The 57,493-nt window shown below is 66.0% G+C and carries 49 protein-coding genes and 1 pseudogene; 37 read left to right on the forward strand and 13 right to left on the reverse strand.

What is annotated here, in order from left to right; all coding sequences use genetic code 11:
- Positions 1–214: 214 nt before the first annotated feature.
- Positions 215–604 carry a DUF2784 domain-containing protein gene (locus AC1DIX_RS20200; RefSeq protein ID WP_477326853.1) on the forward strand — a complete coding sequence of 130 codons (390 nt, stop codon included), beginning with the start codon at positions 215–217 and terminating at the stop codon, positions 602–604.
- Here the strand turns inward: AC1DIX_RS20200 and AC1DIX_RS20205 are convergent.
- A complete protein-coding gene (locus AC1DIX_RS20205; protein WP_442123283.1) occupies positions 574–858 on the reverse strand; it encodes a hypothetical protein in 285 nt (94 codons plus the stop codon). The two genes, AC1DIX_RS20200 and AC1DIX_RS20205, sit on opposite strands and share 31 nt — an antisense overlap.
- 184 nt (positions 859–1,042) lie before the next feature.
- On the opposite strand from AC1DIX_RS20205, the gene AC1DIX_RS20210 reads away from it, so the two are divergent.
- From AC1DIX_RS20210 to AC1DIX_RS20220, 3 genes are all read left to right on the forward strand, one after another.
- Positions 1,043–1,558 carry a hypothetical protein gene (locus tag AC1DIX_RS20210; protein WP_477326855.1) on the forward strand — a complete coding sequence of 172 codons (516 nt, stop codon included), beginning with the start codon at positions 1,043–1,045 and terminating at the stop codon, positions 1,556–1,558.
- 317 nt (positions 1,559–1,875) lie between these two features.
- Positions 1,876–3,618: a hypothetical protein gene (locus AC1DIX_RS20215; protein ID WP_477326857.1), complete on the forward strand. Its 1,743-nt coding sequence runs from the start codon at positions 1,876–1,878 to the stop codon at positions 3,616–3,618.
- 159 nt (positions 3,619–3,777) lie between these two features.
- Positions 3,778–4,320: a hypothetical protein gene (locus AC1DIX_RS20220; protein ID WP_477326859.1), complete on the forward strand. Its 543-nt coding sequence runs from the start codon at positions 3,778–3,780 to the stop codon at positions 4,318–4,320.
- Positions 4,321–4,403: 83 nt separating this feature from the next.
- Here the strand turns inward: AC1DIX_RS20220 and AC1DIX_RS20225 are convergent, their stop codons facing one another.
- The 3 genes from AC1DIX_RS20225 to AC1DIX_RS20235 form a co-directional block, all read right to left on the reverse strand.
- The gene (locus AC1DIX_RS20225) at positions 4,404–5,810 is read right to left on the reverse strand and encodes a universal stress protein (RefSeq protein ID WP_477326861.1); all 1,407 of its coding nucleotides are present in this window, start codon (positions 5,808–5,810) and stop codon (positions 4,404–4,406) included.
- 3 nt (positions 5,811–5,813) lie between these two features.
- Entirely contained in the window at positions 5,814–6,653 is an 840-nt protein-coding gene (locus tag AC1DIX_RS20230) for a universal stress protein (RefSeq protein WP_477326863.1), read from the reverse strand.
- Between the two features lie 69 nt (positions 6,654–6,722).
- Positions 6,723–7,343, reverse strand: a complete 621-nt coding sequence (locus AC1DIX_RS20235; protein WP_477326865.1) for a flavin reductase family protein — start codon at positions 7,341–7,343, stop codon at positions 6,723–6,725.
- A gap of 110 nt (positions 7,344–7,453) precedes the next feature.
- On the opposite strand from AC1DIX_RS20235, the gene AC1DIX_RS20240 reads away from it, so the two are divergent.
- The 3 genes from AC1DIX_RS20240 (at position 7,454) to AC1DIX_RS20250 (ending at position 10,630) form a co-directional block, all read left to right on the forward strand.
- On the forward strand, positions 7,454–7,753 hold the full coding sequence (locus AC1DIX_RS20240) for an antibiotic biosynthesis monooxygenase family protein (RefSeq protein ID WP_477326867.1): 300 nt from the start codon (positions 7,454–7,456) through the stop codon (positions 7,751–7,753).
- Between the two features lie 76 nt (positions 7,754–7,829).
- On the forward strand, positions 7,830–10,064 hold the full coding sequence (locus AC1DIX_RS20245) for an NADP-dependent malic enzyme (RefSeq protein ID WP_477253324.1): 2,235 nt from the start codon (positions 7,830–7,832) through the stop codon (positions 10,062–10,064).
- Positions 10,065–10,174: 110 nt separating this feature from the next.
- Positions 10,175–10,630: a hypothetical protein gene (locus AC1DIX_RS20250; protein ID WP_477326869.1), complete on the forward strand. Its 456-nt coding sequence runs from the start codon at positions 10,175–10,177 to the stop codon at positions 10,628–10,630.
- A 6-nt stretch (positions 10,631–10,636) separates the two neighbouring features.
- Here the strand turns inward: AC1DIX_RS20250 and AC1DIX_RS20255 are convergent, their stop codons facing one another.
- Positions 10,637–10,762 (reverse strand): hypothetical protein, encoded by a 126-nt coding sequence (locus tag AC1DIX_RS20255; RefSeq protein ID WP_477326871.1) that lies wholly within the window; start codon positions 10,760–10,762, stop codon positions 10,637–10,639.
- A gap of 476 nt (positions 10,763–11,238) precedes the next feature.
- Between AC1DIX_RS20255 and AC1DIX_RS20260 the strand changes: the two genes are divergently transcribed.
- Positions 11,239–11,490: a hypothetical protein gene (locus tag AC1DIX_RS20260; protein ID WP_442123272.1), complete on the forward strand. Its 252-nt coding sequence runs from the start codon at positions 11,239–11,241 to the stop codon at positions 11,488–11,490.
- Positions 11,491–11,964: 474 nt separating this feature from the next.
- Here the strand turns inward: AC1DIX_RS20260 and AC1DIX_RS20265 are convergent, their stop codons facing one another.
- The 4 genes from AC1DIX_RS20265 to zwf form a co-directional block, all read right to left on the reverse strand.
- Entirely contained in the window at positions 11,965–12,279 is a 315-nt protein-coding gene (locus AC1DIX_RS20265; RefSeq protein ID WP_442123271.1) for a hypothetical protein, read from the reverse strand.
- Positions 12,280–12,323: 44 nt separating this feature from the next.
- Positions 12,324–12,659 carry a hypothetical protein gene (locus AC1DIX_RS20270; RefSeq protein WP_477326873.1) on the reverse strand — a complete coding sequence of 112 codons (336 nt, stop codon included), beginning with the start codon at positions 12,657–12,659 and terminating at the stop codon, positions 12,324–12,326.
- A 403-nt stretch (positions 12,660–13,062) separates the two neighbouring features.
- A complete protein-coding gene (locus AC1DIX_RS20275) occupies positions 13,063–13,245 on the reverse strand; it encodes a hypothetical protein (protein WP_442123269.1) in 183 nt (60 codons plus the stop codon).
- 930 nt (positions 13,246–14,175) lie between these two features.
- Positions 14,176–15,642, reverse strand: coding sequence for a glucose-6-phosphate dehydrogenase (gene zwf / locus AC1DIX_RS20280; RefSeq protein WP_477326875.1), 1,467 nt, complete (start codon positions 15,640–15,642; stop codon positions 14,176–14,178).
- A gap of 247 nt (positions 15,643–15,889) precedes the next feature.
- Between zwf and AC1DIX_RS20285 the strand changes: the two genes are divergently transcribed.
- Positions 15,890–16,768: a DMT family transporter gene (locus AC1DIX_RS20285; protein WP_477326877.1), complete on the forward strand. Its 879-nt coding sequence runs from the start codon at positions 15,890–15,892 to the stop codon at positions 16,766–16,768.
- 134 nt (positions 16,769–16,902) lie between these two features.
- Here the strand turns inward: AC1DIX_RS20285 and AC1DIX_RS20290 are convergent, their stop codons facing one another.
- Genes AC1DIX_RS20290 through AC1DIX_RS20305 form a run of 4 tightly spaced genes read right to left on the reverse strand, consistent with a single transcriptional unit; the run spans position 16,903 to position 21,066 of the window.
- Positions 16,903–17,775: a DUF4232 domain-containing protein gene (locus AC1DIX_RS20290; RefSeq protein ID WP_477326879.1), complete on the reverse strand. Its 873-nt coding sequence runs from the start codon at positions 17,773–17,775 to the stop codon at positions 16,903–16,905.
- Positions 17,776–17,810: 35 nt separating this feature from the next.
- A complete protein-coding gene (locus tag AC1DIX_RS20295) occupies positions 17,811–18,647 on the reverse strand; it encodes a DUF1906 domain-containing protein (RefSeq protein ID WP_477253336.1) in 837 nt (278 codons plus the stop codon).
- A gap of 45 nt (positions 18,648–18,692) precedes the next feature.
- Complete coding sequence (locus AC1DIX_RS20300) at positions 18,693–19,694, reverse strand: response regulator (protein ID WP_477326881.1); 1,002 nt, start codon at positions 19,692–19,694, stop codon at positions 18,693–18,695.
- Position 19,695: 1 nt separating this feature from the next.
- Positions 19,696–21,066: a sensor histidine kinase gene (locus AC1DIX_RS20305; RefSeq protein ID WP_477326883.1), complete on the reverse strand. Its 1,371-nt coding sequence runs from the start codon at positions 21,064–21,066 to the stop codon at positions 19,696–19,698.
- 186 nt (positions 21,067–21,252) lie between these two features.
- Here AC1DIX_RS20305 and cqsA point away from each other — a divergent pair, with 186 nt between their 5' ends.
- From cqsA to AC1DIX_RS20445, 28 genes and pseudogenes are all read left to right on the forward strand, one after another.
- The gene (gene cqsA, locus AC1DIX_RS20310; RefSeq protein ID WP_477326885.1) at positions 21,253–22,491 is read left to right on the forward strand and encodes an alpha-hydroxyketone-type quorum-sensing autoinducer synthase; all 1,239 of its coding nucleotides are present in this window, start codon (positions 21,253–21,255) and stop codon (positions 22,489–22,491) included.
- Between the two features lie 96 nt (positions 22,492–22,587).
- Positions 22,588–23,244: pseudogene (locus tag AC1DIX_RS20315) on the forward strand (class I SAM-dependent methyltransferase); the annotation flags it as partial.
- Positions 23,241–24,257, forward strand: coding sequence for a DUF2156 domain-containing protein (locus tag AC1DIX_RS20320; protein ID WP_477253342.1), 1,017 nt, complete (start codon positions 23,241–23,243; stop codon positions 24,255–24,257). The pseudogene AC1DIX_RS20315 and the gene AC1DIX_RS20320, both read left to right, overlap by 4 nt.
- A 3-nt stretch (positions 24,258–24,260) precedes the next feature.
- A complete protein-coding gene (locus tag AC1DIX_RS20325; RefSeq protein WP_477326887.1) occupies positions 24,261–25,817 on the forward strand; it encodes a fatty acyl-CoA reductase in 1,557 nt (518 codons plus the stop codon).
- A gap of 257 nt (positions 25,818–26,074) precedes the next feature.
- Positions 26,075–26,881 (forward strand): sensor histidine kinase, encoded by an 807-nt coding sequence (locus AC1DIX_RS20330; RefSeq protein WP_477326889.1) that lies wholly within the window; start codon positions 26,075–26,077, stop codon positions 26,879–26,881.
- Between the two features lie 365 nt (positions 26,882–27,246).
- Positions 27,247–33,303 carry a choice-of-anchor Q domain-containing protein gene (locus tag AC1DIX_RS20335; protein WP_477326891.1) on the forward strand — a complete coding sequence of 2,019 codons (6,057 nt, stop codon included), beginning with the start codon at positions 27,247–27,249 and terminating at the stop codon, positions 33,301–33,303.
- Between the two features lie 31 nt (positions 33,304–33,334).
- Positions 33,335–34,564, forward strand: coding sequence for a multicopper oxidase domain-containing protein (locus AC1DIX_RS20340; protein WP_442123257.1), 1,230 nt, complete (start codon positions 33,335–33,337; stop codon positions 34,562–34,564).
- A complete protein-coding gene (locus AC1DIX_RS20345; RefSeq protein WP_477326893.1) occupies positions 34,561–35,925 on the forward strand; it encodes a multicopper oxidase domain-containing protein in 1,365 nt (454 codons plus the stop codon). Before AC1DIX_RS20340 ends, AC1DIX_RS20345 begins: the two co-directional genes overlap by 4 nt.
- Positions 35,926–35,935: 10 nt before the next feature.
- Complete coding sequence (locus AC1DIX_RS20350; RefSeq protein WP_477326895.1) at positions 35,936–38,065, forward strand: Ig-like domain-containing protein; 2,130 nt, start codon at positions 35,936–35,938, stop codon at positions 38,063–38,065.
- A 9-nt stretch (positions 38,066–38,074) separates the two neighbouring features.
- Positions 38,075–38,530 (forward strand): hypothetical protein, encoded by a 456-nt coding sequence (locus AC1DIX_RS20355; RefSeq protein WP_477326897.1) that lies wholly within the window; start codon positions 38,075–38,077, stop codon positions 38,528–38,530.
- 9 nt (positions 38,531–38,539) lie between these two features.
- The gene (locus AC1DIX_RS20360) at positions 38,540–40,771 is read left to right on the forward strand and encodes a S8 family serine peptidase (protein ID WP_477326899.1); all 2,232 of its coding nucleotides are present in this window, start codon (positions 38,540–38,542) and stop codon (positions 40,769–40,771) included.
- Positions 40,772–40,778: 7 nt separating this feature from the next.
- Positions 40,779–42,386: a c-type cytochrome gene (locus AC1DIX_RS20365; RefSeq protein ID WP_477326901.1), complete on the forward strand. Its 1,608-nt coding sequence runs from the start codon at positions 40,779–40,781 to the stop codon at positions 42,384–42,386.
- Positions 42,387–42,418: 32 nt separating this feature from the next.
- The gene (locus AC1DIX_RS20370; protein ID WP_477326903.1) at positions 42,419–43,033 is read left to right on the forward strand and encodes an SCO family protein; all 615 of its coding nucleotides are present in this window, start codon (positions 42,419–42,421) and stop codon (positions 43,031–43,033) included.
- 173 nt (positions 43,034–43,206) lie between these two features.
- Complete coding sequence (locus tag AC1DIX_RS20375; protein ID WP_477326905.1) at positions 43,207–44,397, forward strand: type II secretion system F family protein; 1,191 nt, start codon at positions 43,207–43,209, stop codon at positions 44,395–44,397.
- Positions 44,394–46,094 (forward strand): GspE/PulE family protein, encoded by a 1,701-nt coding sequence (locus AC1DIX_RS20380; RefSeq protein ID WP_477326907.1) that lies wholly within the window; start codon positions 44,394–44,396, stop codon positions 46,092–46,094. Before AC1DIX_RS20375 ends, AC1DIX_RS20380 begins: the two co-directional genes overlap by 4 nt.
- A complete protein-coding gene (locus AC1DIX_RS20385) occupies positions 46,072–46,881 on the forward strand; it encodes a hypothetical protein (RefSeq protein WP_477326909.1) in 810 nt (269 codons plus the stop codon). Before AC1DIX_RS20380 ends, AC1DIX_RS20385 begins: the two co-directional genes overlap by 23 nt.
- Positions 46,878–47,423 carry a PilN domain-containing protein gene (locus tag AC1DIX_RS20390; protein WP_477326911.1) on the forward strand — a complete coding sequence of 182 codons (546 nt, stop codon included), beginning with the start codon at positions 46,878–46,880 and terminating at the stop codon, positions 47,421–47,423. Before AC1DIX_RS20385 ends, AC1DIX_RS20390 begins: the two co-directional genes overlap by 4 nt.
- On the forward strand, positions 47,420–48,034 hold the full coding sequence (locus AC1DIX_RS20395) for a hypothetical protein (protein ID WP_477326913.1): 615 nt from the start codon (positions 47,420–47,422) through the stop codon (positions 48,032–48,034). Before AC1DIX_RS20390 ends, AC1DIX_RS20395 begins: the two co-directional genes overlap by 4 nt.
- 134 nt (positions 48,035–48,168) lie before the next feature.
- Positions 48,169–48,585, forward strand: coding sequence for a hypothetical protein (locus AC1DIX_RS20400; RefSeq protein WP_477326915.1), 417 nt, complete (start codon positions 48,169–48,171; stop codon positions 48,583–48,585).
- A gap of 9 nt (positions 48,586–48,594) precedes the next feature.
- Positions 48,595–50,904: a cohesin domain-containing protein gene (locus AC1DIX_RS20405; protein ID WP_477326917.1), complete on the forward strand. Its 2,310-nt coding sequence runs from the start codon at positions 48,595–48,597 to the stop codon at positions 50,902–50,904.
- On the forward strand, positions 50,901–51,371 hold the full coding sequence (locus AC1DIX_RS20410) for a type II secretion system protein (RefSeq protein WP_477326919.1): 471 nt from the start codon (positions 50,901–50,903) through the stop codon (positions 51,369–51,371). The genes AC1DIX_RS20405 and AC1DIX_RS20410 overlap by 4 nt, the downstream gene beginning before the upstream one ends.
- Positions 51,372–51,400: 29 nt before the next feature.
- Complete coding sequence (locus AC1DIX_RS20415; RefSeq protein WP_477326931.1) at positions 51,401–51,763, forward strand: type II secretion system protein; 363 nt, start codon at positions 51,401–51,403, stop codon at positions 51,761–51,763.
- Positions 51,763–52,284, forward strand: a complete 522-nt coding sequence (locus AC1DIX_RS20420) for a type II secretion system protein (protein ID WP_477326921.1) — start codon at positions 51,763–51,765, stop codon at positions 52,282–52,284. Before AC1DIX_RS20415 ends, AC1DIX_RS20420 begins: the two co-directional genes overlap by 1 nt.
- A 16-nt stretch (positions 52,285–52,300) precedes the next feature.
- A complete protein-coding gene (locus AC1DIX_RS20425) occupies positions 52,301–52,969 on the forward strand; it encodes a response regulator (protein WP_442123240.1) in 669 nt (222 codons plus the stop codon).
- A 4-nt stretch (positions 52,970–52,973) separates the two neighbouring features.
- Positions 52,974–53,612 (forward strand): lytic transglycosylase domain-containing protein, encoded by a 639-nt coding sequence (locus tag AC1DIX_RS20430; RefSeq protein ID WP_477326923.1) that lies wholly within the window; start codon positions 52,974–52,976, stop codon positions 53,610–53,612.
- A gap of 97 nt (positions 53,613–53,709) precedes the next feature.
- Positions 53,710–54,534: a ferritin-like domain-containing protein gene (locus tag AC1DIX_RS20435; protein ID WP_477326925.1), complete on the forward strand. Its 825-nt coding sequence runs from the start codon at positions 53,710–53,712 to the stop codon at positions 54,532–54,534.
- Positions 54,535–54,544: 10 nt separating this feature from the next.
- Complete coding sequence (locus AC1DIX_RS20440; protein WP_477326927.1) at positions 54,545–56,941, forward strand: DNA polymerase II; 2,397 nt, start codon at positions 54,545–54,547, stop codon at positions 56,939–56,941.
- Between the two features lie 78 nt (positions 56,942–57,019).
- Positions 57,020–57,493 (forward strand): transposase (locus tag AC1DIX_RS20445; RefSeq protein ID WP_477326929.1); only part of this gene is annotated, 474 nt, incomplete at its 3' end.

A 57,493-nucleotide genomic window follows, 5' to 3' on the forward strand; every position in this document is an offset into this window, starting at 1 on the left:
TGGCACCGAAGGCGCCGAAGGAATTCCAGTTGGTCGGATACATGACAGCCTCGTTTCATTCAGGAAGAATGCAAATGTACGCGAAGCTTGCGGGCCTTCCAATCGGCGTCCGGATGAATGACGCTTGCGCTTGAGCTCGCCCAAATGCTTGGCTTCAAGGACAGTTCCTGTCAACAAATTGCGGGCCCGGCCCGGCTTGCGCTAGCATGCGCTCATGCCTTACCGCCTGCTCGCCGATGGGGTTCTGCTGTTGCACCTCGGCTTCATCCTCTTCGTCGTATTCGGCGCGTTGCTGGTTGCGCGCCGGCGCCGCTGGCTGCCCGTGCACCTGGCGGCGGCCGGCTGGGGCGTGCTGATCGAGGCCACGGGCGCCGTCTGCCCGCTGACCTGGGCCGAGCTGTATTTCCGCCGGCTGGCCGGGGAGGCCGGCTACCACGGCGGTTTCATCGACCATTACCTGGTGCCGCTGATCTATCCGGCGGGCTTGACGCGCGAGATGCAGATCGGGCTAGGGGTGGGCGTGCTGGCCATCAATGCTGTTCTGTACGTGTGGATCTGGCGCCGCCGTCCCGTTCAAGCCCGGCGACGCAGGCGGCCGGCGTAAGCCCGCGCAAATCCGTCGAGGACCTGCGTGGGCAGCATTTTCACCATGCCGTGCAGGATGAGCGGCACGAGCACCAACTCGTCGACGGCGCCGAGTACCGGCAGCGCGAAATTGGCCGGCTCGACAGCGAACAGCGCCAGGACAGCCAGCCCGGGAAGCAACCACGCCGGACGACGCTCATGCCGGATAGCGAACCAAAGCAGGCGCAGGTCCTGGCTGGCGACCATGCGCCACAGTGCAAAGATGCGTTTCAAGGCGTTCTCCTCCAAGGCTTGGGGCGTTTCGTGCTCCCTATATGGGTCGCCCAGGCCTGAACTCAATAAGAAAACGAAAAGGGCGCCTCACGCCGACGCGCCGGGCCGCGTTGTTCTTGAAATGACGGAGGTTGCTCCCACGGCAACATCGGCATACACTGATGATTTGCATGACATTTCAAGTATGCGGCGTTACCTGATTACCATCATTCTCGCAGCTGCTCTCATGCTTGCGTTCCAGTACCTGAAGCAGTCAGGTATTGCCTACGCAGTGATCCTTGTATTGGTTTGCGCTCCATTGATGGCGCGGCTTTGCGCACCGATTTTCATGGATTTGTTATCAAGATTCATCGACTTTTCCGAAAGCTCGGCGCTCGGCGCCATGCAGGGAAGGTACTACAGCTTCGATGAGCAGCGAATTCGGCTCTTCGTCGTTAACGGCACCGTTTGGGTAGCCGAGTCCGACGTGGCTGGTATCCTGCTCCAGACAATCACCGAGGGCGAACGACGGCAACTTGGCGGAGAGTACGGCCTCGTTCCCGGAAAAAGATTTCGCGGCTTCACGGAAGATGGGATCAAGCGGCTGCTTGCCGCACGGCTCGGTGATCGCCATGCGACGCGGCAGATAGTACGGTTCAATCATTGGCTGCAAAGCGAGGCATTTCCCAATGTTCGGCGCTTGCCCGGTTCGGGTGCCTGATCGTTCAAAAGTTGGACGGCAACTTTTATGTCGAATTTTCAGTGACGTCGACAGGCCAAATGACCTGCGCTCGTGTCTTGGCGGCCGTTTTGAACAGTCGAGTTACCGATCTTTCGTTTCTGACCGACACTAGAGTCGAGTTTTTCAACACAATAGGGCGGTAGTGGACTGTTCGGGTAGGTCTGCACCCGCCCAGAAGCGCACTGAGCTTGCCCTCAAGCCAACTCTCTGGCGCCGCGAAAAAATCACGAGCTGATTAGCTGTGGATAGGTGTAGCATGGCATTTTGGCAATCCCGCCGTTTCGGAAGAAGTCTTCATGCGCTTACCCCTCGCCCGTCGCTCCCTCCGCACAAGCGCCGTCGTGCGGCGCTTGTCCACCGCGGTTCTCGCGCTGTCCGTGATCGCGGCCTGTTCGACGCTGCAGTGGCGGCCTGACAGCATGGCCACTGCGCCGGTGATCGACGGTTTCGGAGTGGACGGCATGCAACCCTCCCAGGCTAACGAAGCCGCGCGCCGCCTGTTCGCGCAGGGCATGGCCCAGGTCTACGGCTTCAACGAGGTCGAAGCCATCCGCTCCTTCAAGGCCGCGCTGGCGCAAGATCCCGATTGTGCGCTGTGCGCCTGGGGTGTGGCTTATCAGATGGGGCCGAACATTAACGATACCGAGCGCCACGATTTGCGCGAGGCGCTGCGTTATGTGGACTACGCCGTCAAACACAGCGCCGGCAGCTCGGAACACGACCGGGCGCTGATCGATGCGCTCGCCGTGCGGTATGGGATGAACTCGGGCACGGACCGCGGCGCCCGCGCCACCGTCGCGATCCAGGCGGAAATTTGCGGCGCGGCTGGGACAAAACGGGCCGATCCACTCGACATCGTGTATGCCGAGCGCATGCGTGAGCTGGTTGCGCGTTTTCCCGGCGACCCGGATATCCTGTCCATCTACGCCGAAGCCGAGCTGGTGGCCACGCGCGCCGACTGGTGGGACCGGCGCACCGGCCGGCCGGCCGGGCGCGTTGGCGAACTGGCCGACATGCTCGAACAAGGCCTCGTGCTGCATCCCGAACACATCGGGCTGAACCACTACATGATCCACACGGTCGACGCGGTGCCGGTGGCCCGGCGCGCTGAAGCGTCGGCCGACCGACTTGGCGCGCTGGCTCCCAAGTCGCCGCATTTGCTGCACATGCCGTCCCACACTTACGCCCAACTGGGCCGCTATGCCGACGCCACCCGCGTTAATCAGGCGGCGGTCGCCGCCGATTCGGCCATGGAACTGGAATTGAAACGCCAGAATTTCTCGGACAGCAAGGACTGGCGCGGCCACAATCTGCACTTCCAATGGTATGCCGCGTTGATGGAGGGGCGCGGTGACCTGGCGCTGTCGACCGCGCGCACACTCGCCCTGCGCGGCAAGGGCAACAACACATATCACGAATACCTGCGCAGCTTGCCGATGCTGACCTTGCTCCGCCTGCAGCGCTGGGACGCATTGCGCGAGGAGCCGCTGCCATCCGGCGAAAAGGGCGTCGCGGCGGTGATGGGGCAAATGGCGAGTGGCATCGCCTTGGCGCACGCGGGCCAGCGCAGCGCGGCACAGGCGGCGCAAGCGCGGCTGGACCCGGCGGCCGATAAGCTTGTCAAGGAACACCCCAGCGATGGTAATGTGGACAAACTGATCCGCAGTCTGGCACGCACTGCACAGGCGCAATTGCGCGCCGAAATTGCCTTGTCCGGCCAACAGGTTGACGAGGCCCTGGCTCAGCAGCAATCGGCCGTGAGCGCCTCGTATGACGCGGAAGCGACCGAGCCGCCGACGCTGGCCAGCGGTCCGGGTTTGCGCCTGGGCGCCATGCAATTGCAGGTACGCCGCTATGCGGCGGCCGAACAGAGCTTCCGCGCCCACCTGGCGGAACATCCGGGCAATGGCTGGGCCTTGCAAGGCTTGCGCCAAGCGCTGGCGGCGCAGGGCAAGCAGAGCGAAGCACAGGCCACCGAGCGCGAGCTGGAACGCAACTGGAAGCAGGCCGACAGCGGTTTACGCTCGACGGCGCGATGAGTTCCGGCCTCAGTCCTCGTGCGCAGGCGGCGCGAACCGGTAGTCAAGGTGGGCGAACGCATGGCCGGGATTGACTGTCAGCACCTTTCTTGCGGCAGGAGCGGACATGGGAAATCCAAACACTTGCGCAGCCATTTTGCATGAACTTGAAAGCTTGGAATGAAAAAACTAATCTTTGCAGTATGCGTGACGTCGGCAGCCAAACTGGTCACGGCGCAGGAGCTCCCGCCAAACCCGTATGAGAGCTGGGGAGTTTGTCCTTTCGAATGCTGTACTTATCGGGAATGGACAGCGGACGCCGACATTCCCGTTCATGAAAAGCGTAGCGAGCAATCCCGGATCCTGTACCGTTTGCGTGCCGGCGAACGTGTCGATGCCTTGACAGGCGTCGTCGTCACCAAGAATCCTGCGCCAATCCATATCGACCATGCAGTAAACGACGGTTTCACGAAAGGCAGCGAACGTCCCCTGCTATCCTTCAAGCCCGGAGACGTTATCTACATGTTGGCGCCATTAGGCGAAGGGTTCTACCTGTACTGGTACCAGGGCAAGGTCTACCGCAGCGGCATCGAGCTCGCCGCGATGCCGGGCGTCGAGGGAAATGGCATGACGCTGACATGGTGGAAGCAGGTACGGAACAAGACAGGAAAGCTTGGCTGGACTCGATCCGATCACTTTCAAAACGCTGACGCTTGCGGATAGGCGCTAATTTCACGGTAACTTACTGCTGAAGCTGGGCTTGATCCGTCAGCACCAACGTCCGGCGTTCCCAGACACACCTGCACTCAGTGAACCAACAACGCCGGAATCCGCGCCTCGGCCAGCACGGTCCGGCTAGCCCCACCCAGGCAAAGCTCGCGCATGCGGCTGTGTCCATAACAGCCCATCACCAGCAGCCCAACACCCAGCTCATCGCCCATGGACAGCAAGGCACGGCCGATGTCGCCGGCGCGGCTGGCCGAAGCGTCGCGCACCAGCACCTCGGCCCGCACCCGGTGCCGCCCCAGGAAGCCGAGCAGGTCGTCGCGCTGGGCCTGGCATTCGGCCGGGGCCAGCGCGGGTCCGGACAGCATCGCAACCGTCACCGCTTCGGCGCGCCGCAGCAGGGGCACCGAGGCGGCCATCGCGGCGGCGGCTTCGCGGCTGCCGTCCCAGGCCAGCAGCACGCGGTGGGCGAAGCCGGCGGAAGGCAGCCCGTCCCCGTGCGGGATCACCAGCACCGGGCGGGCGCTGTTCATGATCACGTAATCCGGCAGGCGCAGGACGTGGTCGGACAGCGATTCGGCCGGATCGTCCTGGCTCACCACCAGCAGGTCGGCGAAGCGCGACAGCATGGCCAGGCCGTCGTCGGCTTCGTCCATGATCAGGCGGGCGTCGTGCGGCACGCCCTGTTCGCTGGCGATGGCCTCGAAGCGCTGCAGCGCCTGGCGCGCCTTGTCCGCCAGCGGATCGAAGCATTGGGCGGCCAGGGTGCCGGGGCGCATCTGGTAACCGTTCGGGAAGACGGCGCGCGACACGCCCAGCATGGCGGCACCGGTCAGGTGGGCGCCGTGTTCGCGGGCGAGCAGGGCGGCGGCGTGGATGCGCGCCGGGGCGTGGCGCGAGAGGTCGGCGTGGACCAGGATGGATTGCAGCGACATCGGCACCTCCAGAGGGAAGGAAAAGCGGAGAGGCGCGGCCTCGTCATGCGGCCGCACCCGAGGTGGCGGCGGCCGGGGAAGCGGATGCGGTCCGCGCGCGGCACGTCCGCGCATGCGCGGCGGGCCTGGCTGCACCGGCGCGCGCTGTGGCAGGGCAAGGTCGGCGCTGATGCGGTGCAGGGACAGGATGTCCGTGAGGGCCGCCACCAGCTGGCGGGCGATGCCGAGCTCGCCTTCCTCGACCTGGGGCAGGACGTGGTGCAAGGCGGCGAGGACGGCCGCATTTTCCTGGCGCTGTTCGTGCACCCGCTCCTCGAGCCGCTTGACCCTGCAGGCTTCCATCACGGTCTCTTCGTGCCGCAAATGCGACTCGACCTCCGCCACCAGCTCGACGTAGTCCTGCGCAAAGCCCTCGTCGGGCTCGCTGGCCGCGTGGGCCAGCCGCGCGCACAGATGGCGGCGCGCGTGGCGCAAAGCCGCCGAATAGATCGGCGGCGAGACGGGTGGGCGGTGCGGGGTCATCGCTGCGGCGGCCTTGGCGGCCCGTTTCAAAGCTCAATGCGCGATCAGCAGCGGAATCCGGGCGCGTTCGAGCAGTTCGCGGGTGGTCCCGCCCAGCATCCACTCGCGGTAGCGGCTGTGGCCGAAGGCGCCGGCCACCATCAGCCCGGCGCCGCTGGCGCCCGCCAGCGCGCACAGGGTGTCGCCGGTGGTGGCGCGGGTGTGTTCGACCACGACCTCGACCTTGGCGCCGTGGYGGGCGAGCCAGAGCGCCATGTCGGCACCCGGCTGTTCGCCATGGAAATCGGAGAGCGTGTCGGGATTGATCACCACCAGCCTGACGATCGCGGCGTGGACCAGCAGCGGGAGGGCGGAAGTGATCGCGCGCAGCGCCTGCATGCCGCCGTCCCAGGCGGCGACCACGGTGCCGGGTATCGGCTCGCCCTGGTAATTGCGAGGCACCACCAGCACCGGCCGCACGCCGCGCAGGGCCACGTGGGCGGGCAGGCCGCGCACTCGCGCAGGTCCGCCGGGTTCGGAATCGCTGTCCTGGCTCAGCACCACCAGGTCGGCATAGCGCGACTGCAGCAGCAGGGCGTAGCGCGGATCGTCTTCGGTGAGGCGGGCGTCGACCGATTCCACCCCGAGGCGGGCGGCAAGCTGCCTGAATTCCTCGAGATGGCGGGCGGCGGTATCGCGCAGCACCTGGTAGTCGTCGCCGACTACCGGCGCCGCCATCGACCCGGTCAGCAGGCTGAAATCCATCCAGGAGATGCCGGTGGCGCCGCTGCCGACCAGGTGGGCGCCGTACTTGACGGCAAGCAGGGCGGCGGCGCGCAGCCGGCTTTCCTGGCCGGTGCCGCCATCGATGTGGACGACGATGGTTTTATACATGGCCGAACCCTCCAATGCGGTACGGGTCACTGTATTCCTTGCCGCCGCCGCTGTCAAAGCCCTGCGGTGTCAGGCAGGGCGGAACATCTTGAACAGCTGTTCCGGGCCGATCGTGAAATAGTCGGCCGGGCCGCCGCCGCGCAGGATGGGCTGGGCAGCCGCGGTATCGTAGATCCCGTCCTTCAGCAGCGCGCGGTCGATGTGCACGCCGACCACCTCGCCCAGCACCAGCCAGGTCGGCACCTTGCCGCCGTCGGCGCCCTGCAGCTGGATCAGCTGGCTGAGCCGGCATTCCATCGACACCGGGCTCTCGGCCACGCGCGGCGGCGCCACCACGCGCGAGGGTGCCGGCGTGAGGCCGGTCAGCGCGAACTCGTCGGTATCCGGCGGGACGGCGGCGCAGCTCAGGTTCATCTGTTCCGACAGCGGCCGGGTTGCCAGGTTCCAGCAGAACTCGCCCGTCTCTTCGATATTGCGGAGCGTGTCCTTGTAGCCGATGCTGGCGAAGCCGACGATCGGCGGGACGTAGTTGAAGGCGTTGAAGAAGCTGTAGGGCGCCAGGTTGAGGACGCCGGCGCCGCTGCGCGAGGATATCCAGCCGATCGGACGCGGGCCGACGATGGCGTTGAAGGGATCGTGCGGCAGGCCGTGGCCGGCGCGCGGTTCGTAGAAATGCATTGCCTGGCTCATGCAAACTCCATGCGGAAAGCCGAACGATAACCCATCCGCGCACGCCTTGCCGCCGGGACTGGCATAATCCCCTGATCCACATTGCAACAATACAAGCGAAAGGAAGCGAGATGGTTCTGGAAAGTGCGGAAATCCTGGTCAAGGAAGGCATGGAAGAAAGCTTCGAGGCAGGCGTGCGCGCGGCCGCGCCGCTGTTCCGGCGTGCGCAGGGCTGCACCGGCATGCGCCTGCAGCGCGGCATCGAGAACCCGCGCGCCTACCGCCTGCTGGTGCAGTGGAACACGCTGGAAGACCATACCGTGCATTTCCGCGGCAGCGAAGACTTCAAGGAATGGCGCCGCCTGGTCGGCGACTGCTTCGACGGCGTGCCGAACGTGACGCACCTGAGCGGCGTCCTCGAGGCGTTCTGAGCGGCGGCCTGCGCCGTGCGTAGCGTGAACCCCATTTCTGCCACCATACATTGATCGACTATACAAGGATGACACCATGAGCACCGAAAGCAGCCTCGACAGCGGACTCCAGGAACCCGGCAAGGACGCGCAACTGCGCGCCGACGCCCTCGATTACCACCGCTCGCCGGTACGCGGCAAGATCGAGGTCGTGGCCACCAAGCCCCTGTCGAACCAGCGCGACCTGTCGCTGGCCTATTCGCCGGGCGTGGCCTATGCCTGCGAGGAGATCGCCGCCGACCCGGCCATGGCCGCCGAGTACACCTCGCGCGGCAACCTGGTCGCCGTGATCTCGAACGGCACCGCCGTCCTCGGCCTGGGCAATATCGGCCCGCTGGCCTCCAAGCCGGTGATGGAAGGGAAGGGCTGCCTCTTCAAGAAATTCGCCGGTGTCGACGTGTTCGACCTCGAACTGGCCGAGAACGATCCGGACAAGCTGATCGAGGCGATCGCGATGCTGGAGCCGACCGTGGGCGGCATCAACCTCGAAGACATCAAGGCGCCGGAGTGCTTCTACATCGAGAAGAAGCTGAGCGAGCGCATGAACATCCCCGTCTTCCACGACGACCAGCACGGCACCGCCATCATCTCCAGCGCGGCCCTGCTCAACGCCCTGAAGGTGGTCGGCAAGGACATCGCCACGGTCAAGCTGGCCGCCTCGGGCGCCGGCGCCGCCGCCATTGCCTGCCTCGACATGATGGTGAGCATGGGTGTGAAGCGAGAGAATATCTGGGTGACCGACTCGAAGGGCGTGATCTGGCGCGGCCGAGACTCCCACATGGAAGCGAACAAGGCGCGCTACGCCCAGGATACCGATGCCCGTACCCTGGCCGACATCGTCAGGGGCGCCGACGTCTTCCTCGGCTGCTCGACCGCCGGCGTGCTGACCGGCGAGATGGTGAAGACCATGGCCGACCGCCCCGTGATCCTGGCGCTGGCGAATCCGGAACCGGAGATCCGTCCGGAGGTGGCGAAGGCCGCGCGTCCGGACTGCATCGTCGCCACCGGCCGTTCGGACTATGCGAACCAGGTCAACAACGTGCTGTGCTTCCCCTACATCTTCCGCGGCGCCCTCGACTGCGGCGCGACCCGCATCACCGAAGAGATGAAGCTGGCCTGCGTGAGCGCCATCGCCGAGCTGGCCGAGGCGGAGCCGAACGACGCAGTGGCGGCCGCCTATGCCGGCCAGGATTTGCGCTTCGGTCCCGACTACATCATCCCGAAGCCCTTCGACCCGCGCCTGATCGCGGCGATCGCGCCGGCGGTGGCCGCCGCGGCCGAGCGCTCCGGCGTGGCCACCCGTCCGATCGAGGACATGGACGCCTACCGCGAGCGGCTGGCGGCGATGATCTACCACACCAGCTTCTTCATGCGGCCGGTGTTCGCCAAGGCGCGCGCGCTGAGCAGGCCCGATCCGCGCAAGGTCGCGTATGCGGACGGCGCCAATCCGCGCGTGCTGCGCGCCGCCCAGACCGTGATCGACGAGAACCTGGCGAAGCCGGTGCTGATCGGGCGCGCCAGCGAGGTCGAAGAGGGCATCCGCGCCGCCGGCCTGCGCATGCAGCGCGACCGCGACTACGTGCTGGTCGAGTGTGCCGAAGATGCCACCGCGCGCGGCACCGCCATGCTGGCCGCCGGCGAAGTCGACGCCCTGATCTGCGGTATGCAGGGCAGCTACGACAGCCACCTGGAGCACGTGCGGCGCGACATCGGCCTGGCCCCGGGCGCCTCCGTGATGGCTGCGATGAATGCGCTGGTGCTGGACAAGCTGACCCTGTTCATCGCCGACACCTATGTCAACGACCAGCCTTCGGCAAGCGAGCTGGCGGAGATCGCGCGCCTGGCGGCGAGCGAGCTGCAGCAGTTCGGCCTCGAGCCGAAGGTGGCGCTGCTTTCGCATTCGATCTTCGGCTCCTCGAACCGCCCGTCGGCGCAGCGCATGCGCGAGGCGCGCGAGATCCTGGCGAAGGATGCGCCGCAGCTGAACGTGATCGGCGAAGTGCACGGCGACGCCGCGCTGGACGAAGACATCCGCGCCATCTACCTGCCGCCGGGCCAGGCCAGCTTCGAGGGCAGCGCCAACCTGCTGGTGGCGCCCTCGCTGGACGCCGCCAATATCCTGTTCAACGTGCTGAAGGTCTCGTCGGGCAAGGGCGTGACGGTGGGACCGATCCTGCTGGGCGCGGCCAAATCCGTGCACATCCTCAGCCCCAGCGCGACCGTGCGCCGTATCGTCAACATGACGGCGCTGGCCGTGGCAAACGTCAGGTAGTGACGCGCCRCACCGGTCGCGCACCGCTTCCGGTGTGGGATTCGGTGACTTTTCGTGGGTGAGCCGAATGCTAGAGTCGATGGCGACCATCGACCTGGAGGCTCATCCACATGAAGATTGCAGCACTGTTCCTCGCTTCGCTTGCCGCCGGCGCGGCGGCAAGCCCGATCGACCTGACCCTGGCGGACGGCACGCGGGTTCACATCGAGGATGCGGCCTGCGGCCGTACGTCCGTCTGTAACGCCGGATCGGCCCGGCTCCTGGGCGGAAAAGGCCGGGCCACACGCTACGTCTCGTCGATCACGGTCGCCACCGGCAGCCGTTCCTATGCCCTGGACGTGAGCGACATGGTCGACCCGCTGTTCGGACCGGCCAGGACGAACTTCAGCGGCTTCTGCTACGACGACCGCAACTGCGGCTTCCGCGCCGTGTTCGGCGACGCCGGCGGCAGCTATGCCGCCGAATGGCAGGTCATCGAGGGAAAACCGGTACGGACGGTCTTCAGCGGCAGCGGAGACCTGGTCCAGTTCTTCCTGGCGAACCCGATGCCGCCCCGGTACGAATGATCGCGCTCAGGCCGAGAGCACGGTGTAGACCTTCTTCCCGCCGATGGTGACGTCGCGCACCGGCAGGATCTCGGGGCGCGGCGCCGGGCCGTTGGCGGTCTTGTGGCGGGAGGCTTCGGCGCTGTTCCACATGAAAGCGGGAATAGTACCCCGGCACTATTCCCTCCATGTCGGTTGACACCGTAAGTGAAAAAGCGGGTATTGATTACACAGCGTTTTTTCACGTTCTTCGTCACGCCTACGTACGCGATGTGATGAAGAAAATGAAAAATGTCTGTAGGCGTGACGTAGATAATGAAATTTTAGCGACGACCGACGCTGAGCTTGGATGGACCGCTTAGTGCCCCAAAGCGGCAGTTTCGCAGCAATCGCATCACACCTCCTTAAAGCCGGGTTCCCACGACAAATCGAGGACGGACAGAATTCAAGTGTATTTTTAACAACACATTGCGAAGCGTGCAGAGGTGTTGCACAGATGTTTGATAGACTGTGTCTAGCTGGAAATCGGATTGTGTCCTTGTGTGACAGTGTCGTGATTTCCGTTTTGATACCAGCGGCAGAGCACCTGACGACAGGAGGGGTTCATTATGCTACGGTGGCTTGCAAACTTGATTTCTCATAACGCTCCTACGCCTGAGAAACACGCAAAACGGGCGCTCAACGACCTGCGCATGGAGTTGTATCAATCCGAGCAACATTTGATGGAAATGCAGTTACGTGCAGATTACTACCGGGCTCGTATCGCTTTCCTGGAAGAAGTAACAAAGAAGGGAATCGAGCAGGTATCTGACCAGCGCAAACGTCAACAGGAAGCTTCTCAGGCACTGCGGCCCGGACTCAAGCTCACGGCAGCCCAATAGCGCCGAATCCGCAGCAAGACAAGGCCGCGCGGCAGATCGACATTCACGATCTTCGTTGTCATCGTGCGGCCCCTCTCCCTGCTGGCAGCGATCCCGAACAGGGCCTGCGAGCGAGGCGTCCCACCGGCTGCCCAACGCATAAACGCCCGGATGCTGGGGCCGTCCGGCCTGGTGTATTTCCTCCTCAAAGCCGTACGTGTCCGAGTTTGTTATCAGGGCAGGAAAGAGGATTGTTAGGCGATCTTAAACTGCTAAATGCGTAGGATAGCTCTTTGAAAGGGCTCGGAAAGTGTAGAGTGCTCGCCGTCCGCCATCGACCGAGAGCGACCTGTCGCACTCGATTAAAAGTGAATACTTGGCGCCAGAGTCTTAACGGGTCTGCCATTTATGTTCGATTCGTGCGCGAACGTGTGCATCAAACCATCCCGAAAAGCAGAATTTTCGGGATGGTTATTACCGTCCTGACTGCGTCGGCTAGTTGGTGGCTTCACACTTCTTCATAAAGGAAGACTTGGAAGCCCCAGCTAGCGGCTTACCGTTCTTGTCGACTGCTTTCGCGGCGCACGCGACTGCCTTATCACCACTTGCGGCTGACGCTTCGCACTTCTTCATAAAGGCGTTTTTAGCCGCTCCTGCGAGCGGCTTGCCGTTCTTGCTAACCGCTTTTGCTTCGCAACTGGCAGCACTAGGTGCCGCTGCCGTATTTGTTGTTGACGAAGCTGAGGTTTGCGCAAAAGCCATGTTTGCAAAAAATAAAATCCCAGCAACAGCGAAGGCAGATTTACTCATCACATGCTCCATAAAAGTAATAAAGCAGCATCAAACAAGGGTACTTACTTTCTGGACTTTAACTCCGCCATTGCCGCCGTCTCCTTTGCCGCGGCTTCTTTTTTACATGCCGACTTTTCCGCGCCCTTCATCGATTTGCAAGCCGCTAACGCAGCCTTCTTATCAGCACGGATCTGCTTTTTCTCAGCTTTGATGTCGGCTTTGCTTTCAGCCATCGGCGCCGCGGCAGTAGCGGCGGGCGTAGTTGCCGGCGGAGCAGTCATCGTCGAATGAGTTGCGGGCACCGGCGTCGTTGCCGGGGCAGTAGTCTGGCCAGAGGCGAACGCTGCGCTGGAAGCCATCAATAACAAGACGCTTGCAATTTTCAGTGTCGATTTCATGGGTATCTCTCCGGTTGGTCCGCTAGTGCGAGCAGATCGCTCTCCGCCATAACGCCGGCTCAGGCCGCCCGGTTGACCTATCGGTCTTTTCCGACTGTGATTTACGATTTGGCTCTTGTAAGGTAACTGGCAGCCAATGTCCCATAGCGTGCAGATTCTGCCGGATAGTGGACTTTCTGCTACGTCTGCTTCCAACCCGTTGCTGACTGTCATGCTGACTTGTCGAACGTCTGCAATAAAGTCCTTACCCGGTAGTGGTGGCAGCTGCGATGATGCCCATAATCCAACTAACGCGGTCTGATTGTTTCGCGGTCTCGATCTGACCGAATGGCGACATCGTTGCAGGTTACTAAGGCGATGACCTTCACTGTACGCGACGGCCATCGCTTGGCAGTCCGATTCATCAATAGCAAACAATCGACTTGCCTGTGGAGGAAACTTCGCACTGGCCAGTAATGAGGCCCCATGCAACCGTAGCCACGTCGACTACTTTGTCCACTATTTTGTTGCCGCCAACAACAGCGGCCATTGCTTTCTGGTCCAGTTCTTCAACGACGGCCAGGTCTTTGATCGTAATGGTAGTCATTGCAATTCTCCATCAGGTTAAATATGGGTTAGGTTTGCCTTGTCGGCGGTTTGTGAATCGTTYGGTCCACGCCTCCATCAATGCAATGACCATGCCAGGTGTGAAGCGCAGAGCGGTAATGCGTTCCAAGCCATTGAAAAGTATTGAATTTCCCCTGAATGTGTTCGGTCGTGACGAACACAATGCAGGCCTAAGTTCGCCACCACACAACACTTCCGGCGGCGTTACCTGATCGCTGGTTGCGAAAGATTCAAGGTCTGGAAGGCGGCCACAAGGCTGCCTTTTGTCGTTTGTCCACGAAACCCACAGTTCGCTACAAATCTGAAGCGGACCTTCGGTTCGAATATTCGACAGGCCGGTTCTGGCCCGATAGCAGCCTACCGCGACCRGCAGCATCCGATCCAGAGCAGACTCCCAGACCTTGCCGAGCGACGATGCACGTCACCGCTTGATCTTTGTCGCTAAAGTACGGCCTCTGCTCTCGGCCACTACATCCGCTTCGAGCCAAACTGTCGGTTTGGCATTCAATAAGGACACCGGATTGGGATACAGCTGAACTGAATCGACTTGGGCTTACCGGTTATTCAAATATCCCCTCTGGAATCCGCCAATGGTTGCGGCCCGCAATTTCTGGACAGAGAGGAACAGTATCTGGCGGTACGATACTAACGCTTGCTAAATGTACGGCAAGCGTTGCTTGCCCAGCAAAAAAAATGGCTCTGCACGAGCCATTTTTCATCAACCGCGTCAGAAAAATTTTCGCGGCTCAGTCGACATGACCTCGTTCGCCGCGGTGGCTCTTTTCATTGCGGTGGTCGTCCAGGAAAGTGGGTGGCAGATGCCAGATGCGCTTAGCGGCCGGCAAAGTTGAGCTTGCAAGTGGTCCAAGCGATTATGCATGCGGCATAAGCAAACTCTCCTGGTCCGGGCTTACTCGACCCAGCTGTAACCGTCGCGCGCCAGCAGCGCGAAGGATTCCGCCGGACCCCAGGACCCGGCCGCATAGGCGTGCGGCTTCTCGCCCAGCGTGCCCCAGCCTTCGATGATCGGGTCGGCCCATGCCCAGGCCGCCTCCAGTTCGTCGCGGCGCATGAAGTGGGTCAGGCGGCCGCGCACGACGTCGATCAGCAGGCGCTCGTAGGCTTCGGCGCGGCGCTGCTGGAAGGCCGATTGCAGGTCGAGGTTCAGCGCCACCTGCTGCATGTGCATGCCGCTGCCGGGTTCTTTCGCCATCAGCTGCAGCTTGATCGCTTCCTCGGGCTGCAGCTCGATCACCAGGCGGTTGGCGACGCCGCCCGGGGCATCCGGGAACAGCGGGAACGGCGGGTTGGTGAACTCGACAACGATCTTCGAGGAGCGGCGCTGCATGCGCTTGCCGGTGCGCAGGTAGAACGGCACCTTGGACCAGCGCCAGGTGTCGATGAAGGTGCGCAGGGCCACGAAGGTTTCGGTCTTGCTGTCCGCGGGGACGTTCTTCTCCTCGTGGTAGCCCGGCACTTCCTGGTTGCCGCTGACGCCGCGGGTGTACTGGCCGCGCACGGTGTCGCGCGCGATGTCGGCCAGGCTGAAGCGGCGCAGCGAGCGCAGCACCTTCAGCTTCTCGTCGCGCACGGCGTCCGCGTTCAGCGAGGTCGGCGGCTCCATGGCGACGATGCACAGCAGTTGCAGCAGGTGGTTCTGGACCATGTCGCGCATCGCGCCGGCGCCGTCGTAGAAGCCGGCGCGGCTGCCGACGCCGACTTCCTCGGCCACCGTGATCTGCACGCTCGAGATGTTCGGCGCGCGCCACAGCGGTTCCAGGATCGAGTTCCCGAAACGCAGCACCATCAGGTTCTGCACGGTTTCCTTGCCGAGGTAGTGGTCGATGCGGTAGATCTGCGATTCCTCGAAGTGCTTGCCGACCGCTTCGTTGATCTCGATCGCCGAAGCAAGGTCGGTGCCGAGCGGCTTTTCCAGCACGACGCGGGCGTTGGCGTCGACCAGGCCGGCGGCGGCCAGCTTTTCGCAGATGGTGGTGAACAGCGAGGGCGCGGTCGACAGGTAGAACACGCGCTGGGCGCCGGCGCGCGAGGCGCTCGCCAGGGCGCTGAAGTCCGTGGCCTGCTGGACGTCCAGGCGGACGTACTCGAGCAGTTGCAGGAAGCCGTCCCAGGTCTTCTCGTTGAAATTGGCTTCGGCGATGAAGGAGCGCGAATGCTCTTCCACGTGGGCCAGGTAGGCGTGGCGGTCGTAGTCCTGGCGGCCGGTCGAGATGATGCGGGTCGAGGCCGGCAGGTTACCGTGGAGGTAGGCCATGTACAGGGCCGGCAGCAGTTTTCGCATCGCCAGGTCGCCCATGCCACCGAAGATGGTCATGTCGAGGGGGAGGCCGGTATCCGATTCTGTCGAGAGGGTCATGTCTTGTGCGGTCAAATGTTTTGAAGGAGGCGCTGGGCCGGCAAGCCCCATACGGTAGCAGAAGGGCGGAAGACGCGCTCGCCTGGGCCGGCTTTTGGCCTGGCGGCGGAGCGTGCCTGATCCATATCGTGAATTTTACCTAGCTTACAATCTGGAGGCGAATTAGGGAATCCTCCCATGCCGCCATGACCCAGGCGACGAAAGCGTATCGATGAGGAGACTGCTGTGATTTGTTGCTTGCTGAAGCATGTTCCGGCGCGCGCCTGAGGCCGCAGGTCTTGGCTTGGCCACCGCCGGCCTGACCGCGGTGGCGATGCTGGCCTTCGCCGCCAATTCCCTGCTGTGCCGCTTCGCACTGCAGCAGTACCACATCGATCCGGCCGGCTTCGGCGCGGTGCGGCTGCTGGCCGGGGCGCTGGTGCTGACCTGCGTGATGCGGGCGAAGCGGCAGCCGCTGGGCGCGGGCGGGGACTGGCGCTCGGCCGCGCTGCTGTTCGCCTACGTTGCACTGTTTTCCTTCGCCTATGTGTCGCTGGCCGCCGGCACCGGGGCCCTGATCCTGTTCGGGACGGTGCAGCTGACCATGCTGGGCGTGGGCCTGCTGCGCGGCGAGCGCTTCGCGCCGGCCGGCTGGCTGGGCCTGGTGCTGGCGATGGCCGGCCTGGTGGTCCTGCTGCTGCCGGGCGCCGCCGCGCCGTCGCCGCTGGGCGCGCTGCTGATGGCGGGCGCGGGCGCGGCCTGGGGCGGCTATTCGCTGCGCGGGAAGGGTGCCGCCGATCCGCTGGCCGCAACTTTCGCCAGCTTTCTGCGTGCGGCGCCGCTGGGCTTGCTGCTGGCGCTGCTGTTCGCCGCGCGCCTGCATGCGGACGCGCGCGGCGTGTGGCTGGCGATCGCCTCGGGCGCCATCACCTCGGGCCTGGGCTATATGGTGTGGTATGCGGCGCTGCGACGCCTGAGCGCGCTGAGGGCGGCGGTGGTGCAGTTGTCGGTGCCGCTGATCGCCACCGCGGGCGGCGCGCTGCTGCTGGGCGAGGCGTTCACCTTGCGGCTGGGCGTGTCGGCGCTGGCGATCCTGGGTGGAATCGCACTGGTGCTGGGCAGCCGGGCCGGGCGTAGCCGCGCTTGATCGCTCTTTTTTCGCGCATTTGCAACTAACCGACAATGTGCGCCGAGCAAACGAAAAAACGGCAAGCAGGCAGCCGGGGCGGACACCTGGCTGCCTGCTTGCCTGGATAGCCGATCCGGCGGGTCCCGCCGGACTCAGTGCAGACCGATGATCTTGCCCACGCCCGGCCCGCCGTCCAGCTTCCAGCTCAGCTTGCCATTCCCCGCCGCCAGCGCGGCCGGCACCTGGACCTGCATCTCGAAGCTGACGCTGGCATTCGCCGGAATCTGCCCGCCGGCCGCGCCGCAGTCCAGGCGCTGGGTGCTGTCGACGGCCTTGCCGTCCGCGTACAGCGATTGCGTGTAGGCCGGGCAGGCCGCCAGCGAGACCGGGGACGCGGTCGGATTGCTCAAGGTCACGGTGTAGCGCAGGGTGCCGCCGCGGCTGGCCTCGTCCGGCGCGCTCAGGCTGCCCGTCAGCTGGCTGAGCGCACCGGCAGCGTTCATCGCCGCCGCCCGCGCCGCGCCTTCGCCCTGGACGCGATCGAAGCGCATCACGGTGGCGCGGCCGCACAGGGTGTCGATGTGGACGCCGTCCAGGGCCTTGATCCCGCCGCCGGCCAGGGCCAGTTGCAGGCGGCGGCTGACCCGGCGTGCCGGCTTGTTGGCGGCTTCGCAGCTGCCCGGCGTGCCGAGCAGGACGACGGCTTCCTCGCCGGGAGCGAGTTCGATGCGGCTGCTGGCCAGCTGCGGCGCCTGCTCGCTGGCACCGACCGCTTGCGGCGCTTCGCTGGCGGGCTGCAGCTGCAGCCCGGGAAAGCCGGGCAGGGCGCAGGCTTCGCTGCCGGTGTTCAGGATCCGGATCTCCTGGGTTGCCTGGCCGCGCCAGGCCCCGGCCGCGCCGGCGCTGACCTGGACGTCGGCGGCGGCGCAGAGACGTGCGGCGGCGGGGGCGGCATGGGCGCCGGGCGCCGCGGCGAGAACTGCCAGCGCGATGGCGGATGGCGGAAGTGAAAAGCAGCTTGGCATGGTGGCGCTCCTGGATGGCTTCGATAAGTGGACGGTCAGTTGCATACGCTGGCGGAATTCAGGCCGCCGGTCGGGGCCAGCGGTCCGTTGGCGCAGTTGCTGTCGATGTTCAGGGTCACGCCGCCATAGGTCTCGTTGTGGTCGCCCTGGTACTGCTTGAGGCGCTGGTGGTTCGACCATGAGCTGCCGGCGATGCAGGACAGGGTCGAGGTCGACGGATTGCCGTCCCAGTTCGCGGCCCAGATGAATTGCGGCGGACGCGCCATGGTGGCGAGGTCGCTGAACCAGGTATTGCAGGCCGAGCCATAGACGCCGGAGGCCTGGGCCGGCGCCACCGCCAGCTGGTCCACCCAGCCCTGCAGGAACTGCTTGACCGCGGCCTTGCAGGACGCGTCGTTGGAATAGCCTTCCATGTCGTACACGACCGGCGTGCCGGCCGCATTGTTGGTCACGCCGAGGGCGATCAGGGCATTGTAGGCCTTCAGGGCTTCGTCCTTGCCCTGCTGGTAGGCGGTGGCGGTGTCGTAGCTGATGCGGCTGGAGAAGGTGGTGCAGGGCGCCTGCGGGCCGACCCAGATCAGCGAATGGCGCCAGCCCTGGCTGTTGGTGGTGTTCATCCAGGTGGCGGTGAGGTTAGGCTGCGAACAGGCCCGCACCGCGCCGCCGATGTAGACGCCGACGAAGCTCCACGGCGTATTCGTCCACCAGGCCTGCATCTGCGAGGTGGACGGGGCGGCGCAGCTGTCGAAGCCCTTGCCGTTGAATGCGGCGCCGCCGCCGGGATAGGCCTCGGCGGATGGCGCGGCGAAAAGGGCTGCGGCGAACAGGGCCGGCAGCAGCGCGGCGGGCGCCTTGCGGGGCAGGGTTGGCATCGAATGCTCTCCTTGGTGGTGGTGTGGCGGGGCGGCGGCCCCGGCTCAGGCATGGCCGGGATGGCGGCGCAGGAAGTTCGAGAAGGACTCCACCGGCCCGTCCAGGAATTCCGGGTCGAGCGGGAACATGGCCCAGTAATACAGCTCGCGGCCGTGGCAGCTCTGGGCCGGCGCAGTGTAGCGGTGCCATTCCTTGTGCCGAACCGGCGAATACATGCCGTCGCCGTCGCTGAAGTTCGGCACCACGCGGCGCTGGCCGAGCGCTTCCAGCAACGAGGCCGGGGCGCCGCCGTCGAGGGCGATCTCGAAGTGGGCGTTCATGCTCTGCTCGGTCTCGACGGCCAGCAGCCAGGGGTGGGCATCGCGGTCGTACATCAGGAAGCCGGGCGGGGTCTTGAACAGGTAGTGCTCGACGATCTTGTGGCGCGCGCCCAGCTCGCGCACCAGGCCGCAGATGGCGGGATCGTTGACGAAGCTGAAATCGTGCAGCGAGAGCAGCATGCGCAGCGCTTCCGACTGGGCCAGGAAGTAGCCCTCCTGCAGATGGGTGAGTTCCTCCTCCAGGCGGTCGAGGGCGTGGGCGTCGCTCTTGCGCACGTAGCGGTCGATCAGGCCGCGGTTGAAGGCTTCGATCGCGACCCGCTCGTCGGCGACCCCGGTCAGCAGGATCTTCCGGCACGGCAGGTCGCGCACCGCCTCGCAGAACTGGATCCCGTCCATGCCCGGCATCGCGTAGTCGACCACCAGCACCGAGGGCGTCAGGAAGCGCTGGGCGTGGCGGCGGATGCCGCATACCTGCTCGACGTGCAGGGCGATGTTGTAGGGCTGGGGCGCGAAGGTATAGGTGTCGACGCTGGGCGACAGCAGTCCGGCCAGGGCGGCGGGCGCGGCGCCGTGCTGGCGCAGCCAGGCGGTGGCGGCGGTGGTGTCGCTGAAGCCGATGCTGGGGAAGCTCGGGCCGAGCTGGAAGCGCAGGCTGTGCAAGAAGCTGGGACTGTCATCCACGAGGACGGTCATGGTGGGATGCTGGTAGATCGGCAGGTTCATGCTAAGCCTCGTTGACTCGTTCGACTCGGTCGTTGATTGCACGGGGAGGACGCGGCGTCGTGGACGCGTCGGCGGCGCGCCGCGCCGGCGGGAACTCCAGCGCGAACACCGTGTACAGGTCCTCGCGCGAGCGGCAGCGGATCTTGCCGTGCCAGGCATGCACGATGTCCTTGCACAGCGCCAGGCCGATGCCGGCGCCGGTGTTCGCCGGGTAGGAATAGAAGCGCTCGAAGATGTAGGGCAGCTGGCGCGCCGGGATGCCGCAGCCGCTGTCCATCAGCAGCAGGCGCGGGCGCTTGCGGGCGCCGTCGACGATGATCCGCACTTTCCCCTTGCCGGCGCGCTGCAGGGCCTTCAGGGCATTCCGGAGCAGGTTGAGCAGCACCACCGAGGCCAGTTCCTGGCGTCCGCGGAAGGCGAAGTCGCTGCGCACCACCACGCTCACCAGGCGCCGCTGCTCCCCGCTGACGAAGGGATAGCGGCCGATCACGCCATTCACCAGCTCGGCCATCGAGACCCGCTCGTTGGGCGACAGCTGCTGGTTCATGGCCGCCGCCGACATCAGGAACAGGTCGATCATCTGGTTCATGTGGCGCACCTCGAAGCCGATCCGCTCCAGCGCTTCCGGCACGCCTTCTTCCTCGCCCGGTACCGCCCTGGCGATCCCGCGCACGTTGGCGGAGATGCTGATCAGGGGCGTGCGCAGTTCGTGCGAGACCATCGCCAGCGCCTGCGCCATGCCGGCCAGCTTTTCGCTCGCCAGCAGCCGGCGCCCGATCTTGGTAAGGGCCACGATCACGATCGTGAAGACGTAGATCGGCGCCTGCTCCAGCACCAGCGGCAGGGCGTGGAAATCGCCGCTCGCGTTCGGATCGCCCAGCACCACGTACAGCAGGCAGGCGGCCAGCGCGCCAGCGCTGCAGGACAGCAGCGCCCACAGGGAATCGAACTGGAACAGCAGGATCAGCGCCAGCAGCAGCGATTCGCCCCACACTGCCGAGCCGTGGTTCATCAGGAACATGTAGCTGAAAAAGAAGGGCATCACATAGGTGACGCTGATGAACTCATAGGGACGGAGCCAGTTTCGCTTGATTTTGCGCGGGAACAATAATGCTGGAAGGCATAGAACAAAACCGAGTATCCGCAGGCCCGGGCTCTCGAACTTTTGTGGGAACCACATTGTCCAGATGAGGTAGTACGCCGGCATGCCGATGCAGCCGACCCATGCGAGGAAATGCAGCCGCACCACGGCATGCTCGTGCAGCTGGTCCTGGCGCAGCAGCCACGCCAGCAAGGCGGGGCGGGTCAGCCGATAACGCATCCTGATCGGCGCACTGATGTTCGCGATGCTCCTGTACAGCAGATTCTTCACTCGGCAACTCCCGGTCGTCGACCGTCTGTTTTCGATCCTTGTCACTTAACAATTGATCTCACGCAATTGTTGGTTGAGCTTGAAGGAAACTGCTCAGTTCAGATTGATCTCGGTCAAGAGTGCGTCGAGAAGCCGAGCCGAATTTTTGCGTATGGACACAATGAAATTTTTCCTGGAGATAAAAAAATGACACTACTGACCAAAGCCCAAAACCATGTCCGCCCCGCAGCCCTGCGCATGCCCGCCTTCGTCACCCGCCGGATGGACGAACACCACGTGAACCGGATCGAACAGCTCATGGGCGGCGAGCACGTCCATGTGTGGAAGCGCCAGGGACCCGGCGCGGTCATGTTGGCCGGTAACGATTACCTCTGCCTGGCAAACGAACCGGCGCTGCTCCAGGCCCAGGTGCGCGCCCTGCAGGGCAAGGCCGGGCAGAACCTGATGTCGGCCGTCTACCTGCAGGCCGGCAGCCGGCAGCACCGGCTGGAAGAGAAGTTCGCCGAATTCATGGGCGCCCAGCAGACGGTGCTGGCGCAATCCGGCTGGGCCGCGAACGTCGGGCTGATGCACAGCATCGCCGAGCCGGGCGTGCCGGTCTACCTCGACATCATGGCGCATGCCTCGCTGTGGGACGGGGTCCAGCTGGGCGGGGCCAGGGCCGTGCCCTTCCTGCATAACAATATGGAGCACCTGCAGCGCCAGTTGAACAAGCACGGCGCCGGCGTGATCGTGGTGGACGCCCTGTACAGCACCGACGGCAGCCTGGCGCCGCTGCACGAGGTGCTTGCCCTGGCCGAGAAGACCGGCAGCGTGCTGGTGGTCGACGAATCGCATTCGCTCGGCACCCACGGTCCGCGCGGCGCCGGCCTGGTGATCGCCGCCGGACTGGAAGACCGCGTGCACTTCCGTACCGCCTCGCTGGCCAAGGCCTTCGCCGGCCGCGCCGGCATCATCACCTGTTCGAGCCGCTTCAAGGGCTACTTCCTGTCGGAGTCGCGCCCGGCGATCTTCAGCTCCTGCCTGCTGAACCACGAGCTGGCCTGGTTCGACGCCGCCATCGATTTCGTCGAGCAGGCCGACGTCCGCAGGGCCGGCCTGCGCCGCATCACCGAGGAAGTGCGCAGCGGCCTGGAACGGCTCGGCTACTGCGTCGACGAGGGCAGCGAGCAGATCGTCGCGCTCGAAGTGGGCACCGAGCCGAAGACCCTGGTGCTGCGCAAGGCGCTGGAAAACCGCGGTATCCAGGGCGCGGTGTTCTGCGCCCCGGCCACGCCCAAGAACCGCGCGCTGGTGCGCCTGACCCTGAACTCGGGCCTGACGAAGCGCGAGATCGCGAAGCTGCTGGACGCCTGCGCCGACATGCGCGACGAGGTCGACCTCGAGAACTGGACCTCGACCGTCCGCCGGCGCCGCGTGCACTGACTCGGAAGGCCAGGAAGTTGGCTCCTAAAGGCAGGCACAAAATCGTGGAGGGCTGACGCTTTCGCTTACGCTTATACAAAAGACAAGAAGGAGACAAGCGTGAGCGACAAATACAGGCTCGTTGGGCCGATCTACGACTGGCTGAGTGCCTTCTACAGCGGGAAGTCGATCCACAAGTGCAAGGTGGCGATGCTCGATCGCCTGCAGCCGGGCGACCGGGTGCTGTTCGCCGGCGTCGGCCACGGCAGGGATGCGGTCTACGCGGCGGGCCGCGGGGCCGAGGTCACCGTGGTCGACCTGTCCGAGACCATGCTGAGGAAGTTCCAGGCCAACCTGGCGAAAGAGGGCGTGCAGGTCTCGATCCGCCAGGTCCACAGCGACATCATGCAGGTGGAGGAGTACGAGCGCTACGACATGGTGGTGGCCAACTTCTTCCTCAACGTCTTCCACGAGGACATGATGGTGAAGGTGCTGCAGCACCTGATCCGCCTCGGCCGGCCGGGCGCGCGGGTGGTGGTGGGCGACTTCTCCTTCCCGACCGGGAACGTCCTGAGCCGGCTGGTGAAGACCCTGTACTGGTATGGGGCGGTCGGCTTCTTCTGGCTGTTTGCCGGGAACGCCTTCCACAATATCTACAACTATCCCGAGTGGATGAAGAAGCTCGGCCTGCGGGTGCAGGAGCAGAAGCACTACAAGCTGCTGCTGCTGGACTGCTACTGGTCGGTGCTGGGCGAGAAGCCGGACCTCGCATGAGCGACGCCGCTCTCGCGCTCACCCGGCCGCTCGCTCCGGCCGACGCCGACGCCCACGCCGAGCTGGCCAGGCGCGTGGCGTGGCTGAAGGAATATGGCAGCCACCCGATGTCCTTCTCGACCATGCAGCCGGACATGGCCTACTTCGAGCTGCCGGGCGCCGGCTATATCGCCTATGCCCAGTACTGGGGCATGCAGTTCGCGCTGGCCGATCCGGTGTGCGCGCCGGAGCAGCGCGCAGTGCTGATCGACCGCTTCCTGGAGCGCTTCCCGCACGCCGTCTTCGTCCAGGTGAGCAAGGCGGTGGTCGACCACCTGCACGGACGCCACGGCTATTACGGCACCCAGTTCGGCAGCGAATCGAAGATCGAACTCGCGGACTGGAGCCTGCGCGGCGCGCGCAAGCAGATTGTCCGCACCGCGGTCAACGGCGCCAGGAGCCAGGGCATCGAGATCCGCGAGGGCGGCTTCGACCATGAGGTCAAGCGTATCTCGGAAGCCTGGATCCGCACCCGGCGCTGCAAGAACAACGAGATCCGCTTCCTGATCCGGCCGATGATCATCGACTACCGCGAAGGCACGCGCTACTTCTACGCCTACGATGCCGAAGGCGAGGCGGTCGGCTTCATCTTCTTCGATCCGATCTACCGGGACGGCCGCCTGGCCGGCTATGTGCCGAACATCTCGCGCTCGTCCGCCAACTTCCGCCAGGGCCTGTGGTACGCGCTGATGGCGCATGCGCTGGCGGTGTTCCGGGAAGAGGGCGTGCCTTACGTGGACCTGGGCCTGGTGCCGCTGCAGGTGGATGCCGCGATCGAAGCCCAGGAGTCGAGGGTGCTGCGCGCCACCATGTCGCTGATCCGCGAGCGCATGGACTTCCTGTACAACTTCAAGGGACTCGAATTCGCCAAGTCGCGATTCCAGGGCCGCATCGAGAAGACCTACTGCTGCCACCGCAACGCCATGCCGGCGCTGGCGATGACGGCCATGTTCCGCCTCACCCGGATCATCTGAACCATGACCAACGAATTGAGCGTGCCGGCCGCCTTGTCCGGCAAGCGCATCCTGCTGACCGGCGCCACCGGCTTCCTGGCCAAGGTGGTGCTCGAAAAGCTGATCCGATCGGCGCCGGAGGTGAAAGGCGTGATCCTCCTGATCCGCGGCGGCGAGGCCGGCAATGCGCGCGAACGCTTCCAGCGCCAGATCGCCACCTCTTCGATCTTCGATACCCTGCGGGCCGAGCGCGGCGCCTGGCTGGAGCGCTTCTTCGATGAACGGCTCGAGTGCGTGACGGGCGAGGTGACGCAGGACTGCTTCGGCCTCGGCGCCGAGCGCTTCCGGGAACTGGCCGCACGCACCGACCTCGTGATCAACGCGGCCGCCAGCGTCAACTTCCGCGAGCCGCTCGACGAGGCCCTCGACATCAACACCCTCAGCCTGCGGCAGCTGACGGCGCTGGCGCGCGCGGCCGGGGCGCCGCTGGTGCAGGTCTCGACCTGCTATGTGAACGGCTACCGCCGCGGCGACATCCTCGAAGATTCCGCCGCGCCGGCCGGGCGCGCCGCCATCGGGCGCGACCGCGAAGGCCAGCACGACGTCGGGGCCCTGGCCGGTCGTCTGCGCCGCCGCATCGAGGCGGTAAAGGCCCGCCACGCCGATCCGCAGGTGCTGGACCGGGAACTGACCGCGCTCGGCATCCGCGAAGCCAAGCGCCACGGCTGGAACGACACCTATACCTTCACCAAGTGGATGGGCGAGCAGGTGGCCATGCAGGGCATGCGCGGACTCCCGCTGACCATCGTGCGGCCGTCCATCATCGAGAGCACGCTGCGCGATCCGGCGCCGGGCTGGCTGGAAGGCGTGAAGGTGGCCGACGCCGTGATCCTGGCCTATGCGCGCGGCCGCACCAGCTTCTTTCCGGCGCGCCCGGCAGGCATCATCGACGTGATCCCGGCCGACCTGGTGGCGAACGCCATCCTGCTGGCGGCGGCCGAAGCGCTGGCGGGGCCGGTGGGCCACCGCATCTACCAGTGCTGCAGTGGCGCCTCTAACCCGATCCTGGTCGGGGACCTGATCCGCCTGCTGCAGGACGACGCCAGGCGCAACTGGCGGCAGTACGACAAGCTGTTCCACAAGGAGCCGAAGCACGACTTCCGGGTGGTCGGCAATCTGCGCTTCCGGCTGGCGATGGCCGGCGTGGCGCTGGGCGCCCTGGCCTGGAGCGGCCTGCGCCGCCTGGCCGGCCAGCCCGGCGAGACCCCGGCGATGGAAAAGCTGCGCACCACCCGCCTGCTGGCGATCACCTTCTCCTTCTATGCCCAGCCGCGCTACCGCTTCGACAACCGTGGCCTGATGGCGCTGGCGGCGCGCTTCGGCCAGGAGGATCGGGCGACGTATCCGGTCGATCCGCGCGCCATCGACTGGGAGGATTATTTATGCAGGGTGCATATGGCGGGACTGAACCGCTATGCGCTCAAGCGCAAGGAGGCGAGGGCGGCTGACAGCCTTGCGCACGCCAGCGATACCGCCGTGGACACCCGGTCCTATCCGGCGCCGGTGGCCGATTCCCCTTGAGGTCGTCAGCGCGAGAGTAGCTGTTTGTGCACCTGTTTGAATCCAGCCACCGGCTGGATTTTTATTTGGCGCTTTTGAAAAGGTGCTGTTTTAAAACGGGAAATAGTTCCGGCGATTAATTGTGAAGTTATCGTTAAGCAAAAAAAATGCCATGTCGAGGCATATTTACGACGTTTTCGTCGGCGGAGTTTAGTAACATGTGCTCGCAGTAATGAGTTAACCAATACTTAAAAACGCAGTCGGCCTAGGGGAACGAGATGGGAGATTACTCGGTAAACTTTGCGGATCTATTAAGTACCGGACTTGCAAACCATAAGGGATCGAATCATATTTCCCGGTCAAGGAAGTCGAAAGGAGATCAACGGCGGGCAATCCCGCCAGGCATTCGACACCACGACGGAGGAAAATGGATCGATTGTATTTCGACAATACAAGAATCTGAAAGGCGACGTATCGCCGCGGACCTTCACGATGGACTGGGACAGGTGTTGACAATGCTCGCAATCGAATTGCGCAGCGCAAAGGCGACGGCTGCAGGTTCTAGTGGATTCGTTCCCGCGCTCGGCCTGGCCCTCGATCACGCATGTTCGAGCGCGCGCCAGGCTATCGACGAGTTGCATCGCACGGTCATGGACCTGTATCCGTCCATGCTCGACGACCTGGGCCTAATCGCCAGTATTTCTTTTATCCTGAGGGAAGCCCGCGAAGCGTATCCGCAATTGCAGGTCGATGCGGACATTTCGGTATCCGACAATGACGTGCCGTCCGCGCTGCGGATCGTCGCCTTTCGCATCCTCCAGGAGGCGGTGAATAATGTTCTGAAGCATGCTGATGCGCATCTCTTGACGGTGGTATTTTCTGCGGGAACGCAGCACTTGTCGCTGGTGATTGCGGACGATGGCGCCGGCATCCCGCAGTCGCGCATGCCCAAGCGCCGCCTGTCCTCAGGCATTGTCGGCATGATACGCCGCGTTCACGATTCGGGCGGCGCAATCGACATCACGAGCAGCCCGGGAAAAGGGACCAGGATCGGCGTGGAATGGAATATCGCAGCACTCTGTTGATTACTTTGTTTCAGCGATGAAAATGGCCGCACTGCGGCCATTTTCATTTTCCGGAACGGTAGTTTCGCCTACCTTGCATTACGCTCCCGCGTGCGTAGTTTACCTCCCTTTCAACTGCAACCTTCGCCTCCCTGTGCCGCCTCATTCCTTCCGCCATACTGGTTTCGTGCAGCCATTACCCGATGCCGCCGTATTTGTCCAAATCGGCTTTCGTAAAACTAAAGGGTGCCTGGGGAGTGAACATGGATATGCTTATATTTTTCGGCGCGGTTCCCGGAAGGGCCAGATGCCTGCTATTGACGGCATTCGCGCTTTTGCTGGCCTTCCTGTGTAATCTTGCACAGGCGCAAACGAATCCTTTACAGGTGACCGTCAAGGGAGTCGATCCGAGTGGCGCAATTACCGAGGTAAAGAGCTATCGCTGGACCGTCGAACAGGACGTCAGCAAGGACTCGGTACCCGGGCAACACGCGACGCGCGACAATTATTCCTTCAGCTTCCATTCCAGCTATATGCCGGTGATTGCGGCAGGTAAAACCGTCGCCGGTACGCCTGTCACGGGGAATGATTGCACCGATACCGGCTCGGTAGCGTGCCTCGACCCGGACCGCAAATACATGCCGCTCCCGAAACTGGATCCTGCCAAGCGTTACTACATTTCGATCCTGCCGGACGACGGATATGCGATGGGTGGTGCGGCGATTCCCGCCGGCGCCACCTCGGTCACGGTCTACGTGAACAAATATCCACTGCCCGCAGCGCAAATATCGGTATTCGTCTTCAACGACAACAGTCCTTTGAATGCGGCGCCCGACCTGCCGCAGGAACAGGGACTCGCCGGGTTCACCATCCTGTTGACGGAGGCGGGCGGCACCTATGGCGCCTCCGGCGGCCAGGTCACGCAGGACGCCTTCGGCAACCCACTCGGCACGACCTACAAGACAGCCTGCGCGGCCGGTGAAACGGCCGTGGCGGGCTATTGCTATGTCAACGGCAAGCCGGTGATGCTGGCGCGCGGCAGCGGGATCATCAAATCGGGACCCGACGGCGTGGCGAATATCCGCAACCTGTACCCGGCAAAATACACGGTCCAGGTGGTGCCGCCGACCGGCACCGACTGGCAGCAGACCACCACCATCGAGGGCACCAAGGGCGATGACGCCTGGGTGCGCAATGGCGAACCGCCGTTCTTCCAGGAGTTCGGACCGCCGGGGCACCACGTCTTCACCGGGTTCACGCACAAGGGCTTCCTGGCCAAGAACGGAACGACGCCGGTCCTGAACGGCACTGCCACCATCACCGGCAAGGTCGTCAATATCCATAACTCGCGGCCGCCTGACTACAGCTTCCATGACGGCGCACCGTTTCCGGGTTGCTGGGTCGGACTGAACGAGTCGACCGGCACCCGGCGCGCCTTGTATGCGACGCCCTGCAATGCCGACAGTAGCTTCTCGATCCCGAAAGTGCCGGCCGGTACCTGGGAACTGGTGGTATGGGACGAGGCCCTGGACCTGATCATCGCCACGGCGCCGGTCACGGTCGCGCCTGGCGCCACCACCCTGGCGCTGGGTAACGTGCCTGTTTTTAACTGGTTCGCACGCTTTGAAGGCAGAGTGTTCTACGACAGCAACGGGGACGGATTCCCGGATGCGAGCGAAGTCGGCATCGCCAACCAGGCGATGAATATCCGCTTCCGCGACGGCAGCATCTACCAGTCGACCGTGACGGACTCGAAGGGTGAATTCAAATTCAACGAATTTTTCCCGTTCTTCAATTGGATGATCGGCGAGGTCGACTATTCGCGTTTCAAGGCGACCGGTGCGACGATCGTGGTCGACGCCGGCGGCGAAGTGCCTGCCCATAACGGCTGGACGACGCCGTCCTTCAATCGCCTGACACCGCAGCTTTACACCTGTACCCAGGAAGACGTCGACGCCAATACCGGCGGCAGCCCCAGCCTGTGCCAGTCCGTCGGACAGACCAAGCCCTATCGGGTGGAGCATGGGGTCGTGCTGCTGGAAGGCATGCAGGCTTTCCTCGGCCAGACCAACCATATCGAATATGGCAAGAAGGCCTATGCCGGCCAGGAGAATGGCGGCATCGCCGGCATCGTTCAGTATGGCATCACGCGGGCGGAAGACGATCCGAAGAATGCGACCGCGGAAAACTGGGAGCCGGGTATTCCGCGCGTGCAGGTCAACCTGTACCTGGACTGCGACGGCGACGGCAAGCCGGACCAGCCCAAAGCGGCAAACGACGGTACCTGCGAAGCTCTGAGCAGCCAGGGCTACGTGTACGATCCCCCCGATGTCGACAATTACCCGTTCTGCTGGCGCGACCCGGAGTCCTGCGGCCTCCCCGCCAACGCGCCTTCCAGGGGGCCGGAGGACGTCAAGCGCAGCAAGGTCGATGACGCAGGCAAGTTCAGCTACGGCGACGTCGTCAAATGGGGCGCCGATCCCGACAACGGCAACCAGCCCTATGTCGGGCTCGGCAAGACCGATGGCTGGGACGACGCGCTGCCGTCCGAATGTCCGGGCGACAAATACAAGGTGCCATATGGCCCCGATGCCGGCAAGCCGCTCGACTGCTATGACGGCCTGCGTAACTGGAACCAGGCCCGTCCGGCCGTGTTCGATGGCGGCTATGCCTTCGGTAGCGTCGCAGGTCAGGCCAATCTGCCGAATGTGAAGTACATCGTGGAAGCCGTCGCGCCCCCGGGATATTTTCACCAGGGTAATGGCGACAAGAACGTGGTGTTCGGCGACGTGATCACGCCGACGCCCCAGGCCGAGCCTTTCCCCTGCGTTGGACGCGACCTGCCGGTGCCGCAGTACCTGAGCCTGTTCCAGGGCCCGGACCAGCTACAGCCGAATCCGATGTACAAGGCTCCCGGCCAGACCTGGAAGAAGTGCGACATGAAGCTGGTCGACATGCAGCCGGGCCGCAATCCCGCGCCCAATTTCTACCTGTACACGGAAGCGCCGGTCGCCGGACATGGCGTCGGCTTCATCCTCGACGACCTGTCCAGCGAATTCGACGTCAATGCGCCCACCTTCGGCGAAAAACATGCGCCGCCGCACTTGCCCGTCTCGCTACTCGACTGGACCGGACGCGAGCTCGGCCGCGTGTACGCGGACGAATTCGGCTCCTTCAACTTCCTGGTGCCCTCGACCTTCACGATCAATCCGCCGTTCCCCTCCGGCGTTTCGCCGAGCATGATGACCTCGTGCATGAATTCCCCGGGGCCGATCCCCGACCCGAGCGGCGCCACCAATTCCGACGGCAGCCCGAAAATGGTGATCGACCCGTATTTCGACCGCCGCTACAGCCAGTTCTGCTATACCTTCCAGTACTTGCCGGGCAAGACGACCTACCTGGATACCCCGGTGGTGCCGGTGGCGGCCTTCGCCGGACCGTCGCAGAATCCGGTCGACTGCGAGTTCGGCGACGGCGTGCCGATGATCTACAGCGTCACCGGCAGCGGCAACAGTGGACCCTGGGTGCCCGCAACGGGCGAGCGCACGCTGACCATCGTGTCGGCCGGCAGCATCGACGTGCTCAACCCCTACTATGACCCGAACGACGGTTCGGCGCGCCTGATCAAGCGCGATTTCGGCTTCGGTTCCGCCAACGCGGGCAACAAGGTCACCCTCGGCGGCGTCGAACTGCCGGTAGTGGGCAGCTGGTCCAATGACGTGCTGGTCGTCAAGGTGCCCGCCAACGCCGTGACCGGACAGCTGCTGGTCTACCGCGCCGGCGTCGTCTCGCCGGTCGGCCTGACCGTGACCGTGGGCGGGGCGACGCCCAAATACGTACCTGCCGGCGGCAGCATCCAGGCCGTCATCGACGCGCCGACCACCAACGACGGCGACCTGATCATCGTTCCGCCAGGAATCTACAATACGCCGGTCATCGTCGACAAGAAGGTGCAGCTACAGGGCTGGGGCGCCATGTCGACCATGATCAACGCCGCCAAGCTGGCCAACGACACGCTCAAGAAATGGCGCAAGCTGATCGACCGCAAGATCGACGCCACCCCGGCCAGCCCGCCGGTCATCGATCCGGACACCGGCGTCAACACCCTGAACGCCGGTCCGAACCGCACCTTCGACCTGCTGCCGGGCCAGTCGCTGGGCGGTAACCTCAGCGAAAACGAACCGATCCTGTTCGGCGCCGACGAAGCGCCGGGCATCCTGGTGGTCGGCAAGGCGGCATCGAGCGGAAGCGGCAACGGTCACTTCAACGCGACCAATCCGGCCCGCATCGACGGCTTGACCGTGACCGGCGCCGACGGCGGCGGCGGCATTCTGGTCAGCGGCTATGGCCGCAACGTGCAGATCGCGAACAACCGCATCGTCGGCAATTCCGGCACCTACGCGGGCGGTATCCGGATCGGCCACGTCGACCTGCTCGACCAGAACAATACGGCCTACGGCGGCTACACCGATTCGGTCGATCCGAATGCGAACATCCACCATAACTGGGTGGTGCAGAACGGCGGTACCGAGGCCGGCGTCGGCGGCGGCATAAGCCTGGGCAATGGCGCCAGCAATTACCAGGTCGTGAACAACCATGTGTGCGGTAACTTCAGCCTCGGCCACGGCGGCGGCGTGGCGCAGCTGGGCCTGGCCGACGGCGGGATGATCGCCAACAACAGCATCATCTTCAACCAGGTCTTCAACCAGTCGGCCAATTCGACCGGCGGCGGCGTCTTCATCGGCGGCGCGCCGCCGGTGGACGCGGGCGCCCTGTCGGCCGGTACCGGCTCGGTCAGCCTGCAGCAGAACCTGATCCAGGGTAACAATGCCGGTTCGGGCGCGGGCGGCGGCGTGCGCCTGGCGCAAGTCAACGGCCTCGACGTCAGCCGGGCGCCCAACAACGAGAACAGCTGGAACAGCGTCACGATGGTCAACAACATCATCGTCGACAACGTCTCGGGCTATGCCGGCGGCGGCGTGGCGATCGTCGATGCGCTCAAGGTGAATGCCTCGAACAACACGATCGCCTTCAACGACACCACGGCCACCTCGCAGGAAGCCTTCGCCCATCCGGGCGACCCGCAGTCGAGCCCGCAACCGGCCGGCCTGGTGTCGCAGGGCAGCAGCGCCGGCCTGGTCGCGGCCATCCAGGCGAACAAGCGCAACCAGTACCTGTTCTCCAAGCCCATCCTTGCCAACAACATCCTCTGGCACAACCGTGCCGGATGCTGGGCCATCACCGGCAGCGGGGCAGGGGAGTTCGGACTGTTCGACGCCGCCGCGAATGGCGGCTGCAACACGGCTTCGCTGATGGGGGCGAACCCGGTCTACGTCGACCTTGCCGTCATCGGCAGCGCGAACCAGGGCACATTTGGCGCCAAGTACGTCGACAGCGGCAAGGACAAGCTGAGCCCCGATCACAGCATCCTGTCGGCACTGCTGGGAAGCGGCGGCTACGACAACAACGGCAACCTGGCGGTCGATCCCCTGTTCGTGGCGAACTACCCGAACGGCGACCGCAAGCCGACGCCCTTCATTCCGGGCTTCTCGACCACGATCGATACCGCCGCGACCAGCGACGAGGGCGGCAACTACATCGATATCCGCTACGGCCCGCTGACCCTCTGGAACTGCATGGGCAGCGACGGCAAGGTGAAGTCGCCGCAGAGCGCCGCCAACTGCACCCTGTTCGGGGACTATCACCTGCAGGCATCCTCGCCGGCGATCGACAAGGGCCTGAGCCGTACCGGGTCGAACGGCGTGCCGGCGGTGGACTACGACGGCGAAGCCCGAACCGCGCAGAAGATCGACATCGGGGCCGACGAGGTCGGCGCCGGAACCTCAGGGCCGCCGGCCGCGGCGCCGCAGCTGTCCCTGCTGGACAACTTCAACCGCGCCAACGCCAACACCCTTGGCGCCAGCTGGAACCAGGCAGTGCTGTTCGGTGCCGCCGCGATCCGGGTGAACGCCCAGCAGGCAGCCAGCGCGCTGCTGCCCGGCACCGCGTTCTGGAGTGCGCCGTTCGGCGCGAACCAGGCCGCAGCCCTGACCCTGGGGACGGGCACGCTGACCGGCACCGGCCTGCTGCTGAAGGCTTCCGGCAACTTCGTGCTGGGCACGTATACCAACTACGTGAGGGTCCGCTACAACGCCGGTTCGATCCTTGTCGACACCACCACCAATGGCGGCCTGTCGTTCGCCAACACCGCGACGCTCGCCAGCGGCGTGACCCTGGCGGCCGGCGACACCCTGCTGGCCCAGTGCACCGGCGCCGGCGTCGTCAACGTGTGGAAGGTCCAGGCCGGGGTGCCGACCCTGCTGGGAAGCGCGACCCTGCCGACGACCGGAACCACCGCTTTCGTTGCCGGCGCCGGACGGATCGGCATCACGGAGCCGGGGAACGCCCGGATCGACGACTTCGCCGGCGGCACCGTGCCCTGATGCCAACTGGTCCCATGTGAAGGAGCGTATCGTGAACGTGAAGATCATCAGCAAACTCGGTGGGCCGGCCTTGCTGGCGGCCCTGGCCGCCCTGCCCGGGGCAGCCCGGGCCGGCGTATTCGTGCAGTGCCCTGGCGATACCAATGGCGACGCCAGGTGGACCGGCAGCGAAGTCCGTCCTCCGAACACGGTGTGCAAGCACCTGACCGGCGGCGACGGCTTCGTCACCATGGCGGACGGGCGCCAAATGTATACCTTCGGCTTCGACGAGGTGACCGGCACCCTGGCCAAGGATGTGGTGCTGAACCTGGCGCGCGCCAATTTCGTGGCCCCGCTGATCGAGCTGAACGAAGGCGACAAGTTCTACCTCACGCTGAGCAATGTCGGCATGGTGGCACGCCCGGACCTGTTCGACACCCACAGCGTCCACTTCCACGGTTTCGCCAACCAGGCGCCGATATTCGACGGCGTCCCGGAAGGGGCGCTGACGGTCAACATGGGCGCCAGCGTGACCTACTTCTACAACCTGAACGAGCCCGGCACCTATATGTACCACTGCCACGTCGAGGCGACCGAGCACATCGAGATGGGCATGCAGGGCCAGCTGTTCGTCAAGCCGAAGCAGGACGGCACCAGCAAGACCTACAAGGGCAAGACCTACAACAAGTTCGTGTACAACGACGGCGACGGCTCGACCGGCTACACCAAGGCTGTCGCCCTGCAGCTGACGGCATTCGACACGGCGACGCATGAGGCCGATTTCGGGATCCAGCCAATCCCCTTCAACCAGATCAAGACCATCTACCCGATGATCAATGGCCGCGGCTATCCGGACACGGTGAATCCCAATCCTCTGCCGCCGACCCAGGTCGACCCGTATACGGCCGGCACCACCTTCCAGTCGCAGAAGACGACCGCGCTGGTGACGCTGAACCGCAGTACCGAAGGTTCGCGTCTGCTGCTACGTCTGTCCAACCTGGGGGTGGCCGACTACTACACGGTCACCGCGCATGGCCTGCCGATGACGGTGGTCGGCGCAGGCGCGCGCCAGCTGCGCGGGCCCACCGGCAAGGACCTGTACTACGACACGGCCTCGGTCACGCTCGGCGGCGGCGAGTCGGTCGAGGTGATGATCGACGCTTCATCGGTGCCGGCCGGCACCTATTTCTTCTATACGACGAACCTGAACTTCCTCAGCAATAACGAGCAGGACTACGGCGGGATGATGACGGAGATCGTGATCACGGGAGATGCGACATGAACTTCGCCAACATCGCGCGGCGGGCGGCCGCGATCGGCTTCTGCGTCGCCGCACTGGCCGGCAATGCCCAGGCCAAGATCGACGGCATCAGCGGCAGCGGAGCGGGAACCCCGGCCAGCCCGCGCACCTTCAACCTGGTCGCCACCGACGCCAGCCTCGTGACCGGCGACGGCAACACCGTCTACGCCTGGGGCTATGCCGACGCCGCCACCGGGATCATGCAGTATCCCGGGCCGACGCTGATCGTCCAGCAGGGCGACACGGTGACCGTCAACCTGGTCAACCAGCTCCCGGTCGACGGACTTCCGGTGTCGGTCGTCTTTCCCGGCCAGATCGGCGTGACCGCGGCCTGCGCGGCGCCGGCGCCGGCCTGCGCGGACGGTGTCCTGACCAAGGAAGCGGGGCGCAACGGCAGCGTCAGCTATACCTTCGTCGCCGGCCAGCCGGGAACCTACCTGTACCACAGCGGCTCCCAGCCGTCGCTGGAAGTGGAGATGGGCCTGCTCGGCGCGCTGATCGTCCGCCCGGCCGGCTTCGATCCGTCGGCGAAGGCCACGCGCAAAGCCTACAACCAGGCGGGTACCGAGTTCGACCGCGAGTTCCTGCTGCTGCTGACGGATATGGATGCGGCCATGCACGACACCGTGGCGAGCCAAGTGCGCAACCGCCAGCCGGTCAGCGTCGACACCGCCAGCTTCTTTGCCACCATGTGGTTCATCAACGGCCGCAATGCGCCCGACACCCTCTTGGGGGCCGGCGTGCCCTGGCTGCCGAACCAGCCGTACAACGCCGCGCCGATCATGCACCCCGGCGACAAGGTCCTGGTGCGGGAGCTCAACGCAGGCCGCGACCTCCATCCTTTCCACCATCACGGCGCCCACATGCAGCCGCTGGCGCGCGATGCGAGGGTGCTGGAAAGCGCGCCCGGCAGCGGCCCGGACCTGGCCTCGCCGGACTTCACGATCCGCAGCATCCCCGGCCAGACCGCCGACCTGATCTTCGAGTGGACGGGCAAGGGCGTCGGCTGGGACATCTATGGCACCGACAATGCCCATACCTGCGTGCCCGACGCGAGCGGATTCAGCCCGACCCACGAATGGTGCGCGGACCACGGCAAGCCTTTCCCGGTGATCCTGCCGAACCAGCAGGACGTGGCCTACGGCGAGTACTACAGCGGCAGCCCCTACCTGGGCAAGTTCGGCGTCCTGCCGCAGGGCCATCCCGGGCTGAGCGAGAACGGCGGCTATTTCCACATCTGGCATTCGCACAATGAAAAAGAAATCACGACCAATAACGTGTTTCCTGGCGGGATGAAGACCTTCCTGATCATCGAAGCACCCGACGTCGCGATCACTGAGTGAGGGGGCGGTCATGAAAGAGAATCGACTGATGCGGGCCCGGACCGCGGCCGTGCTGCTGGCGTTTGCCGGACTGGGCGGTTGGGGTTCCGCGAGCGCGGCGGAGTACTGGCTGCAGACCGGTACCACGACGATCGCCGGCGTACCGATGTGGGGCTATGCCTTGTGCGGCACGGGCAGTGCGGCGCCGACCGGCTGCAATGCGCCGGTCACGGTACCCGGTCCGGCCCTGAACGTGCCGCCGGGGGAAGGGCTGGTCGTCCACCTGACCAATACGCTGCCCGAACCCAGCTCGCTGGTGATCGCCAGCCAGGTCAAGCAGGAGGGCATGCAGCCGGTCTGGTTCGAACCCGATGGCGGCGCGACCTATACCGGCGCGCGGCCGGCCGGCAACACGACGGCGCGCGTACGCTCCTTCGACCGCGAGGCGGCGCCGGGCGGCGGCACCGCCACCTATACCTGGACCAGCGTCCGCCCCGGCACCTATCTGTACAGCAGCGGCACCCATCCGCAGGTCCAGGTGCAGATGGGCCTGTACGGCGCGATGACCAAGGATGCCGGCACCGGCAGGGTCGCCTACAGCAGCGGCGGCAGCAATATCGTCTACGCCAACCAGGTCACGCTGGTCTACAGCGAGATCGACCCGGCGATGCACGCGGCGGTCGCGGCCGGCACTTATGGCGGCAGGGGCGGGCCCGGCAGTACGCTGGAATACCAGCCGAAGTATTTCCTGATCAACGGTACGCCGTTTCCGGGCCAGGGCCTCGATCCGCTCGATATTCCGACCCTGGCGCCTGGTTCGCCGGGGGTGCCGGCGGGGAGCAACCTGCTGATCCGCTTCGTCAATGCGGGTCTGAAATCGCACGTGCCGACGATCAATGGCCAGTACTGGCAAGTGGTGGCGGAAGACGGCAATCCGGTACCCTTCCTGGGCAATCCGCGCCAGCAATACACGGCCTTCCTGCCGCCGGCGAAGACGCTGGACGTGCTGCTCAAGCCGGTGAGCAGCAGTACCCAGGATACGCTCAGGTTCGCCGTGTTCGACAGCCGGCTGTACGATACCAGCAACGGCAACCCGAACGGCGGCATGCAGTTCCGCCTGGCGGTGGCGCCCGCAGTCGCCGCGCCGCCCGTCTTCGATACGGCGCCGGTGACCACGGCGACCGTCGGCCAGCCCTACACCTATGCCGCGCATGCCACCGGCAGTGCCGGACATGCCGTCCAGTACAGCCTGAGCGGCGCGCCGGCCGGCATGAGCGTGGCGCCCGCAACCGGCTTGGTCAGCTGGCCGGCGCCGGTGGCCGGCAGTTATCCGCTGACCCTGCGCGCGACCGACCAGGTGACGCCGACCCTGTTCGCCGACCAGGCCTACACCCTGGTGGCGGCCGCCGGGACGGGTGACGCGCCGGTCGCGGTGGCCGATACCTACACGGCGATCGCCCACGCGGCAAGCGCCGGCAACCAGTCCGTCGCGCCCCCGGGCGTGCTCGCCAACGACAGCGCTTCCGGCGGGCAGGCGCTGAGCGCCGTGAAGATCAAGGAATGCACGGTCGTCAACGGCAACTGCAACACCAGCTCGAGCCGCGTCACGGTCAATCCGAACGGCAGCCTTGCAATGAGCTCGTCGACCGCCACCAACGAAGTGCGCGTCACCTATCGGGCCCAGACGGGCAGCGGCGCGGCGGCGCGGCAGAGCGCCGACACGCTGGTGACGATCAAGGTCATCGATAACCGGGCGCCGGTGGCGGCGGCGGATGCCTTCGATGCGCCACGCTGCATCGTCCGCGTCGGTACATCCGGTTCGACCTGCCGCACCTTTGGCAGCGGCGCCTATGTGCCGGTGGYGCTGGCCCCGGCGGCGAACGACACCGACCCCGACAGCGCCACCATGGACGCGGCCAACCAGTTGCCGCTGGCCGTGGCGCGGGTGCGGCAGCCGGGCAGCGGAGGCAGCGGCGGCTCCAGCAGCGCGACCAGGCAAGGTGGCACCGTGACGGTCAGCGGGGCCGGCGTCACCTATGTCCCGCGCTGGAACTTCACGGGGTCAGACACCTTCGAGTACCGCGTCAAGGACCGTCTCGGCAAGGAGTCCGGCAGCACCAACAGCACCGGCTGGGCCGTCGTGACGGTACAGGTCAACTAGGAGGCTGCCATGAGCAAACGCCACCTTTTCCGCCGCTGGCTCGCCGGCGCCGCCGGCGCGGCGGCGCTGGCGGGATGTTCGACGCCGCCGCCGGCTGTGCCGGCCGCCGCCGTCAGCGATCCGGCCCTGGGCGAATCGCTGGGTATCGCGGTTCACGGCCTGCACCTGTCGGCCCACGGCTACATCCTCGACCTGCGCTACCGCGTCACCGACCCCGCCAAGGCGGCCGTGCTGCTGGACTCGAAGAGGAAGGTCCAGCTGCTCGACCCGCGGCGCGGCGCCGCGCTCGGCATCCCCGAATCGCCCGTCATCGGACCCATGCGCCAGACCGCGCGCAATCACGTCCTGTACCAGGACCGGGATTATTTCGTCCTGTTCGTCAATCCCGGACATGCCGTGCGGGCCGGCGAAACGGTGCAGCTCGCGGTCGACGGCCGGCCGCTTGCGCGCCTGACGGTCGAATAGGAGGGAGCGATGAAGACAGCGATTCGAGCCGCCCTTGGCGGTGGCATGCTGGCGGCGCTGCTGGCGCAGCCGGTGGGGGCGGGGGTGCTGACGCCCGACCTGGCCGCGAAGCTGGCGGAACACAAGGCGGCGGACATGCTGCCGGTGATCATCCAGCTGCCCGACCGTGTCGACCTGAGCGCCTTCAAGGTGAACGACCGCCGCAAGCGCGACAACGCGGTGGTGAAGGCGCTCAAGGCCAAGGCCGGGGCCGGGGCCGCCACGCTGGGGCCGATCCTGGCCCAGTTCGGCATCGCGAATCCGCAGCAACTGTGGATCATCAATGCGGTGGCGGTCACGCTGCCGGTTTGGGCCGTGCAAGAGCTTGCCCGCAACCCGCGGATTGGCCGGATCGGCTATGATGGCGCGGTACTGTTCGCGAGCGTGCCGAAGGCCGCGGCGGCGCCGTCCGGCAGCTGGAACCTGGACGCGGTCACGGCGCCGGCCCTGTGGGGAATGGGGCTGAACGGTAGCGGCGCGGTGGTCGCCAGCCTGGATACCGGGGTCGATGCCGCCCATCCGGACCTGGCGGCAAGCTGGCGCGGCGGCACCAACAGCTGGTACGATCCCTATGCCCAGCACGCCACGCCCTACGACTTCAGTGGGCATGGCACCCAGACCGTCGGGCTGATGGTGGGCGCCTCCGCCAGCGGCACGCCCATTGGAATGGCGCCGGGTGCGCGCTGGATCGCGGCAAAGGTATTCGACGACAGCGGGACGGGAAGCCTGAGCAAGTTTCATCTCGCCTTTCAGTGGCTCCTGGATCCCGACGGCAACGTGGCGACCCTGGACGCGCCGGACGTGGTCAACGCTTCCTGGGGCCTGAGCGGGCTTGCGCCGGGCAGCTGCAACACCGAATTCGCGGGCGACATCCAGGCGCTGAAGGCGGCGGGGATCTCGATCGTATTCGCGGGCGGCAATGGCGGACCGGATCCGGCGACCAGCGCCAGCCCGGCATCGAACCCGGGGGCGATCGCCGTCGGTTCCCTCGATGCATCGCTGGTGCTCGATCCTTACAGCAGCCGCGGCCCCTCGGCCTGCGACGGCGGCGTGTATCCGAAGCTGGTCGCGCCGGGCGTGAACGTGGTCAGCACCGACCTGTCGTTCGGCGGCATGCCTTTGTACGCCACGGTCTCGGGCACCTCCTTCGCCGCGCCGCACGTGGCCGGCGCCCTGGCCCTGCTGGCGGGGGCGTTTCCGGCGGCGCCGCTGTCGACGATCGAAACCGCGCTGGTCGACAGCGCGCGCGACCTCGGCGAGGCGGGCCCCGACAACCAGTACGGCTATGGCGTCGTCGATGTCGCCGCGGCGCGCGAGCTGCTTGCCGCGCGCGTCGGCGGCGGTGCCCCGGTCATCACATCGACGGCGCCGGCCTCGGTGATGGTGGGGGAGACTTACGTCTACGCGCTGCAGGCCAGCGACCCCGAGGGCGGCAAGCTGGCCTATGCGCTGAAAACCGCCCCGGCCGGGATGGCCATCGATGCCGCCACCGGCGTCATCAACTGGGTCCCGACCCTTCAGCAGGTGGGCACGCAGGGCGCCGTGGCGCAGGTCACCGACCCGTCCGGATTGCAGGCCACGCAAGGCTTCTCGGTCACGGTGCTGAAAGCGAACAGCGCCCCGCTGGCGGGCGCCGACAGTTATACGGTCGCCGCCAACGCGATCCTCTCGATTGCCGCACCGGGCGTGCTGGCCAACGACCGCGATCCCGACGGCGACGCGATCCGGGCCTTCCCGGTGACGGCACCGGTGCACGGGTCGCTCGTGCTGAACGTCGACGGCAGCTTCCGCTATACGCCGGCGGCGGGCTACAGCGGCACCGACAGTTTCAGCTACCGCGCCGCCGACGCCTCGGCCAGCAGCTCGCCGGCGACGGTGAGCCTGACGGTGCAGGCGGCCGTCAAGGCCCCGCTGGCGGTGGCGGACAGCTACACGGCGCCGGTCTACCGCAGCGCACCGTATGCGGCGCGGACGCTCACCGTGCTCGCCAACGACAATGCGAATGGCGGCACGATCGCACCGTCCACCCTCGCGATCGTGAACGCGCCCGCGAAGGGCGGCAGCGCCAGGGCCAACAGCGACGGCAGCATCGCCTACACGCCGGCGCTCAGGTTCAGCGGCACCGAAACCTTCACCTACCGGGTGAAGAATACGCAGGGACAGTGGTCGAATACCGCCACGGTCACCGTCAAGGTCCAGTGAGGCGCTCATGGGCATCCTGATCGCGCGCCTCGCAGGCGCCGCCTTGCTGTCGGCGGGATGGCTGCTGGGACCGGCCGCGGCCTGTGCCCAGGTGCCGGCGAAGGCGCCCGCCGTCGCGGCGGCGGCGGCCGGAGAAGGCATCTACCGCAGCGGCGTGACCCGCGACGGCACGGCGATCCGGGGTGTCGGGGCGAACGGCATCGTCCTGCAAGGCCAGGAAGCGGCGTGCGCACAATGCCACAGGCCGAGCGGCTTCGGTACCGCGGAGGGCGCCTTCGTGGTGCGGCCGATCACCGCGAACGACCTGTTCCAGGAGCGTGCCCCGGTGGCCTCCAGCCCGAGAATCGCCCATCAGCTCGGCAAGCCGCAGCGGCCGCCGTATGACGATGCGAGCCTGGCAAGGACCCTGCGAAGCGGTGTCGACATGCGTGGAGAGGCCCTGAGCGCGCTGATGCCGCGCTATGCGCTGTCGGCGGGCGAGCTGCGTGACCTGAGCGCCTACCTGCACACGCTCGGCGCGGCGCCGCCCGAAGGCGTCGACGACCGGGATGTGCATTTCGCGACCGTGATCCAGCCCGGCGTGCCGGCATCGCGGCGGGCCGCGCTGCTCGCGGTTTTCGACGCCTTCATCCGCGACAAGAACGCAGCGGTGCGTTCGGAACCGGCAAGACGCAGCGCCGGCGCCATGCGTATGCAGCGTGCATATCGCCGCTGGGTGACGCATGTCTGGCAACTGGAGGGCCCGCCCGACGGCTGGGGCGAACAGCTCGAACGCTTCTACCGTGCGCAGCCGGTGTTCGCGCTGGTATCCGGACTGGGCGACCAGGACTGGACCCCGCTGCACCGGTTCAGCGAACGGCGCCGACTGCCCTGCATCTTGCCGCAGACCTTGTTGCCGGCCGCCGCGCTGCCGAACCGGTACACCATCTATTTTTCGGACGGCATCATCCTCGAGGCAGAGGGGATGGCGCGCCACCTGGCCGGCACCCTGGCCCTTGGCCGCGTGACCCAGGTCTATCGCGGCGGCGACCCGCTGGCGGAGGCGGCCGCGGCGGCCCTGCGGCGGGCCTTGCCGTCCGGCCGCATCGAACTCGCCGACCAGGTGCTGGGGGACGATGCGCAGCCGGAGCGGCGGCTCGGCCGCCAGGGCGACATCGCCACGGTGGTCTGGCTGGATGGCGGACAGCTCGCAAGTCTGACCCCGGCGCCGGAGGTGCCGGTCTACCTTTCCGGTTCACTGGCCCCGGCGGCCCCGCCGGGCTGGGAGCGCAGCTTGCTGGTCACGCGCTGGGACACGGGCGCCGCGCACGAGCGGCGCGTTCGGCGCGTGCGCGACTGGCTGCGGGCCCGCGCAATTCCCGACGGCGAGGAAGCGGTGCAGGTCGATGCCTTGTTCGCCCTGTCGATGGTCGGCGAAGCCATGATGCACATGCTCGACAGCTTTTCCCGCGAGTACCTGGTTGAACTGGTCGAGCACAACGTCAACGTCACGGTGCTGCCCTCGATGTATCCGCATCTCAGCCTCGGCCGCGACATGCGCGTGGCCGCGCATGAAGTCTATGTGAGCGGCGAGACGGAGCCGGTGAGCGCGTCCGTGGCCGCCGCAGGCCCCTGAGCCTGCCGATCGATGTCTCTTTGGAGGTCGCCATGTCAAAGTCCGATCGAGGCCGCGCCCTGTGCCGGTCGCTGGCCATCCTGGCGCTGGTTCTCGGCGCCGCGGGCACGCCGTGCCGGGCGCACGACCAGTCGAAAGCGGGCGCGGGCGTCCCGCTGCCGCCGCTCGCGAGGAGTGCGGGCCTGTACCGACCGGCGCCGGCGCCGATCGTGCTGACCCGTGCCGACGGCAAGCGGACCCTGCTTGAGGACGAACTGGCCTTCGACGGCCCGGTCCTGCTGAACTTCGTGTTCACCACCTGCTCGACGGTATGCCCGATCGCCAGCCGTACCCTCTCGGAAGTACCGGCCAGGCTGCGGCGCGGCGAGCATGTCCGCATGATGTCGATTTCCCTCGATCCCTTGAACGACACGCCCGAGGCCTTGCGCGCCTATGCCGCGAAATTCGGCGCCGGCCCGGAGTGGCGCTTCTACACCGGCAGCGTCGACGCCAGCGCGGCCGCGCAGCGCGCGTTCGATCTGTTCCGGGGCGACAAGATGAACCATGCCGCCGTCACGCTGGTGCGGCCGGCCGGCGGGCGCTCCTGGGTGCGGCTGGAGGGCTTTCCTAGCGCCGACCAGCTGGTCGCGGAACTGCGGGGTAAATAAGGTAAACCCCGTAGCGGGAAATAGGGTGCGCCGCATAGGGGCGGCATGCGCCTGTTTTAGTACAGTGCCTGCATGCCGGTTCCAAAAAGCAGGCCTATCATGTATTCCCGTCCATACCGTCAAGTGTGCAGTTCGCCGCTCCAGCCCGGCCCCGTCCGCATCGGGGGACGGTCATGAAGTTCCAGGCAAGGATCATCCGCGCCGGCGCGGACATCGCGACGCTCGACATCGACGCGATCGACCGCGACGACGCGGCGCGCCAGGTGCTGGCGCAGGGCCACGCCCTGCTGTCGCTGCGCAGCGCCGCCGCCTGGGGCAGGGTGTTCCGGCGCCGGCCGCCCCGCTTTCCGCTGTCCCTGTTCAGCCAGGAGCTGCTGGCCCTGCTGAGGGCGGGACTGGCGGTCGTCGAGGCGCTCGAAACCCTGGCCGACAAGGAAAGCCGGCCCGAGATCGCGCGCGTGCTCCGGCAGATGGTGGCCCTGCTGTACGAGGGCAGGCCGCTGTCCTATGCCATCGAGCATGGCGGCGCCGCGCTTCCCCCCCTGTATATCGCGACCCTGCGCGCCAGCGAGCGCACCGGGGCGCTGGAAGAGGCGCTCGGCCGCTACATCGACTACCAGGGCCAGGTCGACCGCCTGCGCCGGCATCTCGTCGGGGCCTCCATCTATCCGGTGGTGCTGGCAGTCGTCGGTGTGCTGGTGACGGTCTTCCTCATGATGTACGTCGTACCCCGCTTCAGCATGGTCTATGCCGACATCGGCGGCGAATTGCCGTGGGCGTCCCGCTTGTTGATGACGGCAGGACAATTCCTTGGCGAAAATCGCCTGGGCATCCTGGCGGCCGGCGCCGCCTGCCTTGGCGGCGCGGTGTATGCCGCGCGGCTGGCGCTGGTGCGCGCCTGGTGCCAGCGCCGGGCGTGGCAGCTGCCGGCCATCGGCGCGCGCCTGCGCCTGTTCTACCTCTCGCGCGTGTACAGGACCCTCGGGATGCTGCTGCGCGGCGGTTTGCCGATCGGCACCGCGCTGCCGATGGTCAGCGATCTGCTGCAGATGCAGATGCGGGCCCAGCTGGCAATGGCGGCCCGGCATATCGGTGAAGGGCATGCGATCTCGCGCTCCATGGAGGATTTCGGCCTGACGACGCCGGTGGCGGTGCGCATGATGCGGGTGGGGGAGCGGACCGGGCAGATGGGCGAGATGATGGAGCGCATCGCCAGCTTCTACGAAGAAGAGCTGGCCCGCTGGATCGAGCAGTTCACCAAGCTGTTCGAGCCGATTCTGATGATCGTCATCGGTGCCATGATCGGCGGAATCGTGGTGCTGATGTACCTTCCGATCTTCGACCTCGCGGGGAACATCCAATGAACGCCGCCGTCATCGCCGATGCCGCCCGCGACCGGTTTTCGTCCGAAGAACTGCGCGCGGCGCGGCGGCAGGCGGGAGACATGCCGGGACGCGCCACCGAAATCCTGGAAGAGGCGGCGGGGCTGGACCCGCAGCGATTCCTCGGGCGGCTCGGGCGGACGCTGGGCTATGCGCCGGTCGACGCCACGACGCTTGCCACTTTCACGCCACTGTTCGACAGCATCGGTTTCCGCGACGCGAGCGAGCGCCGCTGCATGGCGATGCGGGATGCCGACGGTCTGCCGGTCGCCGTTACGGCCGATCCCCTGGCGCCGGGGCTGGCGGCCTGGGTCGAAACCCGCCTGCCGGCGGGCTTTGGCTGGCGGCTGGTGCATCGGCGCGACCTTCAGGCTTTCCTGCGCCGCCACGAGGAAACCCTGCGTGCCATGGACAGCATGGTCCCGCAGGCCGGCGCCGACGTCCAGGCCGACCAGGAGGCGGAAGAGCTGACCTTTCTTCGCATCAGCGAGCATGCCAGTCCAGTGGTCAAACTGGTCGATTCCACCCTGTACGATGCGGTCAGGCTGGGCGCGAGCGACATCCATCTCGAAACGGGGCACGCGGGCATGTCGATCAAGTACCGGGTCGACGGGGTGTTGACCCTTGCCGCCACGCTGGCGGGGGCGGACCAGGCCGAGCAGATCGTCTCGCGCGTCAAGGTGATGGCCGAACTCGACATCGCGGAACGCCGGGTGCCGCAGGATGGGCGTTTCAAGGTCACGGTGCGCCAGCGCCAGGTGGACTTCCGCGTCTCCATCATGCCCAGCATCTTCGGCGAGGATGCCGTCCTCCGGATCCTGGACAAACAGAGCCTGTCGGACCAGATGCGCGGCCTTCGGCTCGACAGCCTGGGCTTCGATGCCGACGCGGTCGCCATGATGCGCCGCCTGTCCGGTGTTCCCTACGGCATGGTGCTGGTGACCGGGCCGACCGGCAGCGGCAAGACCACCACGCTGTATGCCGCGATCGCGGAGATCAACCATGGGCTGGACAAGATCATCACGATCGAGGACCCGGTGGAATACCAGTTGCCAGGCGTGCTGCAGATTCCCGTCAACGAGAAGAAGGGACTCACCTTCGCGCGCGGCCTGCGCTCGATCCTGCGCCACGATCCGGACAAGATCATGGTGGGCGAGATCCGCGATGCCGAAACGGCGCAGATCGCGGTGCAGTCGGCGCTCACCGGTCACCTCGTCTTCACGACTGTCCACGCGAACAATGTCTTCGACGTGATCGGGCGTTTCATGCACATGGGGGTCGATCCCTACAGCTTCGTGTCGGCGCTGAACGGCGTGATCGCCCAGCGCCTGCTGCGGGTGAATTGTCCGGCCTGCAGCCGGCCGGTCGTCCCCGATCCGGCCCTGCTGGCGGAATCCGGCATCGACGGGTCGCGCGCGGCAGGCGCGCGCCTGATGGCGGGCTGCGGCTGCGGCGAGTGTCGCGGCACCGGATTCAGGGGCCGGCGCGCGATCGGCGAACTGCTGCTGCTGAATGACGAAATCAGGGAACTCATCGTCGCGCGGGCGCCGCTGCGCCTGATTCGCGAAGCCGCCGAGCGGAACGGTACACGCCAGTTGCGCGAGATCGCTGTCGATATCGCGCTGTCGGGCCAGACCACGTTGCAGGAGATTAATCGTGTCACCTTTGTCGTTCGTTGACTGGGACATCCGCGTCGGCCACGCCGCGGTCGGCGTGCGCCGCCGTCATTCCAGGCTGTCGCCGGGCGGCTGGCGGCGCAGCGAGACCGGCGGCGTGCTCCCGCACACCGGGGCCGGCGGCGCCGGCATGCCCTGGGCGGCAGCGCTCGAAGCGCTGGCACTGCAGCTGGACAAACTGGGCCAGCCGGGCGGTCGCGCGCGCGTGGTCCTGGCCGACAGCATGGTGCGTTATGCGGTGCTGTCGAAGACCGCGGCGCTGGTGAACGAGGACGAGGAAGCTGTCTACATACGCCACCGGTTCAGCCAGCTCTACGATGCGGGCACGGCCGCCTGGGACATCCGGGTCGACCGCTGGCACGGCGAGCGGCCGCGCCTGGCCAGCGCCGTCGACCCGGACCTGATCGCGACGCTGGAGGAAGTGCTGCGCGCGCACGGCATCCGCCTGCGTTCCCTGGTGCCGGCCCTGGCGGACAGCGCCAACCGCCATCTGTCGCAGCTGACGGAGCCGGCGGGCTGGCTGCTGCTGCATGACGCCGGCAGCCTTGGCATGGCGCGCTGGGAGGAGGGCGCCTGGATCTGCGCCCGCAGCTTGCGCGTGACGCCCCAGTGGCATTCGGCGCTGGCGGACCTGCTGGCCCGCGAAGAGTGCCTGCATGACGGCCAGCGCGAAGCCGCCGTGGTGTATCTCGACGACGCCTCCCGCGCTGCGGAGACGAGCCCGGCGCCGGTGCCGGGCTGGCGCATCCTGCCCCTGGGCGGCGCCGGCGACGTGGAGGGCGCGGCATGAAGCGCATGCGCCTGCTTCGGCTGGACCACGGACATCACGCACCGCGCTGGCTGCGGACGCCTGCGTTGGCCCTCGCCACGGCGCTGCTGGCTTGCGCGGCGCAGGGACTGTATGCCTTCCGGCTGGCGGAGTCGGCCCTGCAACTCCAGCAACTGGAAGAGGCGCGCCTGCAGGTGGCCGGACACGGCGCGCCGAAGCAGGGCCAGGAGCGAGCGCGCAAACGCCTGGCGCCTTCCGACGAGACGCTGGCCGCGCAGCTGCGTGCGGAACTCGCGAAGCCCTGGGAGCGCCTGTTTTCGGCGATCGAGGACAACACCGGACCAGACGTCAGCCTGCTGTCGCTGACCCCGACGCCGGGACGGCCGCAGCTGCAGCTCGGCGGGGAGGCGCGCAGCATGGCGGCGCTCCTGGCCTTCCTGAAACGACTGCAGGAGAGCGGCGCCTATCCGGGCGTGTACCTGCGCGAACACCATGTCGATCCGGCCGACCCCCGGCAAGCGGTCAGGTTTTCGATGGAATTGAGATGGGAGAGAAGCATATGAGCATTTCCGCCTTCATTGCGCAGGCCCGTACGGGACCGCGGCTTGTGCGATCCCGGCACGAGGTCCTGGCCGCCCGGCTGGCCGCGCTGCGGCAGCATCTGCTCCTGTTGCGGAGCCGGCTCGGCCTCCAGGGAATGGCAGCGATCCTGCTGGCGTTCGCCGCGGCGTCGCTGTATCCCTTGTCGATCGCGCCTTCGCTGGACGCGATCGCGGCCACCCGGCAGCGCCTGAGCCTACCCCGTCCCCAGCGGCCGGCGATCGTCGATCCCGTGCCTGCGGACGGCATCGAGCGGCTGCGCAGCGCGCTCGCCGACGAGCGCCAGTTCCCGGACCGGCTCGACCGCCTGGTGGGCTATGCGGGCGAATACGGTTTGTCCCTGAACGACGGTGCGTATTCGGTCGCCAGGGAGGCGCGCGGACAGATCGTGCGCTATGAGGTGACGCTGCCCGTGCATGGAAGCTATCCGCAGGTGCGGCGCTTCCTGTCCGCCGTATTGTCGCGGGAGCGGGCCGTGGCCCTGCTCGATGTGCAGTTCCGCCGCGCGAAGCTCAGCGATCCGGCCCTCGATGCGACCGTCAGGCTTGCCTATTTCATGAGGCCGGCGCCGTGATCGCCACCCTGCACAAGCATCGCCGCGCCGGCTTGAACCTGGTGTTCGCCGCGCTGCTGGCGGCCTGCTGGAGTCCCGAGCAGGTATCCGAGCCGGTCCGGCGGACCGCGCGGGCGGCGCCGCGAGCCGCGCCTGTGGCAAGGACCGTACCCGCCGCGCTGCCGCCATCCCTGCCGCAGGCTGCGGCACCCGCCGACCCGCCACCCGTCATGAAAGCCGAGATCGCCGATCCGTTTGCGGCGACCAACTGGTCGGCTCCCGCGACTCCCCCGCCTGCCGCCGAAGCCGGCCCGAAGCAAGCCGCCGCTGCGCCGCCGGCGCCGCCGCCGGCCCCCTCGGCGCCGCCCAATCCCTTCGTGTACGTGGGCAGCTACAAGGATGGGGCGCAGCAGGTGGTGATGCTGATGCGCGGCGAGCAGCTGCTGCTGATCCAGCAAGGGGAGACGATCGACAACACCTACCGGCTGGAGCGGATCCTGCCGGGCGGGCTCGTCATGACTTACCTGCCGCTCCAGTTGCGCCAGTCCGTTCCCATTACCGACCCGGTTTGAGGCCACCCCATGATTACCTCGCATGCCCGCCGCCTGACCGTCCTGTGCAGCACTGTCGCCTTGTTGCTGGGTGGCTGCGCCGCCGAGCGCCTCCAGCGCGAGGGCATGCAGCTGATAGGGTCAGGCAAGCCGGAAGAAGGCTTGCACAAGCTCGAGGAGGCGAGCGCGCTGGAGCCGGGCAACGCCGCCTATCGTGCCAACCTGCTGCGCCAGAAGGCCGATACCGTCGCGGGCATGCTCGAAAAAGCGGATGCGGCGCGCGCAGCCCATCGCGACGAGCTCGCGCGCGAGCTGTATGCGCGGATCTTGCGGATCGCTCCCATGGACGGCGGCGCCCGGGCCGGGCTCGAGGCCCTGGACCGCGAACAGCGGCATGCCGCCTGGCTCGACGCCGCGGCCGCCGCCCTGAAGAACAACGACGTCGACGCGGCCCAGGTATATATCCACCGCATCCTGCTCGAGAACGAGCGGCACGCCGGGGCCCGGGCCCTTCAGCGCCAGCTGGACGAGCAGCGCGCCAACATCCTGGCGTCGGGAACAGGTTTGAACGCCAAGTTCCGCCGCCCCGTGACCCTGCAGTTTCGCGACGCGACCCTGAAAGTGGTTTTCGAAGCCCTGGCGAGGTCCAGCGGCATCAACGTCCTGCTGGACAAGGAAGTCAAGACCGATACCAAGATCTCGATCTTCGTCAAGGACATCGCCGTCGCCGATGCCGTCGACCTCATCCTCTTGCAGACCCAGCTGGAGAAGAAGCTGCTGAGCGATAACACCATCCTCGTCTACCAGAACACCGCAGCCAAGATCAAGGAGTTCCAGGACCTGAAGATCCGCAGCTTTCATCTGGTCAACGCGGACGCCAAGCAGCTCGTCACGATGATCAAGACGCTGCTGAAGACCAAGGACATCTTCGTCCACGAGAAGACCAATTCCATCATCATGCGCGACACGCCGGACGTGATCGAGCTGGCCGGCCGGCTGGTCGAGGACCAGGACATCGCCGACCCGGAAGTGATGCTGGAGGTCGAGGTGCTCGAGGTCGGCCGGTCCAAGCTGTCGGAGATCGGCGTGAACTACCCGTCGTCGCTGAACTTCTCGCTCCAGGCCAACGGCCTGGCTGCGGGCCTGCCGGTCGAGCCCTTCCGGCATATCAATGGCGACAACATCATCGTCAGTCCGGTACCGGCGCTTACTTTGAACATGTTGTGGCAAGACGGGGATTCGAACCTGCTGGCCAGTCCCAGGATCCGTGCGCGCAACCACGAAAAGGCGAAGGTCATGATCGGCGACCGGGTTCCCGTGATCACCAATGCAATCACGCCGGTATCGACCGGAACGCCGGTGGTGACCGGGAACGTCCAGTACCTCGACGTCGGGCTGAAGCTCGAGGTCGAGCCGGAGATCCATCTGGATAACGACGTCAGCATCAAGGTCAACCTCGAGGTCAGCTCGATCGTGAAGGAAGTACAGAACACGGTGTCGGGCACGCTGGCCTACCAGGTCGGTACCCGCAATGCGACCACCGTCCTGCGACTGAAGGATGGCGAGACGCAAATTCTCGCCGGCCTGATCAACGACGAAGACCGCGACAGCGCAAGCCGCATCCCGGGCCTGGGCAGCCTGCCGGTGCTCGGCTCGCTGTTCTCGAGCCGGAAGAACGACAAGCGCAAGACGGAGATCGTGCTGTCGATTACGCCCCACGTCGTCGGCGGCAGGCGCAGCGTCGACGCCCGCAGCGCGGAATTCTGGGCCGGCACCGAAGCGAGTCCGCGCAACGGCACACTGCTGGCGCGATCCTTCGGCCAGGTCAGCACGTCGGCAACGGGCAGCCGCCCGGGGCCGCACACGGCGCTGGTTCCGGGCCAGCCCTCGGCGCCGCCGCCGCCGGCCGTGCCATCGGGACAACCGGTGGTGCTGACATGGCAGGGTCCGAGCCAGGCCAAGGTAGGCGAAAAGGTCAGCGTCACGCTCAATGCCCAGAGCGCGCAGGCCGTGAAATCGCTGGCGCTGGTTCTCGAATACGATCCGGCGGTGTTGCGTCCGGTGGACGTCAGCGAAGGCAATTTCGTGACCCAGGCGGGAGCGCCGTCCCAGTTTTCCAAGAACCTGGGGGCCGGCAACGGCCAGATCGCGATCAGCCTTGCGAACGCCGGCACGGCCGGCTCGAGCGGGGCGGGCAGTGTCGTCAGCGCCACCTTCGAGGTGCTCGCGAGCGCGCCGCAGACCCAGATCAAGGCCGGCAGCGCAACCGGCACGGACGCGGGCGGCCAGGCCCTGCCGGTGAATGCGACGGCGCCGCTGTCGCTGGAGACCTCGCTATGAGCCGCGGTTTTACCCTGATCGAGATGGTCATCACGCTCGCCATCGTCGGCCTCCTCGCAAGCCTTGCCTTCCCGATGGCGGAACTGGCGGTGCGGCGTGAACGCGAGGCCGAACTGCGGCGCGTGCTGATCGACATGCGGGAGGCGATCGACGCCTACCACCGTGCGGTCGAGGAGGGGAGGATCATCCGTTCGGCACGCAGTTCGGGCTATCCGCCCAGCCTCAAGGTCCTCGTGGAGGGCGAGCGCGACGCGGCCGACCCGAACGGCAAGGCGCGCCTCTATTTCCTTCGCAGCATTCCGCGGGATCCGATGGCAAGCGATCCCGCGCTCGATAACGATGCGACCTGGGCAAAACGCGAATACGCGAGCAGCGCCGACGAGCCGCGCGAGGGCGAGGATGTATTCGACGTCCACTCGCGCAGCGAAGAGGTGGGCATCAACGGTGTTCCTTACAGGCGGTGGTGATCGTCATGAGACCATGCAAGTGCCGGAAAATGGGATTCACGCTGGTGGAGCTCCTGGTTGTGCTGAGCATCATCTCGCTGCTCCTGACGATCGGCGTTCCCCGCTATTTCCACAGCCTCGACCTGTCGCGCGAGCAAGTGTTGCGTGCCGACCTCGCCGCGATGCGTCACGTTCTCGATAAATACTACGAGGACCATGGCGTGTATCCGGACACCCTGGCTGATCTCGTCAGCAAGCATTATCTGCGCGCGATGCCGGTGGACCCCTTGACCGGCAAGGCCGACAGCTGGGTGGCGGTGGCGCCGGACACCCCTGAAAAGGGCGGCGTTGCCGATCTGCACAGCGGGGCCGAGGGCAAGGCGCTGGACGGCAGCATCTATGGAGACTGGTGATGGTGTTCCCGCGTGCTTCCTTGCGTCCCCGCGCCCGCGAAGGCGGATTTGCCTATCTCATGGTCCTGATCATGGTTGCCGGCATCGGTGTTTCTATGGTCAAGCTGGTGGATGGATGGCATGATAGTGTCCAGCGCGAGCGCGAGAAGCAACTCCTGTTCGCCGGTCACCAGATCCGCAGCGCGATCATCCACTATTACGAGMATGCGCCGCCGCAGGCGATGAAATTTCCCATGGCGCTGGCGGATCTGTTGCGCGATCCCCGCCAGCCGGGCACCGTCCGCCATTTGCGTGAAGTCTACCGCGACCCCATGACGGGAAACGACGACTGGGGCCTCGTCAAGAGCGCTGCCGGGGAGATCATGGGCGTCTATAGCCGCGCTGCGGGCGTCCCGCTGAAACAGGGGAATTTCGCGCTGGCCGACCGCGCATTTGCCGGCGCGCGCAGTTATGCCGATTGGACTTTTGTTTTTTCGCCCGGACGTTATACCGCATTGTCGCAGAGGCCCGCATCACAATAACGAGACAGGAGTTGACATGGAAAAGATCGGAAAGATCATGATTGTCGAAAACCATGCGCTGCTGCGCGCCGGCATGCGCTCGCTGATCTCGATGGACCCGACACTGGAGGTGGTCGGCGACCTCGGGAACGCGAAGGATGCGATCGCGGCGCTGCGGACCATGAGTCCGGACCTGATCCTGATGGACATCTCGATGCCGGGCATGAGCGGCATCGAAGCCGTCATCGACATCAAGAAGCGCTACCCGCGGATCCGGATCATCATCGTCACCATCCATCGTGCCGACGAGTACATTCATTCGAGCCTGCGCGCCGGCGCCGACGGCTACCTGCTGAAAGACGCCACCCATGAAGAGCTCCAGGTGGCCATCCGCAGCGTGCTGTCGGGCAAGACTTACTTGAGTCCCGACGTTTCCGGTGAAGTCATCCAGCGCTACCTGAATGCCGGGCGCGAAGCTTCCGCGACGCCGCTCGGCGACCTGACCCACCGCGAGCGCCAGGTGCTGAAACTGATTGCCGAAGGCCACACGAACAAATACATCGCGGACTACTTCACACTGAGCGTCAAGACCGTCGAGAAGCACCGCTCGAACCTGATGCAGAAACTGGACATGCACAATGCTTCAGCCCTCACGGCCTTCGCCATCGACCAGGGACTGCTGGGGCACACGTTCGGGGAGCATTGATGCCATGGGACGACATGCCAGGTTCGCCGTGGCGTGGTCGATTGCCGGTGTGGCATCGACCGCTTGCGCCGATGTCTATACCTACGTGGGCAGCGACAATGTCGTCGTACTGACCAACTCCCGTCCGCAGAACCAGCAAGCGGAGGTGCTGGTGGCAGAGCGCGCGGCGGCCGTGCGCGCGTCCGCAGAACAGGCCGGCCCGTCGCGGCCGCGGTCCCGCTACGACGGCATCATCGATGCCGCCGCCCAGGCCTTCGGACTCGATGGCGCGCTGCTGCATGCGGTCATTGCGGTCGAATCCGGCTACAACGTGCAGGCACGTTCCAGCCGCGGCGCTTCYGGCCTGATGCAGTTGATGCCGGACACCGCACGGGTCTTCGGCACGGCCGACGTCTTTGATCCGGCCCAGAACGTCAATGGCGGCGCCCGTTATCTCCGCTATCTGCTCGACAAGTACGACAACCAGCTCGATATCGTCCTTGCGGCTTACAACGCGGGCGAGAAAGCGCTGCTCAAGTATGGGCGGAAGGTTCCGCCGTTCAAGGAAACCCTGCGCTATGTGGAGCAGGTGCAGACGCGCTACCGCTCGAATCGCGATGCGCGGGACGCAGATGCTCCGGCCGGGGCATCGGATCGGCGATAGGGGTCCTGGCTGAATGACCGTGGCGCTGGACGAAGCAAGGCTTTCGACCGGCGGACCCGGCGGATTTGGTACACTGCGCCTTTTTGCATTGACGACGATGTCCGTATCCGCCGAGCTGCGCGCAGGCGCACTGATCCACCTGCTTGAAACGGACCCGCGCAGCAAATGCGATGGCGTAGCGGCGCTGGCGCAAGCCTGGGCGTCCGGCACCCTCGCACTCGACGACGCCGCCGTCTTCGAGCCGGAGGGCGCGATTCCCGGCCGGCCCGCCAAACCCGAGCTGGTGCCGCCGCGCCTGGTCGGCCGCCGCTCGATGGTCACCCCGGAGGGCCGCGCGATGCTGGTCCACGCCCTGGCCCACATCGAGTTCAACGCCATCAACCTGGCCCTGGACGCCATCTGGCGCTTTCCCGGCATGCCGGCGGACTACTACGCCGACTGGCTGCGGGTGGCGAAGGAGGAGGCCTATCACTTCTCGCTGCTGGACGCCCACCTGGATACGCTCGGCCATGCCTACGGCGACTTTCCCGGCCACGACAGCCTGTGGGAGATGGTCGAGAAGACTCGCGGCGACATCCTCGCGCGCATGGCCCTGGTGCCGCGCACCCTGGAAGCGCGCGGGCTGGACGCGATCCCGCCGCTGCGCGCCAAGCTGGCCCAGGCCGGCGACATCGCGGCGGCCGACATCCTGGACATCATCCTGCGCGACGAGGTCGGCCACGTCGAGATCGGCAACCGCTGGTATCTGGGCCTGTGCGCCCAGCGCGGCCTGGAACCGGTCTCCACCTACGAGCAGCTGGCGGTACACTACAAGGCGCCGGTGTTGAAGGGGCCGTTCAACCTGGACGCGCGCCGGCGCGCCGGTTTTACCGAGGCGGAACTCGCGCGCTATCGTGGCGACAGCGTTTCCTTCTCCGCCTGAGAATAGAACGATGGACGAGGCAGGCGACAGCAGTCATCCGCGCGGCTTCCTGCTGACCCGGCACTGGCGCGACCTGGACGCCGGCGTCGAGCTGGAGTTCTGGCTGGCGACCGAGGACGGTCCGCGCCGCGTGCGCGTGCCGGGCCAGCGCGCGGTCGCCTTCATCCCGGCCGAGCAGCGCGAAGCCGCCGAATTCGTCCTGCGCGGCGAAAAGGGCTGGGAGTTGCGCGAACTGGCGCTGACCGACTTCCACCACCGGCCGGTGCTCGGGCTCTATTGCCGCCACTACCGCAAGCTGCTGGCGCTGGAAAAGCGCCTGCGCCAGCATGGCGTCGACGTCTACGAGGCTGACGTGCGTCCGCCCGAACGCTACCTGATGGAGCGCTTCATCAGCGCGCCGGTGCTGTTTGCCGGCGCGCCGGCGGCGGGCGACCCGCAACTGCTGCTCGACGGGCACTTGAGGCCCGACGGCGACTATCGTCCGGCGATCCGCACCGTTTCGCTGGACATCGAGACCACCATGCAGGGCGAGCTGCGCTCGATCGCGCTGGAAGGCTGCGGCCAGCGCCAGGTCTACATGCTGGGGCCGCCCAATGGCGATCCCGCCGGCCTCGATTTCGCCTACGAGGTCTGCGAGAGCCGCCTGGTCCTGCTTGACCGGCTGGAGGCGTGGTTCCGGACCCACGATCCGGATGCCGTGATCGGCTGGAACCTGGTGCAGTTCGACCTGAGGGTGCTGCAGAAGCATGCCGAGGGCCTGCGCCATCCGCTGCGGCTGGGACGCGGCGGCGCGGCGATGGAATGGCGCGAGCACGGCGGCAAGCAGGAGCATTATTTCGTGCAGATCCCGGGCCGCCTGGTCATTGACGGCATCGAGGCGCTGCGCTCGGCTACCTGGAGCTTTCCCTCCTTCAGCCTGGAATCGGTGGCGCAAAGCCTGCTGGGCGAGGGCAAGGAGATCGACAATCCCTACGACCGCATGGCCTCGATCGACCGCATGTTCGAGGAGGACAAGCCGGCCCTGGCCCGCTACAACCTGAAGGACTGCGAACTCGTCACGCGCATCTTCGACAAGACCGGATTGATGCACTTCCTGCTGGAGCGCGCCAGCGTGACCGGGCTGGCGGCCGACCGCAGCGGCGGCTCGGTGGCGGCCTTCGAGCACTCCTATATCCCGCTGATGCACCGCCAGGGTTTCGTCGCCCCCAACATCGGCGACGTGGCGGGCGCCGACAGCCCCGGCGGCTTCGTGATGGATTCGCGCTCCGGCCTCTACGACTCGGTGCTGGTGCTCGACTATAAAAGCCTGTACCCGTCCATCATCCGCACCTTCCTGATCGATCCGGTCGGCCTGGTCGTGGGGCTGGCGGAGCCGGAGGAAGCCACCGTGCCGGGCTTTCGAGGCGGGCGCTTCTCGCGCACCCGGCACTGCCTGCCCGGCATCGTGACGCGCGTGTGGGCGGGCAGGGAAGCGGCCAAGCGCGAAAAGAACGCGCCGCTGTCGCAGGCGCTGAAGATCATCATGAACGCCTTCTACGGGGTGCTGGGCACCACCGCCTGCCGCTTCTTCGATCCGCGCCTGGCCTCGTCGATCACGATGCGCGGCCACCAGATCATGCACCGCACCCGCGAGCTGATCGAAGAGCGCGGCTACCAGGTGATCTACGGCGACACCGACTCGACCTTCGTCTGGCTGGGGCGCGCCCACGCGGACGACGACGCGCTGCGGATCGGCCGCGAGCTGGTCGACCACGTCAACCGCTGGTGGCGCGAGACCCTGCGCGACGAGCTGGGGCTGGAGAGCGCGCTGGAGCTGGAATACGACGTCCACTTCCGGCGCTTCCTGATGCCGACCGTGCGCGGCTCCGACGAGGGCAGCAAGAAGCGCTACGCCGGCCTGGCGACCGGCGCCGACGGCAGCGACGAGMTGGTCTACAAGGGCCTGGAGACGGTGCGTACCGACTGGACCCCGCTGGCCCAGCAGTTCCAGCAAGGGCTGTACGAGCGCATCTTCAAGGAGCAGCCCTACGAGGACTACGTGCGCGACTACGTGGCGTGCACCCTGGGCGGCGAATTCGAGGAACTGCTGGTGTACAGGAAGCGCCTGCGCCGCGCGCTGGACGAATACGAACGCAACGTCCCGCCGCACGTGCGCGCGGCGCGCATCGCCGACGAGTTCCACATCCGGCAAGGGCGGCCGGCGCAGTACCGCAACGGCGGCTGGATCCGTTATGTGATGACGACCGCCGGGCCGGAGCCGCTCGACGTCCGCGAGTCGGGGGCGGGGGCGCCGATCGACTACGAGCACTATCTGACCAGGCAGCTGGAGCCGRTGGCGGATGCGATCTTGCCGTTCATGGGGGATAGTTTCGGGCGCTTGACCAGTCCGCAGGGGGCTTTGTTTTAGGCGCTGTTCGCGCCAAGTGTGGAATCTTTTCTGCAAGCTTGCGGTCCAATGTCGACCTGAACCGTTGACGGAGGCCCCATGCAAGCACGGCAGTTCGAACAGTTCCTGCAACGCCTGTCCTCTCTAACGCGGCGCCAGCGCGACCGCCTGCTCGACCTGCTGCAATCGGCGCCCGGCCTCGACCGTGTACTCGAGATCGTCGAGCAACCCGCCACACCACTCTGCTGCCCGCACTGCCAGGCCAACAAACCCTATCGTCACGGTCACGCGCACGGACTGCAGCGCTACCGCTGTCGCAACTGCCATCGCACCTTCAATGCCCTCAGCGGCACGCCGCTGGCCCGGCTGCGCTACAAGGCACACTGGCTCGACTATCTCGGCTGCATGCTCGATTCGCGCAGCGTGCGCCGCTCGGCGCGCGAGATCGGCGTGGCCAGTGCGACCAGCTTTCGATGGCGTCACCGTTTCCTGGCCTTGAGCAAGGATGACCGCCCGCAGCGGCTGAGTGGGATCGCCGAAGCCGATGAGATGTATGTGCTCGAATCGCACAAG

It is taken from the genome of Massilia sp. 05N420, assembly GCF_056397205.1.

Excerpts from the sequence above, each read along its gene's own strand:
- AC1DIX_RS20395 (WP_477326913.1), top strand. The coding sequence starts at position 47,420 with ATGAGCATTTCCGCCTTCATTGCGCAGGCCCGTACGGGACCGCGGCTT.
- AC1DIX_RS20370 (WP_477326903.1), top strand. The coding sequence starts at position 42,419 with ATGTCAAAGTCCGATCGAGGCCGCGCCCTGTGCCGGTCGCTGGCCATC.
- AC1DIX_RS20235 (WP_477326865.1), bottom strand. The coding sequence starts at position 7,343 with ATGAGCCAGGCAATGCATTTCTACGAACCGCGCGCCGGCCACGGCCTG.
- AC1DIX_RS20425 (WP_442123240.1), top strand. The coding sequence starts at position 52,301 with ATGGAAAAGATCGGAAAGATCATGATTGTCGAAAACCATGCGCTGCTG.
- AC1DIX_RS20375 (WP_477326905.1), top strand. The coding sequence starts at position 43,207 with ATGAAGTTCCAGGCAAGGATCATCCGCGCCGGCGCGGACATCGCGACG.
- AC1DIX_RS20220 (WP_477326859.1), top strand. The coding sequence starts at position 3,778 with ATGAAAAAACTAATCTTTGCAGTATGCGTGACGTCGGCAGCCAAACTG.
- AC1DIX_RS20295 (WP_477253336.1), bottom strand. The coding sequence starts at position 18,647 with ATGCCAACCCTGCCCCGCAAGGCGCCCGCCGCGCTGCTGCCGGCCCTG.
- AC1DIX_RS20345 (WP_477326893.1), top strand. The coding sequence starts at position 34,561 with ATGAACTTCGCCAACATCGCGCGGCGGGCGGCCGCGATCGGCTTCTGC.
- AC1DIX_RS20390 (WP_477326911.1), top strand. The coding sequence starts at position 46,878 with ATGAAGCGCATGCGCCTGCTTCGGCTGGACCACGGACATCACGCACCG.
- AC1DIX_RS20360 (WP_477326899.1), top strand. The coding sequence starts at position 38,540 with ATGAAGACAGCGATTCGAGCCGCCCTTGGCGGTGGCATGCTGGCGGCG.
- AC1DIX_RS20435 (WP_477326925.1), top strand. The coding sequence starts at position 53,710 with ATGTCCGTATCCGCCGAGCTGCGCGCAGGCGCACTGATCCACCTGCTT.
- AC1DIX_RS20200 (WP_477326853.1), top strand. The coding sequence starts at position 215 with ATGCCTTACCGCCTGCTCGCCGATGGGGTTCTGCTGTTGCACCTCGGC.
- AC1DIX_RS20410 (WP_477326919.1), top strand. The coding sequence starts at position 50,901 with ATGAGCCGCGGTTTTACCCTGATCGAGATGGTCATCACGCTCGCCATC.
- AC1DIX_RS20320 (WP_477253342.1), top strand. The coding sequence starts at position 23,241 with ATGAGCGACGCCGCTCTCGCGCTCACCCGGCCGCTCGCTCCGGCCGAC.
- AC1DIX_RS20290 (WP_477326879.1), bottom strand. The coding sequence starts at position 17,775 with ATGCCAAGCTGCTTTTCACTTCCGCCATCCGCCATCGCGCTGGCAGTT.
- AC1DIX_RS20285 (WP_477326877.1), top strand. The coding sequence starts at position 15,890 with ATGTTCCGGCGCGCGCCTGAGGCCGCAGGTCTTGGCTTGGCCACCGCC.
- AC1DIX_RS20405 (WP_477326917.1), top strand. The coding sequence starts at position 48,595 with ATGATTACCTCGCATGCCCGCCGCCTGACCGTCCTGTGCAGCACTGTC.
- AC1DIX_RS20355 (WP_477326897.1), top strand. The coding sequence starts at position 38,075 with ATGAGCAAACGCCACCTTTTCCGCCGCTGGCTCGCCGGCGCCGCCGGC.
- AC1DIX_RS20245 (WP_477253324.1), top strand. The coding sequence starts at position 7,830 with ATGAGCACCGAAAGCAGCCTCGACAGCGGACTCCAGGAACCCGGCAAG.
- AC1DIX_RS20270 (WP_477326873.1), bottom strand. The coding sequence starts at position 12,659 with ATGAAATCGACACTGAAAATTGCAAGCGTCTTGTTATTGATGGCTTCC.
- AC1DIX_RS20215 (WP_477326857.1), top strand. The coding sequence starts at position 1,876 with ATGCGCTTACCCCTCGCCCGTCGCTCCCTCCGCACAAGCGCCGTCGTG.
- AC1DIX_RS20365 (WP_477326901.1), top strand. The coding sequence starts at position 40,779 with ATGGGCATCCTGATCGCGCGCCTCGCAGGCGCCGCCTTGCTGTCGGCG.
- AC1DIX_RS20330 (WP_477326889.1), top strand. The coding sequence starts at position 26,075 with ATGGGAGATTACTCGGTAAACTTTGCGGATCTATTAAGTACCGGACTT.
- zwf (WP_477326875.1), bottom strand. The coding sequence starts at position 15,642 with ATGACCCTCTCGACAGAATCGGATACCGGCCTCCCCCTCGACATGACC.
- cqsA (WP_477326885.1), top strand. The coding sequence starts at position 21,253 with ATGACACTACTGACCAAAGCCCAAAACCATGTCCGCCCCGCAGCCCTG.
- AC1DIX_RS20380 (WP_477326907.1), top strand. The coding sequence starts at position 44,394 with ATGAACGCCGCCGTCATCGCCGATGCCGCCCGCGACCGGTTTTCGTCC.
- AC1DIX_RS20240 (WP_477326867.1), top strand. The coding sequence starts at position 7,454 with ATGGTTCTGGAAAGTGCGGAAATCCTGGTCAAGGAAGGCATGGAAGAA.
- AC1DIX_RS20300 (WP_477326881.1), bottom strand. The coding sequence starts at position 19,694 with ATGAACCTGCCGATCTACCAGCATCCCACCATGACCGTCCTCGTGGAT.
- AC1DIX_RS20415 (WP_477326931.1), top strand. The coding sequence starts at position 51,401 with ATGGGATTCACGCTGGTGGAGCTCCTGGTTGTGCTGAGCATCATCTCG.
- AC1DIX_RS20255 (WP_477326871.1), bottom strand. The coding sequence starts at position 10,762 with ATGTGGAACAGCGCCGAAGCCTCCCGCCACAAGACCGCCAACGGCCCG.
- AC1DIX_RS20275 (WP_442123269.1), bottom strand. The coding sequence starts at position 13,245 with ATGACTACCATTACGATCAAAGACCTGGCCGTCGTTGAAGAACTGGAC.
- AC1DIX_RS20250 (WP_477326869.1), top strand. The coding sequence starts at position 10,175 with ATGAAGATTGCAGCACTGTTCCTCGCTTCGCTTGCCGCCGGCGCGGCG.
- AC1DIX_RS20325 (WP_477326887.1), top strand. The coding sequence starts at position 24,261 with ATGACCAACGAATTGAGCGTGCCGGCCGCCTTGTCCGGCAAGCGCATC.
- AC1DIX_RS20265 (WP_442123271.1), bottom strand. The coding sequence starts at position 12,279 with ATGAGTAAATCTGCCTTCGCTGTTGCTGGGATTTTATTTTTTGCAAAC.
- AC1DIX_RS20210 (WP_477326855.1), top strand. The coding sequence starts at position 1,043 with ATGCGGCGTTACCTGATTACCATCATTCTCGCAGCTGCTCTCATGCTT.